The following is a 56640-nucleotide window of genomic DNA, read 5'->3' as shown; positions in this document are numbered from 1 at the left end:
TCCGGGGTATCGCGATCCCCGTCGTCATGATCAGCTCCGCGCCGAGGAGCCATGGAGTCGGGTCCTCCAGCTCGCTCACATGTGCCCAGGCCACCGGCCGGCCGAGCCCCGCCTCACCGGCGAGGACCCGCAGCTGGAGGGCGGGCGAACCCACCAGGTCGCGGACCCGAAGAGCTGCTGCCATCGCCGTCATCGAGCACATGCTGCATGGCGGTGGCGGATAAAGGAAGGGGCCCGGGGAGGGTCGTTCTCGAACGTCACACAATCACTGCCCACCCGCAGGGAAACGGGCGACCGGGGCGGCGAAACCAGCAGATCGCAGACCTGGCGGGGCGCCATCGTCACGGGCGTCGCGCCCCTGCCGCGTGGTGGCCGCGCATAAAGAGGGGGTTCTTCTTTGAGCGACGCACAATTGCCGCTCGTCACGCGGTGACCGCACACTTTGGCTTCCAGTTCGGGGCGGTGGGTGCCTCGGAGCGACCGACAACGGGAGGATCCATGGCGGTCAAACCGCTCCAGCGCTCCCTCGCCGAGCACAGCGGCGCGGATGTCATCGAAAGCCTGTCCATCCAGCACGTTCCCTTTGCCGAACGGCACGGAAAGCTGTGGAAGCAGGGCCCCTTCTGGTTCCAGGGGAACTTCCAGCCCTTCACGCTGTCGCTCGGTTTCATCGGACCGGGACTCGGTCTGTCCGTCGGATGGACCGTGCTGGCCAGTGCGCTGGGGCTGCTTGTGGGCACGTTCTTCATGGCCTTCCACGCCAGCCAGGGCCCTCGGCTGGGGCTGCCGCAGATGATCCAGTCCCGGGGCCAGTTCGGGTACCGGGGGGTGATCGTGCCCCTGGCGGCCACCTTGTTCACCTTCGTCGGCTTCAACGTCGTCGACACGATCATCATCGGCAACGGCCTCCAGGCGGTCTTCGGCTGGGACGCGACCGCGGTCGGGATCGGCATCACCGTCATCGCGGTGGTGCTCGCGGTGTACGGGCACGACTGGCTGCACCGGGCGTTCCAGGTGCTGTTCTGGTGCTCGGCGCCGTGTTGGCTGGTGCTCTCGGTGGGGATCCTCGCCGGCCAGGTGGCCGGCTCGGCGGAGGCCGGAGCGGACGGCGGCGGGGGCGGAGGCGCGGGCGGTTTCACGATGGTCGCCTTCATGGTGCAGTTCACCGCCGCGGCCGGCTACAACATCTCGTACGCCCCCTACGTCTCGGACTACTCGCGCTATCTGCCCCGGGACACCCCGACGCCCCGCATCATCGCCTCCGTGTTCGGCGGCGCCGCGGGTTCGCCGATGTGGCTCATCCCCATCGGCGCGTGGATGGCCGCCACCCTCGGCGTGAACGATCCACTGGCCGGCATCCTTAACGCGGGGGACCAGGTGGTGTCCGGTCTCGGCGCCGTCCTGACGCTGCTGTCGGTGCTGGCTCTGGTCGCCACCATGGGACTCAACGCCTACAGCGGAATGCTGACGGTCCTCACGGGGGTCGACTCGGTCCGCCCGCTGCGGCCGGGACGGCGGGCCAGAGTCCTGACGATCAGCGGTCTCGCCGTCGTCTGGTGCGCCGTGGGACTGAGTGTCTCGGCCGACTTCTCCACGGCGCTGGGCAATGCCCTGCTCCTCATGCTGTATCTGCTGATCCCGTGGGCCGCGGTCAATCTCGTCGACTACTTCTTCGTCCGGCGCGGCCACTACGCCATCACGCACCTGTTCCGGCCGGACGGCATCTACGGCACCTGGGCGTGGCGCGGCCTGGTCGCCTACGGCGTGGGCCTGGCCCTGATGGTGCCGTTCATGGTGGTGGGTCCCTTCACCGGGCCTGTGGCGGAAGCGCTCGGCGGGGTGGATGTGGCCTTCGTGGTCGGACTCGCCGTTTCCGGTGTCCTGTACTACGTCCTGACCCGTCGGCTGGACGTCACCATGGAGGAACCCGCGGTGGCCGCCAGCGAACGGGAACTGGCCCTGAGGGAACCGGTGCTCGTCAACGATTCGCCGACGGCGGCCGGGACGCCGGTCGTGAACGGGACGTCGGCGGTGGACGAGTGAGTGGCGGCGGACTGATCAGCGGCGATGCGGAAGCCGAGGTGCGGGCCGCCGCCGCCAACCTGGTGGCCGCGTTCGGCGCCCATGACACGGACCGGTATTTCGCCGCCTTCGCCGAGGACGCCACGTTCCTCTTTCCCGCCGAGCACGCAGCCGGGGAGGAAGAGGAGCTACGGGAGCGCGAGACCGTCGTGCTCCGGTGTGCTCCGGACGGGCGCTGGCTCGTCATCCACGAACACCTCTCGCCCGAGCCCTGACGGGCCGCCACAGCTGAGGCGAGAGGCCGGGTGACGGGCAGGCAGAACGCCCGCCGCCACCGGACAAGGAGCACCTGGCCTCGTCCGTACGGACGTCATCGGCGCGGACATCGCCGAGGTCGCTCCGGCACACCCAACCATCCACCTGGAGGGACGCCCATGAGACGCACCATACGACCGGGACGCCCGGCTCGAGCCTGGATCGTCGTGGCGGTGATGGCCCTCGGCGCGCTGCTCACCACCGCCCCCGGCGCGGCGTCGGCCACCGACAGCCCCACGTGGCCACCCCCGGCAACAACGTGATCCCGCCTACCAGCGGATCTCCCGCTCGGACGGCTCCTCCTACGAGGTGCCGGTCGGTCTGATGCGCTTTCACGACGAGCACAAGCACTTCCACATGGACGCCATCTCCCGCTACCGGCTGATCAATTCCGGCGGGCAGGTCGTGCGGGAGTCCCCGAAGGTCGCCTTCTGCCTGGTCGACCTGGAGATCGCGGACTCGACGCTCCCCGGCTTCAAAGTCAACCCCACGTACAACTCCTGTTCGCACAACGCCAACGCCACCACCCTGACGATGGGCATCTCCGTCGGCTGGGCCGACGTCTACGCCAAGGAGCTGGAGGGGCAGTCCTTCGACGTCAGCGAGCTGATGAATCTCCCGCCGCAGCAGTACACGCTGGAGATGACGACGAATCCGACGGGCATCCTGCACGAGACCAACCGGACCAATCCGAAGACGACATCCGTGCAGGTGACGATCGGGCAGGGCGTCCCGGTGGGGGTGGGCGGTCCGCGTCCGGGCGTCTGACCGACCGGCAGACGGCAGGCGGACCGGCAGTCATAGGCGGGGCAGCGGGAGTCACCTCCTGCTGTCCCGCGCCGGGTGGTCGGAATGAACCTCCGCTCGTGATCACCGAGTGCCGTGTCGGGGCGGCCTCCTGGCTCGTTGCCCCGGACATGAACGGATCTTCCCCCACAGGTCGACGGCTGCCCTCTCCTGCTCGTCGGAGCCCTCTGACCAGGCATCCTCGGTCCCCCGGCCTCCGCGGCGACCGGCGGCTATGTCGCCCTCGGCGACTCCTACGCCGCCGGCGTGGGAGCCGGCGGCTACGACAGCACAAGTGGTGCCTGCACGCGCAGCTCCCGCTCCTACCCGGCCCTGTGGAGCGCCTCGCACGCGCCGTCGTCCTTCACGTCCGCCGCCTGCTCGGGCGCCCGCACGGACGATGTCGTCACCGGTCAGCTGGGAGCGCTGAGCAAGGCGACCGGGCTGGTGAGCATCATCGTCGGAGGCAACGACGCCGGGTTCGCCGACACTATGACGACCTGCACCCTCCAATCCGAGAGTGCCTGCGTGGAGCGCGTCAACCAGTCCCGCGCGTACATCAGGAACACGCTGCCCGCGAAGCTCGACCAGGTCTACGGCGCCATCGAGAAGAACGCCCCCGCCGCTCGTGTCGTCGTCATGGGCTACCCCCGCTTGTTCAAGCTCGGCGGCACCTGCTCGGGGGGACTGACCGAGAAGTCCCGCGCCGCCGTCAACGCCGCCGTCGACGACCTCAACGCAGTCACCGCCAAGCGCGCGGCGGACCACGGGTTCGCCTTCGGAGACGTCAACGCCACCTTCGCCGGACACGAGCTGTGCTCGGGCGACGCCTGGCTTCACGGTGTCACCTTTCCGGTGCACAACTCCTACCACCCCACTGCCAAGGGGCGGTCGAGCGGCTACCTCCCGGTGTTCTCCTCCGCTGCCTAGACCCTGGCGCCACACCTCCTTCGGCGCGTGGTCGTGCGGGGGGCGGCTGATGGCCGGCCCCGCGCTTGGGCCGTGCCGGTCAGCCCCTGCCGAGCAGCTTGTTCATACGGGTGATCTCGGCGCTCTGGGAAGTGACGATGTCGCCGGCCATGTCCTCGGCGGGCTGTAGGCACCGTCGGACTGCTCACATGAGTTGGTACAGCTCGGGCAGGGAGACCTTGATCGGATCTTGCGTGGTCCGTGCGATCACGACGACCACGGGCTCGTTCGGGTCGGGATTCTCCTCTCGGTGTGGGACGAACGGGGGGACGAGGACGAAGTCGCCAGGGCCGGCGGGGATCCGTACCTCCTGTACGCCGTCGTGGTAGACGAACACGGGGTGACCGCTGACCACGTAGATCCCCGCCTCCGAATCGCCGTGATGGTGGTTGTCCGTCGCGCTCAACGGCGGGTTCTCCACCAGGCCCATCCAGAGCTTCTTCGAGCCGACCGTGCCGCCGCTGATGGCGGCGTAGCCATCCAACTCGCCGGATCGAACGTGGTGGACGCGGTTGCCCAGCGGCGCGTTGTCGTCGGTCCTCAGTGGGGTCCCGACGCCTTCGTGGGTGGTCATCGTGTGGCCTCCTGATTGCTTTCGAGGGCCTTTGGCCGGGCACCAGACTGCGACGACCACACCTGGGGCGACAACTGTTGTTGCCGTAACGGCAACACGCGTACATGCGGTTGCCGGCCGGCGTGTGGTGGAACGTGAATGCGCCAGGGGCGGCGGTCGGTACGGTGTCCGGCTGCCGGTCGTTCCCACGCGTTCGGCGGAGCACATCACGCCAGTGGGCAAGTGGCACGACTCTGCCGGGCATCTACGGCGTGCGTCCGCGACCGCCGCGAGCCGGCTCGGGCGGCTGAACTCCGCGCCGGCCGGCCCGTAGCAGGAAACAGGACCGGTCGCGCCGGTGGAGAGCCGCAAACGGTGGCGGCCACCGGATTGGCGTACCGCGCTTTTCGATCAGCGACCGCCGGCGAATTGATCGCGAATAACGATGCCGGGGTGATGCCATATCCGGCCCCTTCTCCGATTGCGTCCCAGGCGCTCAATGCGGATCGAAGCCTGCCCGTTCCAGCCGTCGCGCCATGGCCGAAAGGACCTCTTATCGGTGTCGCCGTCATCTGCTTCAGTGAGGTCTGTTGCGCGCCCGACAATTGGAGGAGGCTCCATGGCTGAAGTAAGAAAAGTGGTCAGGCCCGCGGTGACCGCGTCGTCCCGGCCCTGCGCGTTCGTATCGCCCGACAAGGGCAACGCTCCGACGATCACCCCGGTGCGGAAGGACGTACAGGCCGCCCCTGCCGCTGCTGAGCAGGGGAAACAGGACACGCCCGCCTGAGCCCCGACGCACCTCCCGGCCCCGCCGGAGACGGCTGGGTCTTCTTACGCCGCAGGCGGGGCACACCACGCGCCCCGCCTGCGGTGGCCGATTGTTCCGATTGCCTTGTCGGACGCTCCGATACGCAGGGAGAGGCCCGTCCATGCCGAATTCGATCTACCAGTCCTCGCGTTACGTCCGTACGCTGCGTTCTGCCGAAGATCGTGATTTCACCGCTTTCGGCGGCCGTCTCGGTACGTATGACGGAAGCGAACGCACCATGGCCTTCCATTCCCTGTACGGAAATGCACGGCTTGTCGACCGGGACATTGTGGAGCTGCTCAAGGACGCGGCGAACGGTAAGACGCTGGAGCAGTTGCTGGAAAAGATCGACGAGGCTTCGCTTCGCGATCTCATCGAGGCGCGCTATCTGGTGGAGGCCGGGCGCGACGAGGCCGAGGAGATCAACGCGCTGCTGGAGAGCCGGCAGGCCGTGCTCAGCAGCGGGGTCTTCCACTCCTCCATCCAGCTCGTACTGACGAACGCCTGCAACTTCTCCTGTCAGGGCTGCTTCGCCTACAACTTCGACGGCGGTGTGGAGGAGCGGAACACCTCGGGCGAGACCGTGAAGCCCGGTCCCGTTCTGGTCGAGCTGCGCCGGTCGCGGCCGGACTCCGGGCCGACGCTGGCCAAGGGCGACTGGAACCACGGCTCCGACTCCGACCGCAACCCGTCGATGCACATGTCCCTGGAGGTGGCGGAGAAGACCGTCAAGGAGGCCATCGCCCTGCGCAAGGCCAATGGGGGCGGGCACCTGACCGTCTCCTTCTTCGGCGGCGAGCCGACGCTGGCGCGGGGCACCATCCTGCACGTACTGCGCACCTTCGGGGACAGTTACGACGGCGTCTCCCTCTCGTACGACCTGACGAGCAACGGCTCGCGCATCGACGACGAGCTGCTGGCCGCGCTGGCCCGCCACAAGGTGGACACCACCGTCTCCATCGACTACCTGGTGCCGGAGACGGGCGAGTTCCGGGGCGGACAGCAGCAGCGGACCCCATGGCCCGTGGTCCGTAAGGCGATCCTGGACATGAAGGCCGCCGGGGTGCCGGTCAGCATCACCACCGTGCTGTCCCAGTTCACCTGGGACAAGTGGGGTACTCCGCTCATCGACTTCGTCGCCGAGGCCGGCCTCGACTCGCTCGATGTGATCGTGTCCTTCCAGGCCAAGGAGTTCTTCGACCGGCACAGTCCGCACGACGTGGCCCAGCGGCTGCTGCACGCGGTCGACTACGGCCGCGAGCGCGGCGTACAGCTCAGCGGGTACTGGTACCAGACGTTCCAGATGATCATCGACGAGCGCAAGTGGGCCGCACAGGCCGACTACAAGACCTGCCCGGCGGTGGGCCGCCAGCTGTCCATCGAGCCGAACGGCAGCGTCTTCGCCTGCAAGGCCACCGCCCGCAAGCTCGGCACCATCGACGACTGGCAGGGCATCTTCGCCTCCGACGCCTACCAGGACTACGGCATGCGCGCGTACACCAACGGCCCCGGCTGCCAGGGCTGCGAGCTGCAGGGCACGTGCTCGGGCGGTTCTGCGGGGGCGCTGGAGGAGGAGAACGGGTCGATCCAGCTGATGTCTCCCGGCTACTGCGCCTACATGCGCGAAGTGGTCCAGGGGCTGCTGGAACGGCACCACGCCCAGACCGCCGCCTTCGCCTGACGCCCCCCGAGAGAGAGCGGTACGGTTTCGTGGCAACGATCGGAATGCACTTCGGCCATGACGCGGGCGCCGCCCTGACCCAGGCGTCGGGCTACCACGTCATCGAAGCGGAACGGCGCCTGGGCCTGCGCCACGTGTGCGGCGGCAACGAGCAGTTCGCGCGGACCGCCGCCGACTGGCTGGCCGAGCTACGGGACAGGGCCGAGTCACCGGTGACCCGTGTGGCCGTGGCCGACTGGTACACGCCGGTGTGCCGCGTGCTGCCACCGGCGCTGGTCGAGCTGGTCGGCAAGGACGCCTGGTGGGCGCGGCCCGGCGGAAACCTCCTCAACGCCGTCGTCCGCCCGGTGGGCCTCGCCGGCTGGCCACTGGCGGAGCGTCTGGGGGACGTCGAGCTGACCGTGGTGCGCCACCACTACGCGCACGCCGCCCTCGCGTACTACACGTCGGGGGCCCGCAAAGCCCTGGTGATCGCCCTGGACGGCACCGGCAACTACGCCGAGAACGGCATGGTCTGCCTCGGTGAGGGCGACCGGCTGACCCCCGTGCTGTCCTTCACCAACCGGTCGGGCCCGCGCTTCGGCCTCGTCTACGAGGCCCTGGCCCGGCGCGTCCACGGCAGCCAGTTCGACACCGGCAAGCTGCTGGGGCTGTCGGCGACGGGTGATCCGGACCCCGCGCTGCTCCCGGTGCTGAGCGCCATGCTCGTACCCCAGGGGGCGCGAACCCGCTCACCGGACCTGTACGAGCCCCTGGACGAGGACATGCTGGCCGGGACGGCCCTGCGCTATGCCGACAGCTGGTGGGAGTACGACCCGGACAGCGGCGGCTACCTCGACGCGGGACTGGCGGATTCCTCGGACGACGATGTGGTGCACTCCTACGGCTCGGTGTTCCCCGACGAGATCCGTACCGCGGACGGCCGCCGGACCGAGGTCGGACACAGCCCCGACGACCGCGTCTGCCGGGACCTGGCCGCCACGCTCCAGGCGGCCGTCGAACGCGACCTGGTGAACCTGGTCACCGGTATCAGCACGCGCTTCCCCGGCTACTCCACGCTCTGCTACGCGGGCGGCTGCGCGCTCAACATCACCGCGAACAGCACCCTGGTGGAGTCGGGACAGTTCACCCGGGTCCACATCCCCACGTGCTGCGACGATTCCGGTATCGCGCTCGGCGCCGCCCTGGCCGCCGCCGATCCCGCGGAGCGCCCGGCCCTGGCGGCCGGGTCGTCGGGGGCACAACTGGCCTACGCGGGCGCCCCGTTGGCGGTCGCCGAGGACGGGGCGCGGAACTCGGCGCTGCGGTCGGGACGCGCCGTACGGAGCTGGGCCACAGAGGCGGCGTTCACCGAGGCTGTGGCGGAACTGCTGGCCGACCGCGGGTGCGTGGCCTGGCTGGAGGGGGGCATGGAGACCGGGCCGCGCGCCCTCGGGCACCGTTCCCTGCTCGTCTCCGCGCACTGGTCCGGGGCGCGGCAGTACGTCTCTCAGACGATCAAGGGGCGGGAGTGGTTCCGCCCGGTCGCCCCGCTGTGCCCCGCGGAGGACGCCGAACGGTACTTCACCGGGCCCCTCGACCACACCGACACCATGCTGTTCGCCGTACGCGTCAAACCCGAACGGGCCGAGCTCCTCGGCGAAGTGCAGCACATCGACGGGACCGCGCGGCTCCAGACGGTACGGCCCGCCACTCACCCCGCACTGCACGGGCTCTGCCGGGCCGTCGGCGCCCGCACCGGTCTGCCCGTCCTGATCAACACGAGCGCCAACGGCGGTGGCCGCCCCATCCTCAACCACCTGGACGACGCCCTGGAGCTGCTGGCCGGCACCGCGCTGGACGCGGTCGTCCTGCCCGAACAGCGGCTGGTCATCGAGTGAGTCGAACGAGAACCCTGCGGGGAGTTGTTGTCCGAAAGCGAGCTGGTGAACCCCTCCGCCGTATTCGAGCATGTGAGGGCGCTTCACCCGTCGGAGGTGCGTCCGTGAACACAGTCCAGCTGAGGGACATACACAAATCGCTGAACCTGCGGGTGCTGTCCCCGCAGGACTGGGACCAATGGACCACCGAGGGCTATGTGGTGGTGCGGGAAGCGGTGCCCGAGCGCAACGTCACCCGGCTCACCGAGGCGCTGTGGGACTTCCAGGACATGCGGCCGGACGACCCGTCCACATGGTCCTCGGCCCATACCGGAAACGAGCGGCTTCCCGGACACAGCGGCCTCGTCGAGCTGTACAACCACCAGGCGCAGTGGGACAACCGGCAGACGCGGCGGGTCTACGACGCCTTCGTCGACATCTGGGACCGTACGGACCTGTGGGTGACCATCGACTTCGCCAACGTCAACCCGCCCAACCACGGCTCCCGCGCATTCGCGGGTTTCGTCCACTGGGACGTGGACACCTCGACCGATCCCCTCCCGGTGAGCTGCCAGGCGGTGCTGTCCCTGACCGAGGGCAACGAGGACATCGGCGGCTTCCAGTGCGTACCGGAGATCTTCACCGAGTGGGACACCTGGGTGAAGGGGCAGCCCGAGGACCGCGACCCGTACACCCCGGACATCACCGGCTACGGCATCACCACCCCCCGCGTGCACCCGGGCGACCTGATCATCTTCAACAGCCTGCTGCCGCACGGAGTGCACCCGAACGTCTCCCGCGACAAGGTGCGGATGGCCCAGTACATGTCCATGGCCCCGGCCTGGGAAGAGAACGAGGCGCTGCGGGAGGCGCGCGTCCGGTTCTGGCGGGACCGCGTGCCACCGCACCCCCCGGAGGGCGGACTGCGCAAGGAGGAGCACACCCTGTACGGACCCGCCGAGCTGACCCCGCTCGGTGAACGGCTGCTGGGGCTGCGGAGCTGGCATGAGTGAGCGGCGCCGCCAAGCGGTGCCGCCCGGGGCCCGCCGGCCCGTACCGTCCGGGGCCCGCCGGCCCGTGCCGCCCGTAGCCCGTCGGCACCCGGGGAGAGGACTTGGCTAGCGCCACCCCTGAGACGTCCGCCGCCCGGCCGGGTCTCGGCCGGCCGTTCCGGTGGCTGTGGGCGTCCACCGCCGCGTCGAACGCGGGCGACGGCGTCACCCGCACACTGCTGCCCCTGCTGGTCGTCGGCAGCCACCCGGAGCCCGCGGCGGTCGCCGGGCTGACGGCGGTCAACATGCTGCCCTGGCTGCTGTTCGCCCTCCCCGCCGGGGTGCTGGTGGACCGTCTGGACCGCCGGCGCATCGTGCTGTGGAGCAACCTGCTGCGCGGCGCCGTGCTGCTGGGCGCGATGGCGGTACTCGCCGGGGACCGTCCACTCGCCGTCCTGTACGCGCTCGCGTTCGTCCTGGGCATCGCCGAGACCCTGGTCGACACCGCGGCGCCCGCGATGCTCCCGCGCATCGTCGGACAGCGGGATCTGGAGCGGGCCAACGGCCGGCTGTCCGCCGCGCAGATCGTGTTCAACGAGATGGCGGGCCCGCCGGTCGCCGGCCTGCTGGTCGGCGTGGCCGCCACGGCGGCGCTGGCCACCGGCGGGGTGCTGTACGCCGTGGCCGCCGTCCTGCTGCTGGGGCTGGTGACCGTGAAGCGGGACCGGGCCGGGCGGGCGACCGGCGAGCCCGCGGAACCCGTACTCACCGGAATCCGGGCCGGATTGCGCTTGGTCCTCGGCCACCGCACGCTCCGGCTGACGCTGGCGGCCAGCGCGCTGTACGGGCTCGTCTTCTCCGCCACCTTCTCCATGCTCGTACTGCTCAGCCACCGGACGCTCAAACTGGACGCCACCGGCTACGGGCTGCTGCTGACGGCCGGCTCCCTGGGCGCGGTGGGCGGCAGCTGGCTCGCGCCGAAACTGGCGGAGCGGCTGCCCGCGATCCGGCTGGCCCGCTGGTCTCTGGTCGCCTCGGGACTCGCGTACGCCGGTCTGGGCCTGGCCCGCACCCCGGTGCAGGCCGCCGTCGCGCTGCTGTGCAACGGCGTGTTCATGATGGGCTGGAACATCCCCGTCATTTCCCTGCGGCAGCGGCTGACGCCCGAGGAGTTCCAGGGCCGCGTGATGAGCGTGTCCCGGCTCTGTGCCTGGGGCGCCATGCCCGTCGGCGCGACCGTCGGCGGGCTGCTGGCCGGGGCCCTGTCCGTACCGACTGTCTTCGTCATCTGCGGCTGCGTCCTGGCCGCCGGTGCGCTGCTGCTGCTCGCGCCACTGCGTGCGGACGGTTACGACGGCCCGGCTGTGAAGGCCGGGCCGCACGCACCGCAGAACTCCGGTCCCTCGATGAAGGAGTGAACCTTGACCGCAGAGCCCTACGACACCGTGATCGTCGGAGGCGGACCCGCCGGCCTGAACGCCGCCCTGTACCTGGGCCGTTCGTGCCGCCGCGTGCTGCTCGTCGACTCCGGTGACGCGCGCAACATGGCGGCCGGCGTCATGCACAACGTCATCACCAATGACGGGGTGGACATCACCGACTTCCGCGCCAGGGCCCGGGCCGAACTGGGCGCGTACGACGTGACGTTCCGGGACGACGAGGTGGTGTCGGTGGAGCCCGACGGTGATCACGTGGTGACGACCACCAAGGAGTCCGGCACCTTCCGCAGCCGCACCCTGCTCTACGCGGCCGGCGTGCGCTCCGAGCTGCCTCCGGTTCCGGGCCTGGCCGGCCTGTGGGGCACGTCGGTGTTCGAGTGTCCCTACTGCCATGCCTGGGAAGTACGCGGCAAATCCTTCGGCGTGTACGGCGGTGTCGTCCCCGGTGAGTGCCTGGCGGCCACCCTGACCGTCTGGTCCGACTCCCTCACCTACCTGTCCGACCGTCGGGAGCTCCCCGCCGACGAGCGCGAACGGCTGACGGCGGCGGGCATCCCCACCGTCACCGACAAGGTCGCGCGGATCTCGCCGCACCCCGAGGGAGTGGCCGTGGAGCTGGAGGACGGCCGGTCGCTGACCTTCGGCGCGCTGTTCCTCCACATGGACACCGAGCCGCGCGTGGAACCCCTTCGCCCCTGGCTGCGGAGCGACGACCTGGAGTCCGTACAGACCGACGAGCGCGGGCGCACCCGGCTCCCCCGCCTGTACGTGGCGGGGGACCTCGGCAAGAACATGCAGCAGGCCGCCATGGCCGCGGCCAGCGGAGGTCTGGCGGCCATGGCCATCAACGCGGATCTCGTACGGGAGGACCGCCCCGGTTCCCTCCCCGCGCCGCCGCCCGCTCCGGCGCCGTAACGCCCCCGCGTCCACCGACCGGCACCCAGGGACGGGAGACCCGCCACCGTGCAATCACCCCGAGCACAACTCGCCCCGCAGATGGAGCACTACACCTTCGTCCTGGAGGACCAGCCGTACCTGGGCTTCTTCCAGTACGGCAACGAGCACACGCCGGTCTACAGCACCGACGAGCACGGTTTCCGCGTCACCCGTGGCCCCGGTTACGCTACGGCCACCGTCTCGGGCGAACGGCCGCCCGGCCCGGTACGGCTGCTCGCCGGCAGCTCGGCGACGTTCGGCGTCGGGGCCACCGGTGACGCCGCCACCGTGCCCTCGCGGCTGTGGACGCGGCACGCGCCCCGGCTCCCCTGGCTCAACTTCTCGGGCCAGAGCCACAACTCCGCGCAGGAGCTGATGCTCCTCACCCTGTTCCAGCACCACCTGCCCGAGGTGGCGGACATCGTGCTGTTCTCCGGCGTCAACAACCTGGTGCTGAGCAGGCTGCCGGCGGAGCGGCAGGGCCGTCACGGCGCGTTCTTCGAGTGCGGCGCCGCCCCCGACACCGTACCCACGCCCGACGAGCGGATCGACCGGGCCGCCGGTCTCACCGTGCGGCACCTCAGTACGTGGAAACTGCTCGCCACCGCCATGGGCGCACGACTGACGTTCGTCCTCCAGCCGCTCGCCCCCTGGGTGCGGGAGGAACCCACCCCGGAGGAGAAACTGCTCTTCGACGAGCTGGACGATGTCTCCAACTTCCGCCGGCTGCACAACGACATCTCCACCATGGAGGTGGGCCGCAAGTACGCCGAGGTGATCGGCGCCGGATGCGCCGGGCGTGACGTGCCCTTCCTGGACATGAACGCCGCGCTGGCGGAGGCGACCACGCCCGACGAGTGGCTGTTCATCGACCGGGTGCACTGCACCGACCTGGGCTACGACACCGTCGCCCGGCTGCTCGCCGGGCATCTCGACCTCACCTGAGGAGCCACCCATGTCCGTGATCCGGCGACTCCTGGGCAGGCTGCGGCGCCGTCCGCCCACCGCGGCCCGGCCGCCCGAACCCTCCCGTACGCCTCGCCAGGACCGCCAGGACCGCCGGTCCGGGCTGCGGCCCCAGTCCGAGGACGACGCGTCCATCTACCCGCTCTTCTGATCGCAGCCGCAGCCCGCAGCCGCGGCCGTCGGCACTGGGCCGAGGTGTACGAGGAACGGAAACGGGAGGGCACCGATGCCGGAACTGATCCTGGGCATCTCCGCGTACTACCACGACAGCGCGGCGGCCGTCGTGGCGGACGGCGTCCCGCTGGCCGCGGCCCAGGAGGAACGCTTCAGCCGCAGCCGTCACGACCCCCGCTTCCCCGCCCGGGCCGTCGACTACTGCCTCAGGGCCGCCGGGGCGAAGCTCGGCGACGTCGCCGCCGTCGCCTTCTACGAGGACTCCGCCCTGAAGTTCCGGCGGGCCGTCGCCACCTGGCTGGCCACCGCGCCCCGCGGCTTCCCGGCGTTCCACGACGCCTTCCCGCAGTGGCTGGCCTGGAAGCGGAACGCCACCGAGGAAGTACGGCGCAACCTGCGGGCGGCGCCGGGCGACGGCGGCGTCCTGCCGCCCGTCGTCACCGGGCGGCACCACGCCTCGCACGCGGCTTCCGCGTTCTGTCCCAGCCCGTACGAGTCGGCGGCCGTACTGTGCGTCGACGGGGTCGGCGAGTGGGCGACGACCAGCATGTGGCACGGCCGGGGAACGCGGCTCAGCGCGCTGGGCGAGCTGCGCTTCCCGCACTCTCTCGGCCTGTTGTACTCGGCGTTCACCTACTTCTGCGGCTTCAAGGTCGACTCCGGCGAGTACAAACTCATGGGGCTCGCGCCCTACGGGAGGCCCCGTTACGCCCGCCTCATCCGCGAGCGGCTCATCGACGTCAAACCGGACGGCTCGTTCCGTCTGGATCTGCGCCACTTCAGCTATGTGTACGGCCGGGTCATGGTCGGACGCGGCTTCGAGGAGCTGTTCGACGGGCCGCGCCGGGAACCGGAGGGCCCGCTCACCGAGCGCGAGTTCGACCTCGCGGCCTCCGTCCAGCAGGTCACCGAAGAGGTAATGCTGCGGCTCGCCAGGACGGTGTGCGAGCGCACCGGGGAACGGCGCCTGTGCCTGGCCGGCGGGGTGGCCCTCAACTGCGTGGCCAACGGCAGGATCGTGGCGGAAGGCCTCTGCGACGAGGTGTGGGTCCAGCCGGCGGCCGGTGACGCGGGCGGCGCACTGGGCGCCGCTCTGGCCGAGTCCCACCGGCGCGGTGCTCCTCGCACGCACGTCGGCCGGCGCACCGACGCCATGTCGGGAGCGCTGCTCGGGCCCGCCTACGCCGCCGAGGAGATCGCGGGGTTCCTGGAACGCCGCGGCGTCCCGTACACCCGCCTGTCCGGGGACCGGCTGGCCCGGCGGGTGGCGGCGGAGATCGCCGCCGGGCGGATCGTCGGCTGGTTCCAGGGCCGCATGGAGTTCGGCCCGCGGGCGCTGGGGGCCCGCTCGATCCTCGCCGACCCGCGCGATCCCCGCATGCAGTCCACGCTGAACCTCAGGATCAAGTACCGGGAGTCCTTCCGCCCCTTCGCCCCCGCGGTGCTCAGCGAGGACGCCGCGCGGTGGTTCGACCTCCGCCAGGAGAGCCCGTACATGCTGCTGACCGCTCCGGTCGCGGCCGAACAGTGCCGCGACGGCGACGGCGACGGCGACGGCGACGTCGGCGATGACCTGACGGGGCTCGGCCTGCTCCGGGTCCGGCGGTCCACGATCCCGGCGGTCACCCACGTCGACCGGTCCTCCCGCGTGCAGACCGTGGGCCCCCACGACAACCCGCCCTTCCGCCGGCTCCTCACCGCTTTCCGGGACCTGACCGGCTGCCCCGTGCTGGTCAACACCTCGTTCAACGTCCGGGGCGAGCCCATCGTCAACACGCCGGAGGAGGCGTACACATGCTTCATGCGCACCGGGATCGACCTGCTGGTGCTCGGCGACTTCCTCCTGGAGAAGGAGGACCAGCCGCCGTGGCGGGAGAAGGAGGACGACTGGCGTGAGGCGATCCCGATGGACTGACCTCGTGCGCCGGCCGGCGCTCGCCGCCCTCTACTTCCTGGTACTCACGCCCATCGGCCTGTGCGTACGACGGATCCGCGACCCCCTGCGACGCTCCTGGCACGCCTCCGCCACCACGTACTGGGACCCCCCTTGAACGGAGGACCTCCACGCCCGCGCTTCAGGCGAGCGTAAGGGGTGAGCTGCTGTCGCTGCCCCGGCCCCCAGACCCGTACGGTCGCCCCGAACCCCGGCTGCGGCGGCGTGCAGGACGGTGCGGCGGCTCACTGCTGCTGCATCGCCCGGAGCCGGCGTCGGTGCCGGCCGGCCTGCGCGGGGACCGGGTCAGGCCGATCCGCGGCGGACCAGCTCGGTGGGGAGGATGACGGCAGAAGGTTCCTCCCCCGCGATCCGGGCGAGCAGCATCCGTACCATTTCGGTGCTGATCCGGTCCCACGGCTGACGGACCGTGGTGAGAGCGGGACGCGTCGACAGGGCGGCCGGCGAGTCGTCGAAGCCGCCCACTGCCACATCCTCCGGCACCCGGCGCCCGCCCCGGCTCAGAGTGTCGAGTACCCCCTGGGCCATCAGGTCCGATGCCACGAACACCGCGTCCATGTCCGGCGCCCGTTCGAGGAGCAGTTCGGCTGCCGCCTCGCCGCTCGCCCGGCTGTAGTCGCCCGGCACGATGAGCGACTCGTCGACGGGCAGACCGCATTCGGCCAGTACGTCGCGGTAGCCGGCGAGCCGCTCGACGCCGCCCGGGGTGTCCGCGGGGCCGGTCACCGTGGCGATTCGACGGCGCCCCGAATCGTGGAGGTAGCGCACCATCGCCCGGGCGCCCTCCCGGTCGTCCGCCGCGACGTGACAGGCGGCCTGGCTGCGCGACGTGATGAACGTTGTCGAAGCCGTGCCGGGCGGCCGCGGGCTGGGCGTCATCTACTGGGACCCGACCTGGACCGCCGTCACCGGAAACGGCTGGGATCCGGCCGGCCCGTCCTCCGGCAACGGCTGGGAGAACCAGGCGCTGTTCGACTACGACAACAGGCTGCTGCCCGCGGCGAACTGGTTCAGCCACCGCTGACGCAAGGACACCTGCCACTGAGCGCTGCCCGCCGCGCCGGGTTCGACCCGGCGCGGTCCGGGCAGCGCTCGGCAGCGTCGTCCGCTCTTCGCGGCGTGCGCCGCCGGCATCAGCGCGGCGCGGGAACCGTCATGTCCTTCGCCCACGCGTGCGTGGGCCGTCATCCGGAGTCCATGTGACCGAACACCCGACAGGGCTGGAGCCCCCGAAGGCGCCGGGCGTCTCCCGTGACGCTCCCCTCTTCAGTACGGCCGCCGTGGTCGCCTCGTGCGTGGGCATCGTCCTCATCGGTGCGCTCCAGGCTCTGTACGGGCCGGCGATCCCGGCGTTCCGTGAGGAGTTCGGCCTCTCCCCCTCGGCGGCCGGGCTCGGACTGAGCGCCCATTTCATCGGCGGTGTGGCCGGTGTGCTGCTCTTCGACCGGTTCTTCGGCCGGACCGGCAACCGGCAGCTCCTCGGCGCCTCCTACCTGCTGATGGCCCTGGGGGCCGCGGGCTTTCGCCCTGGCGCCGAACTGGCCGCTGGGCCTGGCCATGGCGCTGGTGGCCGGGCTGGGCTTCGGTGGCATCGACTACGGGCTCAATCAGCTCTTCGCGATCGGATTCGGCCGCCGCTCGACCGCGATGCTGAACATCCTCAACGCCCACTTCGGCATCGGCGCCATCCTCGGCCCGGTGCTGATCGGTGCGGTGGGTGCGGAGCACTACCCAGCCGTCTTCATCGCCTTCGCTGTCGCCAACCTGCCGCTGCTGCTGTGTCTGAGAGGTGTACGCGGCCAAGCACCGAAGGCCCACGCCGAAGGCACCGGGCAGGCGGGAGCCGGCGGGCAGCCCGGAGCCAGGGGGCAGGTACGGGGCCGCAGCCTGGGCACCCTCATCGCGGTCTTCGTCGCGCTCTACGTCCTGCATGTGGGCATCGAGGCGGGCGTCGGCGGCTGGGAGCCCACACACCTGGAGACGGTCGGTTACGGCGCGGGGTTCGCCGCCACCGCCACCTCGGTCTACTGGCTGATGTTGACCGCCGGCCGGTTCCTGGCCGCGCCCCTCGCCCTGCGGTTCCGGGCGCAGACGGTCATCACGGTCTCGTGCGCGGGCATGACGGTTTGCCTCCTGCTCGCCTCGGTTCCGGGGCTCGCCCCGTACGCGTACGCCGGCGTCGGCCTGTTCATCGCACCGATCTTCCCCACCGGGCTGCCGTGGCTGAACCAGGCGGCGCCGCGGGCCCGCAGGGCCGGGGCGATCGTCATCGCCGCGTCCATGGTCGGCGGTGTCGCCGCCGGGCCCGCTCTGGGCAAGGCCATCGAGTGGTCCGGCGTGCGCTCCGTCCCGCTCGTGCTGTCCGTCGTCTCGGCACTGTGCCTGGCGTCGGCACTCTGGCTGGTCCGCGCCACACGCCGCACCACCAGCACATCGCGCTCGGCAGGATCCCCGTAAAAGCCACAACACAGCCGCGTCCGCCGAGCTGCGGTTGCGTTCGTACGCGGACGGGAAGTGATGTGGCCATGATCAGTACTGCGCTACCTATTCCCACGGCTGCGGGCGCACTTCCGGTCCTCGGCCACGCGATACCTCTCATGCGCGACAACCTGCGCTTCATCGCCTCGCTGCGCGACTACGGCCCCCTGGTCAAGATCTACCTTCAGCCCGGGCAACCGACGATCGTCGTCAACCGCCCGGACCTTATCCGCAAGATGCTGGTGGACCTTGCCCCAAACCTGGACAAGGGCCGCTTCTTCGAGAAAATGGGCCAGGTTCTCGGCGGCGACAGCGTCGTCACCGCCGCGGGCGCCGCACACGTCCGTGCGCGGCGCCAGTTGCAGCCCGCCTTCCGGCATACCGAGATCGCCCGGTACGTCGATCTCATGCGCGAGGAGGTGACCAGGACAGTCGAGTCCTGGAGACCCGGGCAAGTGGTGGACGTGCGCGAGGTGATGGTGAAGTTGTCGCTCGACATGCTCGTGGCGACAGTGTTCTCGTCCAGCCTCGATGAACGGGCCTTTCATCAGCTGCGACGCGATCTGTCCATCGTGATGAACGGCGTCGGGACACGCATCATGCTCCCCGACTGGGTGGAAAAGCTGCCACTGCCCGCGAACCGGCGCTTCAACGCGTCACGAGCCGCCGTCCGCGCGATCATCGGTGACGCGGTGGACGAGTTGCGGGCGTCGGGGCATGACACGGGAGACATGCTCTCGATGCTGTTGCGGGCGCGGGACGAGGAAACCGGCGCCCCGATGACGCGGCATCAGGTCTGCTCGGAGATCCTGACGCTCGCGGTGGCCGGTACGGAGACCACGGCGTCCGTCCTCAGCTGGATTCTCTACGAGCTCGCGCGGAACCCGGAGGTGGAGGAGCGCCTTCACGGCGAGCTGGACACCGTACTCGAAGGACGGCCCTTGACCTTCGACGACGTCGGCAACCTTCCCTTCCTGCGCAACGTCATCACCGAGACACTTCGTCTGCACCACACGGGATGGCTTGTCACCCGGCGTACCCTCGCGGCAACTCGTCTCGGGGACTGGGAAATACCTGCCGGTACCGAGCTTGCGTACTGTCAGCACGCATTGCACCGCGACCCCGCTCTCTTTCCGGATCCCTTGCGTTTTCATCCCGACCGGTGGCTGGACGAAAAGCAGGTCGCGGCTCTTCCGGAGGGGGCCTGGATCCCGTTCGGTGCCGGGAAGCACAAATGCATCGGCGACCATTTCGCCCTCACGGAACTGACCACAGCGATTGCGACGATCACCAGGTCGTGGCGGCTCGAACCGTCGACCGGCCGGGAAGTCAGGCCCGTTGCCCGGGCCACCGTGCGACCCAGCACTCTGCTGATGACGGCAAGTGTCCGGAGCGAAGCGGGCCGGACACCGGCATGAGCCCCCAACGGGGCGGCCAGGACCGCACACCCCGCTGTTACGCCGCCGCCCGTCAGAAGCCGGACCCTCCCTGCCCCCCGAGGGCGGCCGTCCGGAGCCCCCGTGTGCGGTAGCTGTCGGCGTCGAGGGTGATCACTTCCGCGTGGTGGGCGAGGCGGTCGACCGTCGCCGAGGCGACGCCGGCGTCGCCGAACACCTCCTCCCAGCGGCCGAACGGCCGGTCACTGGTGACGATCAGCGAGCCCCGCTCGTAACGGTGCGAGACGAGCTGGAAGAGGAGGTGGGCCGCCTCGCCCTCCAGGGGTACGTAACCGAGTTCGTCCACGATCAGCACCGGATATTCGCTTAGCCGGGCGAGCTCCTTCGCCAGTCGGCCCTCGGCCTTCGCGTCGCCGAGGCGGGCGGCCCACTCGGCCGCGGTGGCGAACAGGACCCGGTGACCGGCCTGGCACGCCCGTACGCCCAACGCGACGGCCAGGTGGGTCTTGCCGGTGCCCGGAGGGCCGACCAGCACCACATTGCCCTTGCGGCCGATGAAGTCGACCTTGCCCAGCCTGGCGAGGGTCTGCGGGGCGGGAGACCGCAGGTGACTGTCGTCGAACATCTCCAGGAACTTGCGCGCGGGGAACCCGGCCGCCTCGATCCGCTCCTCCGCCGCGGAGCCCGGCTCCTCGTCCCCGCCCTCCCGCTGCCGCGGCAGAACCACCGGCTCCTGCAGCCCGTGGGCAGAGTTGCCTCTGGTCTCGTGCGCGGCCATGGGGCCGGACATGTACGCGAGGATCGCCGCGGAGGCGATGAACGCCATGTGGATCACCGTTCCCCAGAGCAGGTCGTGCCGGGGCGTGTGGTGCACGTCCACGAACATCTGCAGCAGGTGCACCGAAGAGATCCCGACGATGGCCGTGGCCAGCTTCACCTTCAGCACATTGGAGTTGACGTGCGAGAGCCACTCCGGCTGGTCGCGGTGGCCCTGGAGCCCGATCCGGGAGACGAAGGTCTCGTAACCCCCGACGATCACCATGATCAGCAGATTGGCGATCATCACGACATCGACCAGCTTGAGGACGGCGAGCATGACGTGGGTCTCGTCCGCCAGCCCGCTGAGGACGTGCTCGATGAGAAGCCACAGCTCGTTGAAGAACTTGTAGACGTAGACCCCCTGCGCGGCCACCAGGCCGAAATACAGGGGCGCTTGGAGCCACCGCGTGGCGAACAACGCACACCCGAGCGTCGTCATGGTCGAGGGGGGCGAGGCGGATCGGGACAAACGGCACCTCCAGCAATGGGAAGAGATTCGTATTCTTGTGGGCCGACGCCGAAAATCTGAATTCGAGCCACCCTTTGGGATGAATAGAAATTCAGTAGGACAGGCCCTCTCACCCCCACCGCAACAGCGTGTTGCCGGGGTTCCCACCGGAGGAATCGTTTATCCCGCACACGACGGACGAGCGCCGGGGAATGGGTTAGACAAACCCGCTACACAGGCTCTGGTACGAAGGGCAGCAGCTCGTCCGCGCCTGGCTGTACGACGGCGCAGCTGCTCTCGGGGACCTCGTTCCAGACCCCCGGAAGATCACCCAACGGCTCGGACACGATGAGGCGCGTCTCGGCGGAGACTCCGCGCAGGAACGCGAGGTCGGGGTGGAGCGCCCGCACGCTGTCCGCCCGGCTGCTGTAGAAGAGCGACCGCGACGCACCATGGCTCGAGTACCGGAAAGCCCACAGCCGCTCACTGTCGGTTACGGCAATGGTCATCTGGAGCGGGAGTTCCACGCCGTGTTCACGCCCCAGGCCCTCGATCAGCCCGGCCATCCGGGCAACGGCACCGGGCGCGTCCTGGTCCAGGCCCAGGGTGATCGCAAGGTAGAACATCACCTCGGAATCCGTCGAGCCCTCGAGCGAGGAGAACAGCGCGGGGTCGACGGCCAGGCAGAGGTCGCGCCGGATGCGGTGGAAGTCGGTGACCGCCCCGTTGTGCATCCACATCCATCGGCCGTGGCGGAAGGGATGGCAGTTCGTCTGTTGCACGGCCGTGCCGGTCGAGGCGCGGACATGAGCGAAGAACAGCGATGAGCGTACGTGGTCCGCGATCTCCTGCAGGTTGCGGTTGTTCCAGGCGGGACCTGTGTCCCGGACGATGGCCGGCGTGTCCGCGTCGGGTCCGTACCAGCCGATACCGAATCCGTCGCCGTTGGTCGTCTCGACTCCCATCCGCGAATGGAGGCTCTGGTCGATCAAGGAGTGGGCGGGCTTGTACAGGATGTCGCCGAGGAGGACGGGGGTTCCGGAGTAGGCGAGCCATCGGCACATGGAGAGCAGTCCTTCCCGGTCGGCACCGCCCGCGCCACAAGCTGCCCGCAGCGCCCGGCGAAACCCGCCCGGCCAGGCTCTGCCGGGCCCTGCCCCAAGGCTCTACGCGGCCTGCTGCGGGCCGAGGCAGCTTCTTCAGTCGGTCGGGTGCCCCGCATCACCGACGGGAAACAGTCGCGATGGGTGGCTGCCATCAAGAGGCTGCCTGCTCAGGCCTGCTGCTCGCTGATGTTGACCATCCAGGTGATGCCGAAGCGGTCCGTGCACATGCCGAAGACATCGCCCCACATCTGCTTCTCGATCGGCACCGACACCGCGCCGTCGGCGGAGAGCTTGTTCCAGTAGCCGCGCAGTTCGCCGGAATCATCCCCGCTCAGACTCACCGAGATGTTGTTCCCGGGCTTGTGCTCCATCCCGGGCGGGGTGTCGGCTGCCATGAGCGTGAAGCCGCTGTCGGTCTCGAGCATGCTGTGCATGATCTTGTCGGCGGCGTCTCCGGCTTCCTTCTCGCCGAAGTCACGGTATGTGTTCACCGTCAGGGTGCCGCCGAAAACGCCACGGTAAAATTCCATCGCCTGCCGGGCATCGCCGTCGAAGCTGATGTAAGGGTTGAGTCGCGAAGGCATGAAATCTCCCTTTCATGATGGGTTATCAGTTCTGGCAGATTAGGCGATGTGCTGCTGATGGCCCGGGCGACTCCCCGGCCGGCGCCTGGCCAGGTACTCCGCGATGCGGTCCCCCCAGGTGCGGATGTCGGCGCGCGTACGGGCAACACACAGGTCGGCGTGCGGCAGCGAATGGGCCAGTGTTTCCGCGGTCGACAGCGGGTGGCCCGGGTCGTCCGCCCAGGCCAGGATCAAGACCGGCCGGCGCAGCGTGGCGATTGCGGAAAGGGGTGGCAGGTCGGACAATGCCAGGCCGCGCAGGAGGGACGGCAGTACGCGCTCAGCCGGTGTGGGTGGGAAGGCGGGGACATCGGCTACGACTGTGGGGCGCGGCTGTTTCCGCCGGGCGGCAAGCCAGGCGTCCATTCCCTCGCGTTCGATGGTGTCGGCGGACGCCCGGTTGGCCCGCGCATACGCCTGTCGCGTCGACCAAGCGGTGGGTGGGATGAGCAGGACCAGCCGGGAGAACCGGTCGGGCGCCCGTACGGCGGCGTGCAGCACGGTGCCGCATCCCATCGATGCGCCCATGGCGTCGACAGGCTCCGTGGCGCCGAGATGATCGAGCAGGCCCAGCAGGTCATCCGCCAGCGAGGCATAGGTGTAGTCGGTGTCCACGGGCTCCCCGGTGGAACGGCCCGTGCGCCCGGGCGTCATAGCGAACCAGGCGCCGCCCGCCGTCCAGCACCGGCACCCAGTCGAACAGGCCCATTCGGTCCTCGACCGCCTGACTGACAAGGCCGCCGTGCGCGTAGACGGCGAGAGGGCCCTCGCCGGCGTCGTCGTAGACCAGCTCGGCCCGGCGATGGCAGAAGCGGCCTTCCATGACCGGGTGCCTACCCACTGTCGTCATAGCTGTCGCGCCTCCCGTGGCACCCCCCTCTGCGAATCCTATGACTGCGACATCGGGGCGGACCGTTCGCTCCGATCGGCCACAGCGCGCGATACGGTCCTCCCGTGGAGCTCGACACGTTCACCGATCTGCTCGACTATCCGATGTACGTCGTGACGGCCGCGGCGGCGGGCGAGCGGGCGGGGTGCCTGGTGGGATTCGCCTCCCAGTGCTCCATTCGCCCACCCCGGTTCGTGGTGTGGCTGTCCACGGCCAACCACACCTACCGCGTGGCACGACACGCGTCGCATCTGGGTGTGCACCTGCTACGCCGTGACGACAAGGCACTGGCGGAGTTGTTCGGCAGCGAGACCGGTGACGGTGTCGACAAGTTCGAGCGCATCGCATGGCAGCCACAGCACGAGGGGACGCCGGTGCTGACCGAAGCCTGCGCCTGGTTCGTGGGCCGGGTGGTGGACCGCTTCGAAGGGGGAGACCACGTGGGTTTCCGCCTGGCTCCGGTGGCCGAGTCCCCGCACACGCCCGGCCATCCCCAGCTGCTCACCTTCACCGACGTCTGCGACCTGACACCGGGCCATCCCGCCTGACCGGCGCGGCAGTACGGGAATGGAGCCACCACCTGGCCTGGAGCCCGCGGGCCGATCCGTCAGGCGGGCTGGTCGCTGTATCCGCAGATCCAGGCCAGAACGTCGTGTGCTCCGCGGATGTAGTCCCGGGCGGCGGTCTGGATGGTGGGGTCCTCCAGCTGGACCACTGCGGCGTCCACTTCCGCGGTCAGCAGCGGCAGCCCAGGGATGTCCCGGGCGTTGTCCGTACCGGTGACCGGTGAGCGGTCGGTGCGGCACATGGCCCATTCGTAGGCGGCGGCCACTCCTGCGGAAAACTCCGGTGATCCGCCCCGGTCCGCGTGGTCTTTGAGCGCCCGGTCGATGTCGGCGTAGGTCCGGACCCCGACCAGCGGGGCTTCCTCCTGTGGAGTGTTCCGGGGGGTGGTCATGTCGGCCGCCTTTCCTCTGTCGGTCGTTGCTGACGCCCGCCGTCCGGGCGCCCTTCCTGCTCCCACCCCGACTCACTGAGCGGCCCGATGTCCATCGCACCCTCCGCCTCTCTCCGCCATGCTGCCCTTTTCGTAGTAGTTCGCACCTTCCCGCTCACGCGGAGGCTACTCACATCGCCACGTCGGACCGCAAGTACCTGGAGCGGGCCCGGTCGGCTGTCCGCTCAAGCTGTTCCGCCGTGGAGGGAGTTCAGGAGGGTCAGTTCGTCCTCGGAGAGGCGCAGGGCGCCGGCGGCCACGTTCTCGGCCAGGTGATCCGGGTTGCCGGTACCGGGGATGGCCAGCACATGCGGCCCACGGTGCAGGGTCCACGCCAGCCGGACCTGCGCCGCGCTCGCCCCATGGGCGCGCGCGACGGCAAGCACCTCGTCGCTCTCGACGCCACTCGCACCCGCCTCGCGCCCGGCACCGGCGACCGCGTAGAACGGCACGAACGCCACACCGTGCTCTTGGCACGCACGCAGGAGCTCGTCCTGCTCGGGCCGCGCGCCGATGCCGTACGGGTTCTGTACGCATACCACTGGCGCGATCGCCTGGGCCTCGGCCAGGTGTTCGGGGCGGACGTTGGAGATGCCCAGGTGGCGGATGAGACCGGCGTCGCGCAGCTGGGCCAGTGCGCCGAAACGCTCGGCGATCGAGTCGGTACCCACGATGCGCAGATTCACCACGTCGAGGTGGTCACGGCCGAGCTGGCGCAGGTTCTCCTCGACCTGGCCGCGCAGCTGTTCCGGGGTGGCGTGGGGCAGCCACTCGCCCGACGGGGCGCGGCCGGGCCCGACCTTGGTGGTGATGACGAGATCGTCCGGGTAGGGGGCCAGCGCTCGGTTGATCAATTCGTTGGCGGAACGCAGCGGCGAGAAGTAGAACGCGGCGGTGTCGATGTGGTTCACGCCGAGCTCAACGGCGCGGCGCAGCACGCTTGTCGCCCGGTCGCGATCGCTGGGAGTGGCGTCGGCCGCGAAGGCCTCACCGTTCTGCGTCAGGCGCATGGCGCCGAAACCGATCCGGTTGATCTCCAGGTCGCCGAGCTTCCAGGTACCTGATGCCGCCGCGGTGATCGTCTCTGAGGTCATGTCCGGGATGTTCTCCCCGTTGTAGGCTGACCGCCATTGATTAAGGCATGGCTGAATCCTCGGAGTGGTCGTCCTGGCGGAGCTGGTGTTTTCGGCGAGCGATCTGGCGCAGATGCGGTTCGCCGTCTCGCCGATGTGGGAGGTCGTGACCAGCTTCCGGCTGCAGAACTCCGCCTCCGTACATCCCGTGCACCGGCGCTGGGTCGAGCAGGTACGGCCACGGGTGAAGGCCGCCGGCCTGGACCGGGGCTGGCTGGCCGAGCTGATTCCGCCCTCAGGCTATGTTCCCGACTTCCTCAACCCGGCACCCTCCAAGCCGGCCCCCACGCCGTCGGTCGAGCTGGCCGCGATCCTCGCGGCGCCCGTGGGCCAGGTACGCCAGGACCTTGACCACCTGGAGCACCATCAGGGGCGCCGCGGCCCTCGGTTCCGGAGCCTGTACGCCGAGCCGCGGGCCCGCCTGGTCAGAGTCGCGGAAGAGATCGAGACCTACTGGGAGCTGGCGCTCGCCCCCTACTGGGCGCGGATCCGGGCAGTGCTCGATGCCGACGTTTTCTACCGGGCCCGGCAGGTCGCCGAGCATGGCGTCGGCCACCTCTGCAACGATCTGCACGCGTCCGTGAGCTGGAGCGACAACGCGCTGCGCGTGGTACGCCGACAGCGGACCCTGTCCCGCGAGACAGCGGGCACAGGGCTGCTGCTGATTCCCTCGGCTTTCGCCGGACCGGGCCCGCACACCCGCGTGTCGCTGCCGGAGCCACCGCAACTGGCCTATCCGGCGCGCGGCGTCGGCTCGCTGTGGGAACCGCGCGCCCTCACCGGGACCAACGCCATCGCCGCGGTACTCGGCCGCTCACGGACCCTGCTGCTGACGGAACTGGAATCTCCCGCCTCCACCACGGAGCTGGCGCACCGTACCGGGATCTCCGCGGCCGGGGTGTCCCAGCACCTGACCGCGCTGCGCGACGCGGCCTGGTCAGCGCTCACCGAGCCGGTCGCTCAGTGCTCTACGCCCGCACGTCCGTCGCCGAATCCGTCCTCGCCGCCTCTGCATAGACGTCTGCGACGCCCTCGGCCGTCGTCGCGGGCGCTCGTCCCCCCGCTGGTGGTCACAGGCCGCCCAGGATCTGCCGCGCCTCGAATCCTCCGTGCCCGTCGAACCGCACCTCCAGCACGGTGTCGAACCCGTCAGCGAGTGAGGGCTCGCGCAGCCGCTTGAGCGTGGCGAAGACTCCGACGTCCGGGACGCGGTCCCGCCCCTGACGTGCGGCGTTGCGTCGCAGGGAGCCCGTGACGTCCGGGGGGAACCAGTACGCCGTCGCGGTCGCTCCGTGCGCGTGGCACAGAGCGATCAACGGCCCCCACTCATGCGGCGACGGGTTGGTGTTGTCGATCGCCACCGGCCTTCCGGCGGTCAGCGCCTCTTGCACCAGGCGCATCTGCCGCTGCTGCTTGTTGCGGGCGCCGCGAGGAAACAGATCCTTGCTGACCAGCGTGTAGCGGCCGGAGAGGTGCTGCTCGTAGAAGGTGGACTTGCCGGACGCCTGCAGACCGACGAGCACAGCCACGTCGAGCCTTCCGGGCGCCTGCACCTGCGAACACCTCCTTCCGTCAGCGTGGCGAAGCGGTGCTGCTGGGCACATGGGCCCAGATGTGCTTGCCGTCCGTGTGCGTTTCGACGCCCCACCGTGTGGCCAGGTGGTCCAGGATGTGCAGGCCGAAGCCGCCGACGTCGGCCTCGAGGTCAGGAGTGCGCTGGGCCGGCTGTTCCGGACTGGCATCGCGGACAGTCAGGCGCACGCCGTCCGCGGTCGGGTTCAGATGGAGCCAGGCGTCCGTACCGGCGTGCCGATGAGCGTTGGTGACCAGTTCGGAGACGAGGAGCACCACGACCTCGATGCGTTCGCGCGGCCAGCACCACGACTCCAGCGTCTGCCGCGCGAGATCACGGGCGTGGGCGAAGGCGCCGGGTCCTCTGGCGATACGCCAGCTGCGGCCGGTCACAGCGTCAGCCATCGCTCTCGCACGTCTGTCTGGAACTGATCACGTCCACATTCTCCCCCGGCCGAACTTGAAATCATTGGGTCAAAGGTTATCGGATCCCGTGGGCATATCGCTCTGGTTCTCCCGTCAAGCACCTCGCCGCCTCCCTCGCCGCCTCCCTCGCCGCCTCCCTCACCAAGCCCCTCCCCAAGTCCCTTGCGCGCGGCGCCCGCTCGGATCGTACGGCTGTTTAAAACGGCGGGCCGGGGCAGACGGCAGTCATGAGTGATCTTGACGCTGCCGCATCCAGGGGTGACCGACACATATGACCGAACCCATCCGCAGGCCGGTACGCGGGAAGCGGAAAGCGGCCTTCAGCCTCCGGCAGACGATCCTGTGCTTCGGACTCGTCGCCATCGTTGTGTGCGGTGTGGGCCTCACTCTGAAGCTGGCCGTACGAGCGGCCGACAACCGCCCGGCGGTTGCCGTGGCCACAGCCGTCGTGGCGGTCGCCGCAGGGGTGGCCGTGCGGAGCGTACGCAGGCGTCGCGGCGCGGCCCGCGTCGCGGACGCCGTCGCCGACGCCACGTACCGGGTCGTCGAGACCAGCACCGCCCAGGAGGAACGCGGGGTTCCCGCAGCCGTCGCGGCCGGGCGGGCGGAGGCTGAGGCCGGGGCGGTCGCCCCCGTCGAGACCTTCGCGTCCACGGATTACGCCGCCATGGAACCGGCGGATTTCGAGCAAGCCATAGCGGCACTGTGCGAGCGCGACGGCTGCCGGGAGGTGCGCGTCGTCGGCGGAGCCGGAGATCTCGGCGCCGATGTCGTGGCCACTACGGCGGATGGACGGCGCATTGTCATCCAGTGCAAGCGCTACGGTCCCACGAACAAGGTCGGCTCCCAGGACGTCCAGCGGTTCGGCGGGACGTGCTTTGCGGTGCACGAGGCGCACGTCGCGGCCGTCGTGACCACCGGCGAGTTCACCCAGCCCGCCGCCGAGTACGCCGAGCAGTGCGGGATTCTCTGCGTAGACCACACGGGGCTCGTCGCCTGGACCGACGGCACCGGACCCGCGCCCTGGGAAGAGGTGGTGGCCAGGACCGGCGCCGATTGTCCGTGAGTCGTGCCGGTCACGCGAGCGGGACGCCCGCTCACTGCACGTCGGGAGCCTCGGGCACGTCCGGAACGGCCCGCGGGGCGGGAACGATGCGCAGGTTTCGCCCGGACGGCGGACCGTCCGCCGGCCCCGCCGGACCATGGGTCGCAGTGTGGGCGCTCATGGCCGCTGCGGCGTCCGCGTGGGCCGGCATCAGCTGGCTGACGCCGGTGAGGTCCAGGAGCCGGGTCAGGCGGTCGGGCACCGCGGCGAGGGCAAGAGACCCGCCTGTTTCCTGCGTACAGCGCAAGATGCCGATCAGCGCGTTGAGTCCCGAGGAGTCGCAGAAGGCGACCGGCGCCAGGTCCAGGATCAGATGCCGGTTGCCCTGCCGGCTCAGTTCCAGGGCGCGGTCGCGCAGGTCCGGGGCGGTGCCGAAGTCGATTTCACCCGCGACGGTGAGCACGGCGACGGAACCGTCGAACCGCTGGACGGTGAAGGTGAGGCTGCGGGGCACCACGTCAGTCCTTCTGGCCGGCAGGTCCGGCCGCGTCGACAGGAGCGGGCGCGCCGGCGGTGTGGGCGCTCGCGCTCACACCGGGACTGCCCGGGACCTGGGTTGTGGGTACGGACAGGGCCAGCAGAGCGACGTCGTCTGCGGCGTCCTGCGGAAGATCGTGAATCAGTGCTACGGCGTCATCGACCAGCGCGGTCGCGTCGGCGGGACCGGTGCGCCGGGAGAGAAAGTCCGCCACGCCGCGCTCGCCGAGCATCGTTCCGTCGGCGAGACGCGCTTCGGTGAGCCCGTCGGTGTACAGCAGCAGCCCTTCGCCGGGCCCGAGGTGGAAGGTACGCGAGGCGAAGGCCGCCTGCTCGAAGGCGCCGACCAGCATCCCGCCCTTGATGTCTACGGGCTCCACACGCACTCCGCCGCCCTGCCGCGCGTGGAGGCGGTAGGCGGGCGGGTGCCCCCCGGACGCCACCGTGACGTTGAATCCCGCGTCCGCCGCCGGTTCGAGGAACCCGAACAGGCAGGTGCAGAAACGGCTGCCGACCGAGGCGTCCAGGAGCAGCGCCGTGTTCAGCGCGGCCAGTACGGCTTCGGGCTCCTCGTGGTGCTGGGCGGCCTCGCGCAGCGTGTAGCGCGTCAGCGAGGTGACGGCTGCCGCGGCGGCGCCCTTGCCGCACACGTCGCCGAGGAAGAACGCCCATCGCCCTCCCCCGAGCGGGAACACGTCGTAGAAGTCGCCGCCGACGTCCTGCGGGGAGGCCGTCTGGTAGTGGCAGGCCAGTTCGAGTCCGGGGATCGTCGGCAACGCCGGGGGCAGCAGCGTCCGTTGCAGGGTCGAAGCGAAGGCCGCGAGGGAGGCCTTGTCCCGCTCGGCCCGCTCCCGGGCCGCCTGTTCCGCCCTGCGCCACTCCTGCTCCGCGCGTACCGTGCGCAGCGCCGAAAGTCTCAGCTCCAATTCGTCGAGGACGATCGCGGCCAGATCCGCCAGGGTCGCCATTTCGGCTTCGCTGACCGTGCGGGGCCGGGTGTCCAAAATGTTCACCGTGCCGAGCCGGTACCCGTCGGGGGTGGTGATCGGGGCCGCGGCGTAGAAACGCACGCCCATGGATCCGTCGACCAGCGGGTTGGAGCACGCCACGGGGTCCGCGAGTGCGTCGGGAATGACCGTCGTACCGTCGACGAGGATCGCCGAGGCGCACAGCCCCGGGTCACGGCCGATCTGACTGACGCCCTCCAGTCCACTGGCCGCCTTGAACCAGATCCGGTCGCTGTCGACGATCGTCACTGTCGCGACCGGGACGTCGAAGAGCCGGGCCGCCAGCGCCGCCACCCGGTCGAACGCTCCGTCGGGGGGCGTGTCGAGGATGTCGTAGCGCCGCACCGCCTCCATGCGGGCCGCTTCCTGCTCCGGGCTCGGTGGAAGTGCCCGGCGTACTGCCCCTCCCGGCGAAGGCGCCGGTACCGACGCTGGCATCGTCTGACTCTTCCCCTCCCGTCGGCCTCCGTACGTCCGACGACACCGGTGACCCTACGCCACGCCGGTTTGTCACGGCCCGGCGCGTGGGGTGCTGCCGAGCGTACGGAAGCACCGCCCGTCACGGGGTTTTGGCCATCGCCCCGGAGTACAAAAGCCCACTACGGAGCGGCAACGCGCAAGAATGCTTGCCGCATGGCAACTGTGGCAGTATGGGCCGGTCCGCGCGAGCTTGCAGAACGAGGGGCGGGAACAGGATGGCTGTGGGCCAGAGGCCGGAAAAGCGTGCCACGGTGCGTGTGCGTGACGCCGAGAAGGGCACCGCGGCGGGCGCGGTCGGGGAGCCGGAGCTGCGGCAGCTGCTCGCCGGGCTCACCGCCGTGCGCGACGGTGACTTCGGTACGCGCCTGCCCGCCGACAGTGACGGACTCCTCGGTGAGATCGCCTCGGTCTTCAACGGCATGGTCGACCAGTTGTCGCTGTTCACCTTCGAGGTGACGCGGGTGGCCCGCGAGGTCGGCACCGACGGCAGGCTGGGCGGCCAGGCGCAGGTCCCCGGAGTGGACGGTACGTGGAAGGACCTCACGGACTCCGTCAACGCCATGGCGGGGAATCTCACCACACAGGTGAGAGACATCGCACAGGTGGCGACCGCCGTGGCCAGAGGCGACCTCTCCCAGAAGATCACCGTGGACGCCCGCGGGGAGATCCACGCGCTGAAGAAGACCATCAACACCATGGTCGACGAGCTGTCGTCGTTCGCTGACGAGGTGACGCGGGTGGCCCGCGAGGTCGGCACCGACGGCAGGCTGGGCGGCCAGGCGCAGGTCCCGGGGGTGGGCGGAACCTGGCGGGACCTCACCGATTCGGTGAACTTCATGGCCGGCAACCTCACCGCCCAGGTCCGGTCGATCGCCCAGGTCGCGACCGCCGTCGCCCAGGGCGACCTCACCCGCAAGATCGACGTGGACGCGCGCGGGGAGATCCTCGAACTCAAGACGACCATCAACACCATGGTCGACCAGCTCTCCTCCTTCGCCGCCGAGGTCACCAGGGTCGCCCGCGAGGTCGGCACCGAGGGACGCCTCGGCGGCCAGGCGGACGTCAAGGGCGTCTCGGGCACGTGGAAGGACCTCACCGAGTCCGTGAACGTGATGGGCGACAACCTGACCGCACAGGTGCGGTCCATCGCCCAGGTCACGACCGCCGTCGCCCAGGGCGACCTCTCCCAGAAGATCCGGGTGGACGCGCGCGGGGAGATCCTGGAGCTGAAGGAGACCATCAACACGATGGTCGACCAGCTCTCCGCGTTCGCCGACGAGGTGACCCGAGTGGCCCGCGAGGTCGGCACCGAGGGCAACCTGGGCGGCCAGGCAACCGTGCGCGGCGTCTCGGGCACGTGGAAGGACCTCACCGACAACGTCAACGTCATGGCGTCCAACCTCACCAGCCAGGTGCGGTCCATCGCCCAGGTCGCCACCGCCGTGGCCCGCGGCGACCTCTCGCAGAAGATCACCGTCGAGGCGAAGGGCGAGGTCGCCGCGCTCGCCGGTGTGATCAACACCATGGTGACCACGCTCTCCGCGTTCGCGGACGAGGTGACCCGGGTGGCCCGCGAGGTCGGCACCGAGGGCATCCTCGGCGGCCAGGCGCAGGTGCCGAACGTGGCGGGCACCTGGAAGGACCTGACGGAGAACGTCAACTCCATGGCGAACAACCTCACCGACCAGGTCCGCAACATCGCGCAGGTGACCACCGCCGTGGCGCAGGGCGACCTCACCCGCAAGATCGACGTGGACGCGCGCGGGGAGATCCTCGAACTCAAGACGACCATCAACACCATGGTCGACCAGCTCTCCTCCTTCGCCGCCGAGGTCACCAGGGTGGCCCGCGAGGTCGGCAGCGAGGGACGCCTGGGCGGTCAGGCCGAGGTCGAAGGCGTTTCCGGAACGTGGAAGCGTCTGACGGAGAACGTCAACGAACTGGCGGGCAACCTCACCAGACAGGTGCGCGCCATCGCGGAGGTCACCGGCGCCGTGGCCGAGGGCGACCTCACCCGTTCCATCACGGTGGACGCGTCCGGTGAGGTCTCGGAACTCAAGGACAACATCAACTCCATGGTGGAGTCGCTGCGCGAAACCACCCGGGCCAACCAGGAACAGGACTGGCTCAAGACCAACCTCGCGCGCATGTCCGGGCTGATGCAGGGCAGACGCGACCTCAAGGTCGTGGCCGAGCTCATCATGGACGAACTGACCCCGCTCGTCGGCGCGCAGTACGGCGGCTTCTACCTGGCGCAGGACCACGACGGAGTCAGCGAGCTGGAGCTCATCGGCTCGTACGGTCACCCGGGCGACACCTCGGACCCCGAGCGTCCGGTGCGCTTCCGGTTCGGGCAGTCCCTGGTGGGGCAGGCCGCGCGCAGTCGCCGTACGATCGCGATCGACGACCTGCCGGCCGGTTACATCACGATCTCCTCGGGGCTGGGGTCCACCGACCCCTCCAGCCTGATCGTGCTGCCCATCGTGGTCGAGGGCCAGGTGCTCGGCGTGATCGAACTGGCCTCGGTCACCGCTTTCACCGAGGTGCACCGCGCCTTCCTGGACCAGTTGATGGAGACGGTCGGGGTCAACGTCAACACCATCGTGGCGAACGCCCGTACCGACGAGCTGCTCGGCGAGTCGCAGCGCCTGGCCGCCGAGCTCCAGGCGCGGTCCGGGGAACTCCAGGTGCGCCAGGAGGAGTTGCAGAACTCCAACGCGGAGCTGGAGGAGAAGGCCGCTCTTCTCGCCTCGCAGAACCAGGACATCGAGACGAAGAACCTGGAGATCGAGCAGGCACGCCAGGAACTGGAGGAGCGCGCCCGGCAGTTGTCGCTGGCCTCCAAGTACAAGTCGGAGTTCCTGGCCAACATGAGCCACGAACTGCGCACCCCGCTCAACAGCCTGCTGATCCTGGCCCAGCTCCTGTCGCAGAATCCCACCCGGAACCTCACGCCCAAGCAGGTGGAGTACGCCGGCATCATCCACTCGGCCGGTTCGGACCTTCTGCAGCTCATCAACGACATCCTCGACCTGTCGAAGGTCGAGGCCGGGAAGATGGACGTCAGTCCCGAACGCGTGCCGCTGCGCCGCCTGCTGGACTACGTGGAGGCGACCTTCCGGCCGATGACCGCGCAGAAGGGACTCGACTTCCGTATCAGCGTCGCTCCCGGGGTCCCCACCGACCTGATCACCGACGACTCCCGGCTGCGGCAGATCCTGCGCAACCTGCTGTCCAACGCGGTCAAGTTCACCGAAGAGGGAGCCGTCGAGCTGCGGATCGCTCCGGCGGCCGAGTCGGACCTGCCCGCACGGGTACGCGAGTACGGTCCTGCCCTGTCCATCCGCGTCCTGGACACCGGCATCGGCATCGCCGAGCCGCAGCTCGAAGCGATCTTCGGGGCCTTCCAGCAGGCGGACGGCACCACCAGCCGCAAGTACGGCGGTACTGGTCTGGGGCTGTCCATCAGCCGGGAGATCGCGCACCTTCTCGGCGGAGCCATTCAGGCGAGCAGCACCCTGGGCGAGGGCAGCACGTTCACCCTCCTCCTTCCGGTGGCACGGTTCGAGGAGCGCGAGCCGGCGTCCGGGGACGCGGACGCGCAGCAACAGCCGGCGCTGTCCGCGTCGCCCCACCTCATTCCCGCACAGCGCCGCCTGCTCGTCATAGAGGACAGACCGCGCGGCCTCCTCTCCCTGGTCGCCGAGAGCGCCGTCGCCGAACTGGCCGAGAACCACAGCCTCGTCGATGCCCGCGGCCCGGTGCGGCTGCGCACCGCCGTGGGTCCGGAGGAGGCTGCCGCCGCCCTCGCCGCGGAGCCGTGCCACTGTGTCGTGCTGGGTCTGGACATGCCCGACGGCGCCGCCATGCACCTGCTGGAGGCGCTGAACGGTGACCCGGCCCTGCGTCAGGTCCCGGTCCTCGCCCACCACACGCGCCGCCTGGACCAGCAGCAGGAGCGCCGGCTGCACGAACTCGCCCGGACGAAGCCGCTCGAACTGCTGCCCAGTCTCGACGAGCTGCGTGAGCGCATCGCGCTGCATCTGACGGCCGAGCGGCCGTCCGACGTGCTGCCCCTGGCGCGGTCGGCGGATTCCGATGCGCATGCGGCCGCCCGACCGGGGCAGGACGAGGGGCCGGGCAGCCGGCTGTCGGGGCGGGTGGTCCTGGTCGTCGATGACGACGCCCGCAATGTCTACGCCCTGACCGGGATCCTGGAGACGCACGGCATGGAGGTTCTGCACGCCGACAACGGCCGGAAGGGGCTGGAGGTTCTCGCCCGGCATGATCACATCGAGCTGGTCCTCATGGATGTGATGATGCCCGAGATGGACGGTTACGCCGCGACAGCCGCGATCCGGGCCATGCCCGAGTACGCGGATCTGCCGATCATCGCCGTGACGGCCAAGGCCATGGAGGGCGACCGCGAGAAGAGCCTGGCCGCCGGGGCCAACGACTACATCACCAAGCCGGTCGACGCGGACCTGCTCGTGGCCTGCATGATCCGCTGGCTGAATCGGTGACCGGGGGCAACCAGCGGCTCGACGCGCTCGCCGCCACCGTCGAGCAGTTGCGCAGCGATCTCGCCCTCGCGCAGGAGTCCACCGATGCCCGCGCCCTGATCGGGATCGCCACCGGCATCCTGGTCGAGCGCGGTCACGGCGGCCCGACGGAGGCCGCCCAGCACCTGGAGTCCCTGGCGGAGGCCTCCCGCGTTCCGCTCCTGGAACTGGCGGCCGACGTCGTCAACGCGGCGTCCGGCGACGCCGTCACGGACGTGCTGCCACCGGCCGCGGTGAACGCGGACCCGCACGGCGCTCCGGGGGCGGTGCTGCGGCTGCGGGCCGCGGAAGCCGGCTCCCTGTCCAGCGATCCGCAGTCCGCGGCGGAGGCACTGCTCGACCAGGCGCTCGCCCCGCTCGGCGCCGATTCGCTGGCCCTGTGGGCGGCCGGGCAGGACGGGGCGCTGGTCCTCGCGGGCCACGCCGGGTTCCCGCGCGGGGAGGCCGAACGGTGGAGGTACGTCCCACCCGGCGTCGGCACCCTCGCGCAGCGGGTGCTGACCGAGCGCAAGCCGCGGTGGTACGGCAGCCTGCCCGCCGGCGCGCTCGGCATCGGACAGCGCCGCCGCGGCGGGGCCCGGGCGGTGCTGCCCGCCGAGAGCGCCGGCCGCATCCTCGGCGTGCTGGAAGTGTGCTGGCCGCATCCGCAGCCGCCGCTCACCCCCGCCACCACCCGGCAGCTCGACGCGCTGGCCGACCTGTGCGCGCACACCCTGCCGGGCGCGGACCTCGGCGGACACAACACGGACAGCCACCCCGACGACGCCATGAACGCGCTGGGTGATCTCGCCGACGGGCTTCTCGATCCCGCGCTGGTACTGCGGCCGCTGATCGACGCCCAGGACGCCGTGTCGGACTTCCGCATCGCCCATACGAACGCCCACTTCACCGACCTCGCCGGCCGCCCTCGCAGCACGGTCACCGGCATGAGTCTCCTGGAGGCGTACCCGCTGACCGCCCGCGAGGGCGGCCTGTACGAGCATGTCCAGCGGGTCCACGCCACGGGTGAACCGTTCCGCTCCGAGCGGATGGCCCTCGGTGCGCTGGTGGACGACGTACCGCTCAGCACGGTCGCCTCGGTGGGCATGGCCCGGTTCGGCGACAGCGTTCTGCTGACCTGGCGCGTCGAGAACGAAACGGTGAGGCTGGCCGAACTCCTCCAGCACGCGCAGCGGCTGGGACGTATCGGCGGCTTCGAGGAGAGCGTCGTCAGCCGCCTGGTCATCTGGAACAGCCAGCTGTTCTCCCTCTTCGGGCTGCCGCCCTCCTCCTCCCCCGTCCCGCTCGAACGGCTGCACCGGCACGCCCACCCGGACGACTCGGTGGCCATCGGCCGTTTCCTGCGCACGCTGCTGCATCACCGTCACTCCGCCTCCACCGCGTTCCGGCTGCAGCGGGCGGACGGCGTGGTGCGTCACATCCGTATCGTCGCCGAACCCGTCACCGGACCCGCCGGGCAACTGGTCGCCGTCCGCGGCGCCTACCAGGACGTCTCCTCGCAGCACTGGACCGAGGTCGCCCTGGCCGCCACCCGCGACCGGCTCGCCGACTCGGAGCAGCAGTCCGCCGAACGCAACCGGCTCGCCCTGCAGCTCCAGCAGGCGATCATGCCGCCCTCTCCCCCGGCGGTCGACACGGCCGGGCTGCGCGTCGCCGTGCGGTACCGGCCGGCCGAGGAGGGGCACCTGGTGGGGGGCGACTGGTACGACGCGGTCGTGCTGCCCTCGAACAAGGTGATGCTGGCGGTGGGCGATGTCGCCGGGCACGGCATCAAGGCGGCGACCGGCATGGTCGTACTGCGCAACGCCCTTCGGGGCCTCGCCGCGACCGGGGCCGGACCGGCGCAACTGCTCGGCTGGCTGAACTCCGTGGCGCATCACCTGACCGACCAGGTGACGGCCACGGCGGTCTGCGGCATCTACGACCCCGGGACGCGGCAGTTGCGCTGGGCACGCGCGGGGCACCCTCCGCCCGTTCTGGTCCGCGGTGGCGAGGCCACCGCACTGCCGCTGCCGGGCGGCATCCTGCTCGGGGCCATGCCGGAGGCGCCGTACGAGGAACACCTCGTCACGCTGGAAGCCGACGACCGGTTGCTCATGTACACCGACGGGCTGATCGAGCGTCGCGACCTTTCGGTGCAGCAGTCACTGGAACACCTTTTGTCCATCGCCCAGGAGCCGGCCCCGGAACTCGACAAGTACCTGGACCGGCTGCTGACGCACAGCCGTTCGGACACTGATGACGACACGTGTCTGATCGGAGTGCACTTGAGATAACTCCAAACCCATTATTGTCACTTCACATACGCAAGGCAGGAAATATGTCCCCAGAGCCTGAAAACCTGAACGTCGAAGTCACGATCCACGATGCGGACACGGCGATCCTTGCGGTCGGCGGCGAGCTGGACCTCGACACCGCGACGCTGCTTCACACGCATCTGGCCAATCAGATCCATCACGGGCGCCTTCATCTCGTACTCGACCTGTCGCGGCTGGAGTTCATGGACTCGTCGGGGCTCAACACCGTCATCAAGGCAGCACGTGAGACGCGTCAGGCCAACGGAAATCTGTACCTCGCCGCCGCCACCCCCACGGTCCACCGGCTCCTGGAGATCACGGGCATGAGCGCGGCCACGCCGATCCATTCGAGTGTCGACGACGCCCTGAAGGCCGCGAGCTCCGCTTCGGACTCCACGGGGGAAGCGTCGTAGCTCCGTACGCGTCGCGCGCCGGCCGCGCGCGTGGTGCGGCCGCGGACCGGAGGACGGTGTCTCCCCGGTCCGCGGCCCGTTCAGGGGCCATCCGGTCTCAGCAGTAGAGGTTCGAACCGGTGGGGACGCCCAGGATCCGGGTGAACTGCTGGTACTTGCTGACGCGGCTCTGGACCTGCGCCGGGTTCTTTCCGTCGCACTCCAGCGAGCCGTTGACCGAGCGGATGGTGTGGCCGAAGCCGGCCTGGCTGACCATGGCGTTGTGCCCGGTCATCGTGCCGGGGCCGTTCTGGGTGTTCCAGTACCAAAGGCCCGTCTTCCAGGCCACGGCGGCCTCGTTCTGGACACGCCACGGGTTGTTGAGCAGGTCGATGCCGAGAGCGTCGCCCGCGGCCTTGTAGTTGAAGTTCCAGCTGAGCTGGATGGGACCGCGCCCGTAGTACGCCGCCTGACCGGCCGGGCAGCCGTAGGGCCGGCTCCAGTCGCAGTAGTGCGGGTAGTTGGCCTGGTTCTGCTCCACGATGTGGACCAGTCCGCCGGTCTCGTGGCTGACGTTCGCGAGGAAGGCCGCGGCCTCCTGCTTCTTCACCGTGTCGCTGCCGGTGTTCGCGAAGGCCGGATAGGCGCTCAGGGCCGCGGTGAGGCCGCTGTAGGAGTAGAAGGAATTCCTGTTCGGGAACATCTGGTTGAACTGCGACTCGCTGACCACGAAGCCGGACGGGGCCGGGGTGCCGCCGCCGCAGGTGTACGGATTCCAGTACCAGGTGCTGACGGTCGGGTCGTAACCCGGGTTGTCGTGCTCGGCCATGTAATACGCGCCGTTGTATCTGACAACGTTGCCAGTCCTGTAGGAGGCACCTTGCTGCCAGTTCGGCGCGGTGTCGCAGACGGTCGCCGCGGACGCGGCAGACGCGGAGGGCGTCAGCGTCACGATGAGACCTGTGGCGACGAGGAACGCCGCCAGCAGGGCCATGAGGCGTGTTCTCAGCACTCGATCACTCCTTTGAGCGCAACGGCCCTGCCGGAGGACGCAGTTGAGCTCCGGGTGCGGCCGCGTGGGGGGGCTTGGGCCACACTCAAGCGCCATGTCATGATCACGTCAAGGTATAGACCAATGCGTGAAGGATTCCGGCGCCCGGCAGGGCTTTTACGACGCAGACGCAGGAGGCCCGGATGCGAAGGACGTGTGCACGGCTCCCGCGTGCGCGGCGTTGCCTTGCCGGTCCGTCAGAACGCATTCGGCCGGCGAGCCGGTGAAGTAGTCGGCGTCCTTGGGGCGTTTGAGAGCGGTGCCCTGGGGGCGGCGGGCCGGTTCGAGGTGGGGTATGTGCTTGGAACAGTGGATGTAGGCCTCGACGACGGTGATGTGAACCCAGAATTCGGGCTGTCGTCCCGGGGCCGTGTCGACCGGTATCCCGGGGTGGGCTGCCCGGAGTTCCCGCTCGCCCAGCAGCTCGGCCGATCCGTTGATGTGCAGTCCGATGTGATGCTGGGTGAAGTCCACGAACAGCAGCCCCGCATGAGGGTTCTCTGTGATGTTGCCGGCGCTGGCCATGACGCCGTTCCCGCGGTACTCGGGGTAGGCGAGGGTGTGATCGTCCAGGACCGTGACGAATCCCGGCGGGCCGGCCCGGAAGCTGGCGTCGCAGTGTCCACGGGCGTCCGCTGTGGAGAGGAAGACCATCGACTGACGGCTGATGAACTCCCGCATGGCCGCCGTGAGATGCGGTCGGACCTGTCGGTCGTAGAAGGCGTCGGCGCGGTCCGCGGTGCCGAGACGGTCTTGCAGGATGCGCTCCCCGAGGGAGGGCGTGGCGTCGTGGCTGTTCACAGTTGTTCGCTCTCGGGCTGGTGTCGGGAAGGTGCGAGGGGTGCGGTCAGGACGGGATCGCTCAGCGGGTCGTGGTGAATGCGGGCCGCCGGCACCCCGTCGTTCCGCAGGATCCGGGCGGCCGCGGTGACCATGCCGGGCGGCCCGCACAAGAAGGCCTCATGCTGCCCCCAGGGCCCGAATTCGCGCAACACCTGCGGCAGGGTCCCCTCGCGCCCCGGGATGTGCTGATGCGAGACGGCGGCTCGTACGGAGAGCCAGTAGTGGCGCTGGGCCATCCGGAGCATGCCGTCCAGCCCGTAGAGCTCTTCCGCGGTGCGGGCGCCCACGAAGAGGTCGACGTAACGTCGCATGTCGCTGCGGGCCGCCTCCTCCAGGAGGGCGCGGATCGGCGCGAGGCCGGTTCCGCCCGCGACGCAGACCAGGTCGCGGTCGCCGGCGGCGGCCAGCGTCATGCCGCCCTGTGGCGGTCCCAGCGTGACGATGTCGCCGACGGCCGCGCGATGGACCAGGGCGTTGCTGACCCGGCCGCCGGGCACGGCACGGATGTGGAAGGTGAGCGTGGAGTCCGCGCGGGGGGCGTTGGCGGGTGAGTACTGGCGCCAGGCCTTGCGATGCCAGGGCGTCTGCATGCTCACGTACTGGCCTGCCTCGTACGAATAGGGAGCATCCGGCTGGACCGTGATCTCGGCGATGCCGTGGCCGCGGTGCTGGTGCCGGACGATCTGCGCCGCCCAGGTGGCGGGGCGCAGGCGGGTGTCGTCCGCGGCGGCCAGGATCATCACCCGCGCCGCGGTGGTGTAGGCGCGGGTCCAGGCGGCTTCGACGTCCGGGGTCCACGCGGCACCGGCGTAGCGGGCCAGGGAGGCCAGAAGGCACTCGCCGACGGCGGGGTAATGAGCTTCGAGTGCCCCGAACTTCCGGTGGTCGCGGCCCAGAAGGGTGCAGAAACGTACGAGATTTTCCGGATCGTCCACCAGGTCGACGATGCGCAGCAGGCCGCGCAGCAGCCTGTCGCGCTGTCCGTCCATGTTGTCCGGGAAAAGCTCTCTGACCTGCGGGTAACGGGCGAAGAGAATGGTGTAGAAGTAGACGGTCAGGTCCGCTGCGTGTGGTTCGACTACCGCCAGACCGGCGCGTACGAGCGAGATTTCGCGGGCGGTCAGCGGTGCGGGCGCCATTCCGGGGGCTGAGGCATCCGTGGGAGTGGGCAAGTCCGCTGAGGACCTCTCCGGTGGCATCGAACGTGCACGCAAGGAACTTGTCGCAATCGCAGAAGGGCCCGGCCTCTGTCTTGGCCGGGGCAGGGATGTGGTGGTCCGGGGCCGAGCACGTGATACAGGCAGGCCCCTTCCTGAGCGGCAGCGGTTACCGCACTCCGTGACAACTCCTTCCCGCAGGTCCGGTGAGGATACTCAGGTGCCGCACCGCGCAGCGGATCCGGTCACTGAGAGCGCCCGTGCACGCGTATGCGTACGGCCGAGGTGATCGTCTGGCACCGGGTGCGTGCCGCATCATGTGCCGCATGGGCGACATATCCGACCCGGAAACCCGGTTCTCATGGCCTTGGCTTCGGGGCTGATCACCTCACTTCGGGTGCCTCGCTGAACCTGCTGGGTGAACCCGTAAAGGATCTGCGGCGGAGCCTCCGGTAACGTCACAAGTTATGAGCCATCCGCATCCCGAACTGAAAGCCGCTCCTCCCCTGCCCGACGGAGGGCTGAGGGTCGTCGCCCTCGGCGGCCTCGGGGAGATCGGCCGCAACATGACCGTCTTTGAGTACGCGGGCAAACTGCTCATCGTCGACTGCGGCGTACTGTTTCCCGAGGAGACCCAGCCCGGGGTCGACGTGATCCTTCCCGACTTCACGTCGATCCGGGACCGCCTGGACGATGTCGTGGGGATCGTGCTGACCCACGGCCACGAAGACCACATCGGCGGCGTTCCGTACCTGCTCCGCGAGCGGTCGGACATTCCTGTCGTCGGCTCGAAGCTGACGCTGGCCTTCCTCGAAGCCAAGCTCAAGGAGCACGGCATCAGGCCGCGCACCGTACGGGTACGCGAGGGCGACCGGCGGAAGCTCGGCCCCTTCGACTGCGAGTTCGTGGCGGTCAACCACTCCATCCCGGACAGCCTCGCGATCGCGATCCGCACGGGTGCCGGAATGGTGCTGCACACCGGTGACTTCAAGATGGACCAGTTCCCGCTGGACGACCGGATCACCGACCTGCGCGCTTTCGCCCGGCTCGGCGAGGAGGGTGTCGACCTGTTCCTCACCGACTCGACCAACGCCGAGGTCCCCGGCTTCACCACGTCCGAGCGCGATCTGAACCCCGCGATCGAGCAGGTCATGCGCACCGCGCCGCGGCGGGTCATCGTCTCCAGCTTCGCCAGCCACGTGCACCGCATCCAGCAGGTGCTGGACGCGGCTCACCAGCACGGCCGCAAGGTCGCCTTCGTGGGCCGGTCGATGGTCCGCAACATGGGCATCGCCCGAGAGCTGGGTTACCTGAAGGTCCCGTCCGGCCTGATCGTGAGCCTGCGGGAACTGGAGAAGCTTCCGGACAGCAAGATCACCTTGGTGTGCACCGGTTCCCAGGGCGAGCCGATGGCCGCGCTGTCGAGGATGGCCAACCGTGACCACATGATCCGCATCGGGAAGGGCGACACCGTACTGCTCGCCAGCTCCCTGATCCCGGGCAATGAGAACGCCATCTACCGGGTGATCAACGGTCTGACCCGGTGGGGCGCCCACGTGGTCCACAAGGGCAACGCCAAGGTGCACGTCTCCGGACACGCCAGCGCCGGTGAACTCGTCTACTGCTACAACATCGTCAAGCCCCGGCACGTCATGCCCGTACACGGCGAGTGGCGCCACCTGCGGGCCAACGGTGACCTGGCCATCCGTACCGGGGTCGACCCCGACCACGTGATCATCGCCGAGGACGGCGTCGTCGTCGACCTCGTCAAGGGGCGCGCCTCCATCACGGGCAAGGTGCCGGCCGGTTACGTCTACGTGGACGGCATGACGGTCGGTGGCGCGACGGAGGCGTCGCTCAAGGACCGCCTCACCCTGGCGGAGGAAGGCGTCGTCACCGTCGTCGCGATCGTCGACGCCGACACGGGAGCACTCGCCGAGACGCCCGACTTCCTGGCCCGCGGCTTCGTCCATGACGACGCCACCTTCGAGCCGGTCATCCCGGTGATCGAAAAGGTCCTGGCCACCGCGGCCGAGGAAGGCGTCGGAGACGCCCACCAGCTCGAACAGCTCATCGCCCGCGCCGTGGCGTCCTGGGCGTTCCGGACCCACCGCCGCAAGCCGCTCATCATCCCGGTCATCATCGACGCCTGACGCAGGAGCCCGGCGGCGCCGCGCCCTGGCCCGGCGCCGCCGGGCGGCGGCCGGCGCCCCCGGGCGCGCCGGCCCGGCACGAGAACCCGGAAAGGTGAATTGATGGGTGCGCGTTTCGAGGAGCTCGACTGGCGCCCGACACCGCTGGGTGAGATCAGCCTGCGGCGCCGGCGCGATCCGGCTTCGGGCACCGATGTGTACGAGGTGAAGCTCGGTGACGAGTTCTTGATGTCCAGCCTCTTCACGGCGGGCGAGAAGGCGCTCACCCGGCTCGGGCTGGCGGGGCTGCCGGACACCGCACTGGACGTCGCCGTGGGCGGCCTCGGTCTCGGATACACCGCCCAGGCAGCGCTCGACGACCCGCGCGTGCGCTCGCTGATCGTGATCGACGCGCTCGGGGAAGTCATCGACTGGCACGAGCGGGGTCTGGTACCGCTGGGTGCTCGCCTGGCGTCGGACTCCCGTTGCCGTCTGATCCACGGCGATTTCTTCGCGATGACCGGCGATCCCCATGGCCTGGATCCCGGGCAGCCGGATCGCCGCTTCCACGCCATCCTGCTGGACGTCGACCATTCGCCGCGCCATGTCCTGCACCCACGCCACGCAGCGCTCTACCGGCCCGCCGGACTGCGCGCGCTCGCGAGCCGTCTCCACCCCTGGGGAGTCTTCGCCCTGTGGTCGAACGACCCGCCGGACGAACAGTTCAACTCCGTACTCGGGGAAGTCTTCGCGGAATCAGAAGCCCACGTCGTCGACTTTCCCAATCCCCTGCAAGGGGGGACCTCGTCCAACACCGTCTATGTGGCAAGGAGTCACACCGGCAGCCCGTGATCCCCGTTCGGATTCGTCCGGTCGGCCCACCGGCCCTGCGCGCGGCACCGTCCGTTTTTACGCTGGTCCAATGATCACCAGGTCCACTGTTCGCGGGGTTCTTTCCGGTGCGGTGTTCACTCTCGCAGCCCCGGCCCTCCTGCAGCCACCGGCCGCAGCCGCCGTACTCAACGATCCGCTGCCGCCGCCGCGGCCCGCGTCCGTCAGCAAGGCCCTCCTGCACCGGCCGGGCACCCACGTGCGCCTCCAGCCCGGGGCGCCCGCCCTCCCGCGAGGAGTGTCCGCCCTGTCGTGGCTGGTGGCGGACGTCGGTACGGGCGACGTGCTCGCCGCCCACGACGCGCACCGGCGCCTGCCGCCGGCCAGCACCATCAAGACCCTCTTCGCCATCACCGCCCTCCCCCGCCTTTCCGGCAGGGCGCTGCATACGGTCACCGACAGCGAGCTCGCCGCGGTGGGCGAGGGCAGCAGCGTGGTGGGGGTGTCCCCGGGACGCACGTACCGGACCGCGGATCTGTGGCGTGGGGTCTTCCTGAGCTCCGGCAACGACGCCGTGCACGTACTGGCGAAGATGAACGGGGGCTGGAAGGCCACGGCGGCGCAGATGCAGGCCAAGGCCCGTTCCTTGGGCGCACTGGACACCCATGTGGTCTCCCCGGACGGCTACGACGCTCCGGGCCAGGTTTCCTCCGCGTTCGACCTGGCTGTCTTCGGGCGGTCCGGTCTCGCGGATCCGCAGTTCGCCCGGTACGCGGCGACGGCCGACACGCGCTTCCCCGGTGGCACGCGCAGCGATGGAAGTCCTACGTGGACGTTCCGGATCCGCAACACCAACCGGCTGCTGACCGGCACCGACGGGGTGAGGCGGTACCCCGGCATCATCGGCCTGAAGAACGGCTACACCTCCCGCGCGGGGCACACCCTGATCGCCGCCGCCGAGCGCGACGGCCGCCGCCTGCTGGTGACGGTGATGAACCCTCAGCGGGGCGGTGGCCGCGCCGTGTACGAAGAGGCCCGCTCCCTGCTCGACTGGGGCTTCGCCGCCGTGGGACGGGTCCACCCGGTCGGATCGCTGAAGCCGCCCGCCGTACGCCAGGACCCGCAGACCGCGCCGGTCCCGGCCGCGCAGGCCGCCGCGCTGCGGCGGGGCGAGCCCGGAACGGGCAGCGCGTATTCCTGGCTGGGCGCGCTCATCGGCGCGGCGTGCCTCACGGCGGGCGTCATCATGTGGACGCGGGGCGGCCACCGTCAGCAGGCGCACGCGGGCCGGTTCGCGTGGGCTCTGGGGCCGGTCCGGGCTCTTACGCGGCGGGGACCGCCGCGTACGCCCCGGCGTCCTCCGTCGCAACCCGGTCCACCGTGAGACGACCACCCCCGTGGGGGGCCGACCACGACCATTACGGCGATTTCTGAGGGGTGCTGATGCCCGTAGGCAAGGGCGTCCTGGCGGATTAATCGGATGCGGGCGCGGGGCGTGACCCGTACGGTCGACGCCTGTGGAAACGCTCAGTGAGAAACACATCCGCTCGTCCTTCGTGAACTGCACCAAGGGCGAGGCGGCCCGCCTGAAACTCCCCCTCGACTTCGCCGAACTGCCCTGGGAGGACCTGGACTTCCTCGGCTGGGTCGACCCGGGCGCGCCGCTGCGGGCGCACCTCGTCCTGTCGCGGCCGGACGGGCCGCTCGGGATCACCCTGCGGGTGCCCGGCGCGACCCGCACCAGCGCCGTGAAGTCCAGCCTGTGCCAGCTCTGCCTCACCGGGCACGCTTCCTCCGGCGTCTCCCTTCTCGCGGCGCCCCTGGCGGGCGCCCGGGGCCGCGCGGGCAACACCGTCGGAATCTACGTCTGCGCCGACCTCGCCTGCTCCCTGTACGTACGGGGCAAGCGGCAGCCCAAGCTGCGCAGTGGCCGGTACGAGGAGAGCCTGAACCTGGAGGAGCGGATCGCCCGCACGCTCGGCAACCTGGACGCCTTCGTGGCGAAGGTGACGCAGGGCTAGCGAGGGTCTCTACCGTGCGTCGGCCTGCTCCTGCTCGATCGTGAACGCGCTTCCGGTGTGGGACAGCCGCAGCAGCCTGACCAGCGCGCGCGGGACGGCGCACAGCCGCAGATCGGTTCCGTGGGCCCTGGCCACGCGGGCGGCGGCCAGCAGCGCGTTCAGCCCCGAGCAGTCGCAGAAGGTCAGGCCGCCGCAATCGATCAGGACCTGCCGGTGACCGGCCACGGCGGCCTGGACGGCTTCCCTGAGATCGGGCGCGCTCGCGACGTCGAGTTCCCCCGCCACGGTGATCCGGCAGCTGTCGGGCCCCGTGGCGTGGACGCCGACCTGGATCGTGTCGTTCACGGCGGCCCCCTTTGCATGCGATGCGCACACGGGATGGACGGGCTTCACCCAGGGAACCCCTTGACCGGACATTCTGTCCACCCGCTGGTACGTCTTGACAAGCGTGGCGGGGCGTTCTATCCAGGTTTTGTAGAGGATTCCTCCATATCCGCAGGTCAGAGCGGGGGAGGTGAGCGCAGTGGCAGGGCCCCAGTCGTCCGGTCGGCGACGCGACCATTACGCGGTCCTCGGCGTGGAGCCGACCGCTTCGGCCGGGCAGATCACCTCGGCGTACCGCAGGCTCGTGCGCGCGCTGCACCCCGACGCCCATCCGGACAGGCCGGCGGCGGACAGCCGGTTCGCCGACGTCGTGGTTGCCTACGGCATCCTGCACGATCCTGTCCGCCGCGCGGCGTACGACTCCCAGCTGGGTCTGGGCGGGCCGAGGCGGCCGCAGGGGCGCCAGGTCCCGGCCGGCGTCTCGGTCCCGCTCACGGTGCGCGTGACGCCGCGCCCGGTTCCGTCCCGTCGCGACGTGCCGCTGTGGGCGGGCCCCACGCGGGTGCGTCCGGTGTACGACCGGCCCGGTCCGCCGCGGCTGAACCTGGCCGCCGACCGGTACCTGCTGTGGCAGTGGAGCGCAGGGTGAGGAGAAGGCAATGGCACGTGCAGTGGGTATTGACCTTGGTACGACGAACTCCGTGGTCTGCGTGCTGGAGGGTGGCGAGCCCACGGTCATCACCAACACCGAGGGCGCCCGGACCACGCCTTCGGTCGTCGGTTTCGCGAAGAGCGGCGATGTGCTGGTGGGTGAGATCGCCAAACGGCAGGCCGTGACCAACATCGAGCGCACCGCCCGGTCGGTCAAGCGCCACATGGGCGAGGCGCAATGGCGTTTCCCGGACAGCGGGGACATCGACGGCAAGCGCTACACCGCGCAGGAGATCTCCGCGCGCGTACTGCAGAAGCTCAAGCGCGACGCGGAGGCGTACCTGGGCGAGGACGTGACGGACGCCGTCATCACCGTTCCGGCGTACTTCAACGACTCCCAGCGCACCGCGACCAAGGAGGCCGGGGAGATCGCGGGCCTGAAGGTGCTGCGGATCATCAACGAGCCGACGGCCGCGGCGCTCGCCTACGGCCTGGACAAGGAGAACGACCAGACCATCCTCGTGTTCGACCTCGGTGGCGGCACCTTCGACGTGTCGCTGCTGGAGATCGGCGAGGGTGTGGTCGAGGTGAAGGCCACCAACGGCGACACGCACCTGGGCGGGGACGACTGGGACCAGCGGATCGTGGATCACCTGGCCAAGCAGTTCAAGAACGCGTACGGCATCGACCTCTCCAAGGACAAGATGGCCACGCAGCGGCTGCGGGAGGCCTCCGAGCGGGCCAAGATCGAGCTGTCGGCCGCGACCGAGACCAACATCAACCTGCCCTACCTGAGCGCGTCGGCCGAGGGGCCGCTGCACCTGGACGAGAAGCTCACACGCTCGCAGTTCCAGCAGCTGACCGCCGATCTCCTGGAGCGGTGCAAGGCGCCGTTCCACAACGCGGTCAAGGACGCGAAGATCAAGCTTGCCGACATCAACCATGTGATCCTCGTCGGCGGCTCGACCCGTATGCCTGCGGTGACCGAGCTGGTCAAGGAGCTCACCGGCAAGGACCCGCACAAGGGCGTCAACCCGGACGAGGTCGTGGCCATCGGCGCCACCCTGCAGGCCGGTGTCCTCAAGGGTGAGGTCAAGGACGTCCTGCTCCTCGATGTCACGCCGCTTTCGCTCGGTATCGAGACCAAGGGCGGCATCATGACGAAGCTCATCGAGCGCAACACGACGATCCCGACCAAGCGTTCCGAAGTCTTCACGACGGCCGAGGACAACCAGCCGTCGGTGCAGATCCAGGTCTTCCAGGGCGAGCGCGAGATCGCGGCGTACAACAAGAAGCTCGGCATGTTCGAGCTGACGGGTCTGCCGCCGGCCCCGCGGGGTGTCCCGCAGATCGAGGTCGCGTTCGACATCGACGCCAACGGCATCATGCATGTGACCGCCAAGGACCTCGGCACCGGCAAGGAGCAGCGGATGACCGTCACCGGTGGTTCCGCGCTGCCGAAGGACGACATCGAGCGGATGGTCCGCGACGCCGAGCAGTACGCGGAGGAGGACCACAGGCGCCGCGAGGCCGCCGAGGCGCGCAACCAGGCCGAGCAGCTCGTCTACCAGACGGAGAAGTTCCTCAAGGACAACGAGGACAAGGTTCCGGGTGACGTGAAGTCCGAGGTCGAGACCGCCATCACTGAGCTGAAGGAAAAGCTCAAGGGTGAGGACACCGCCGAGATCCGTACGGCTACGGAGAAGGTCGCGGCCGTCTCCCAGAAGCTCGGCCAGGCCATGTACGCCGATGCGCAGGCGCAGGCGCAGGCCCAGGGTTCCGGTGGGGCCACGGGCGGCGCGGGTGAGAGCGGGTCGCGCGCGGAGAGCGAAGAGGAAGTCGTGGACGCGGAGATCGTCGATGACGACAAGCAGCAGGGAGGCGCGGGATGAACCGCCCGACCGACGGTGGCGGCCCCCGTCGCGGGCCGTCGCTGGAGATCGTCCGGGACGGGCGACGGAGCGGTGGCTCCCCGGCCACGTTTCCGGCCCGTGCCGACCGGCGGGAGGAGCGGACCGAGCGGGCCGCCGGGGCGCCGACCGGCCGCGGCGGGACCGACGCGCCTGAGCCGTCCCGCCAGGAGTCGCCCGGCGCGGAACTGCGTGAACGCACGGCCGACCTGCAACGGCTGAAGGCGGAGTACGACAACTACCGCAAGCGGGTACGCCGTGACCGGCTGGCGGTCCGCGAGATCGCCGTGGCCAACGTGCTCGGCAAACTCCTGCCGGTGCTCGACGCCGTCACCGAGGCGACCGGGCAGGGCGAGGTGACCGGCGGCTTCGAGCGCGTCGCCGAGGAGCTGCGGTCGGAACTGGCGGCCCTGGGTCTGGAGTCGTTCGGGACAGTGGGCGACTCCTTCGATCCGTTCGTGCACGAGGCCGTCTCGTACCGCTGTACCGATGCGGTCGAGCGCCCGACCTGCACCGAGATCCTGCGGCCCGGATACCGGGTCGGCGACCACCTCCTGCGGCCCGCCCAGGTGGCGGTCGCCGAACCGCCGGCCGGCCTGCGGGAAGCCGGAGGGACGGAGGGATGAGGGTGTGAGCCATGGCCCGGCTGCCGTCGGTGACGTCCGCCTGGGTGGTCGAGCGCCCGGGCCCGATCGCGTCGGCACCGCTGCGGCTGGTCGAGCGCGAGGTTCGCGAACCGGGCCCGTACGAACTGCTGGCGCGCGTGCGCGCCTGCGGGGTGTGCCGGACGGACCTGCACTTGGCGGAAGGCGACCTGGTCCCGCGCAGGACGCACTGCGCGCCGGGCCATGAGGTGGTCGGCGAGGTGGTCGCTCACGGGGCCGCCGTCCAGGACTTCCGCGTCGGCGACCGGTTGGGGGCCGCCTGGCTGGCGGGTACCTGCGGGCAGTGCCGCTTCTGCCGTACCGGACGGGAGAACCTGTGCCACGACTCGCGCTACACCGGCTGGGACATCGACGGCGGATTCGCCGGCCACGTCGTCGTGGACGCCCGGTTCGCCTACCGGCTCCCCGAAGGGTGGAGCGACGAGGAAGCCGCACCCCTGCTGTGTGCGGGGATCATCGGCTACCGGGCACTTCAACGGGCGGACCTGCCGCCCGGCGGAAGGCTCGGCATCTACGGATTCGGTGCCTCGGCGCACCTGACCGCCCAACTCGCCGTCGCGCGGGGGGCCGAGGTCCACGTCGTCACCCGCTCACCGGCGGCGCGGCGGCTCGCGCTCGAACTGGGCGCGGCGTCCGCCGGAACCGACGCGCCGGACGAGCCGCTGGACTCGGCGATCCTGTTCGCACCGGCCGGTGAGCTGGTACCGGTGGCGTTGGCGGCGCTGGACCGGGGCGGCACACTCGCGATCGCCGGTATTCACCTGAGCACCGTCCCGCCGCTCGTGTACGACCGGCACCTGTTCCAGGAGCGGACCGTACGCAGCGTCACCGCCAACACCCGCGAGGACGGCCGGGCGTACCTCACCGAAGTGACGCGGCTACGCCCGGCGGTGCGGGTGACCAGCTATCCGATGCGGCTGGCGGACCGGGCGCTGGGTGACCTGGCGGCGGGGCGGATCACCGGGGTGGCCGTGCTCGTCGCGCGGTGACCGACTGCGCCACCCGGTGCATCTTGCCGGGCGGCTCAGGAGACCTGCGTGACGGCGGGGTACCCCTTTGCGCATGGCTGGTATCGAACTCAGGAGTTCCGCGTTCAACGACGGTGCGTTCATCCCGCGCCGCTACGCCAAGGAGGGCGAGGACGTCTCCCCCGATCTGTCCTGGTCCGGGGTGCCGGAGGGCACTTCAGAGCTGCTGTTGCTGTGTGAGGACCCCGACGCGCCGACGGGAACCTTCGTCCACTGGCTCGTCACGGGCATCGACCCTTCGAGCAGCGGCGTGGAGGCGGGGCAGACGCCGCAGGGCGGACAGGCCCGGATGAACGGATTCGGCGAGTCGGGCTGGGGAGGGCCGCTCCCTCCTCCCGGTGACGAGGCGCATCGGTACTTCTTCCGGGTCTACGCGCTCCCGGAACCCGCCGATCTGGCGGACGACGCGAGCGCCGCGCAGGTGCACTCGGCAGTGGACAAGCAGCAACTGGCCGGCGGCACCCTGGTCGGCCTCTACCACCGCTGAGGTCACGCGTCCTGGCGGCATCTCCGGCCACCTGGCGGACAGCGCTGATCACGTACCCTGAGCCGGGGCGCCGGCCGACACGCTCGCTTGACCGGCGCCTCCTCTCGTCAGCAACGTCAGGATGGAAAGAGCCCCATGGGAATGCTGGTTGTCATCGCGGGCATCGCCTGCATAGTGATCTTCGGCGTCGTCCTCGCAGTGATCCTGAGCGGTCGCAGCCGTAAGAGCGGTGGCCCGGCGCCGGTCAACTGGGGTTACGCCAACCACCCGAACCAACCCGCGCCGTACCCGGTGCCGCCGGGCCAGGCCTATCCCCCGGCGCAGCCGAACCAGCCCCCGTACAACCCGAATCCGTACCCGCAGCAGCCTCCCTACCAGGGACGCTGATGACGGCAACGGCTCGTGCGAGCGTGTAGAGGGACGGGCGGCCCCGGTGGGAGAATTGGGCCGTGAGCCAGGCCCTCGTGACGCTCGCGCTGAGCGGCGACGTCATGCCGGGACGGGGTGTCGACCAGATCCTTCCGCACCCCGGTGACCCGGCGCTGCGCGAGGGGTACATCCGGGACGCCCGCGATTACGTCGCGCTGGCGGAGGCCGCCAACGGCCGCGTTCCCGGGCCCGTGGACCACACCTGGCCCTGGGGCGCGGCGCTGGGTGTGATGGCGGCCGTAGCGCCCGATGCCCGGATCATCAATCTGGAAACGAGCATCACGACGAGCGACGACTTCGCCCCCGGCAAGGCCGTGAACTACCGGATGCACCCGCGCAACGTGCCGTGTCTGACCGCGGCGCGGCCCGATGTGTGCGCGCTCGCGAACAACCACGTACTGGACTTCGGGCGCCGCGGCCTGGAGGAGACGCTGGACGTCCTGCGCGCCGCCGGGCTCAGGCCCGCCGGCGCGGGGCGGGACGCGGCCGAGGCGCGGCGGCCGGTGGCGGTCGCCACGAAAAGCGGCGGGCGAGTGGTGGTGCTGTCGTGCGGGACGGCGTCCAGCGGGATTCCGTCGTGGTGGGCCGCGACGGAGGACCGGCCGGGCGTCGATTTCGTACCCGATCTGTCGGTCCGCAGCGCGGACGCCCTCGTACGGCGGCTGCGGGCGGTGCGGCGGGACGGTGATCTGCTGGTCGTCTCGATCCACTGGGGGTCGAACTGGGGGTACGCGGTGCCGCCGGCCCAGACCGCCTTCGCACGGCGGCTCGTCGACGGCGGCGTGGACGTCGTGCACGGCCACTCCTCGCACCATCCGCGCCCGGTCGAGGTCTACCGGGGCCGGCTCGTCCTGTACGGCTGCGGAGACCTGATCGACGACTACGAGGGCATCACGGGGTACGAGCGCTACCGCGACGACCTGCGGCTGCTGTACTTCCCGTCGCTCGACGCGCGTACGGGCGAACTGACCGGTCTGCGGATCGCCCCCCTGCGGGCCCGGCGGATGACGCTGCACCGCGCGTCGGCGGCGGACGCCGACTGGCTGTGCGAGACCCTGACCAGGGCGGGGCATGTTTTCGGTACGGCGGTGGAGCCCGCGCCCGGTCCCGACGGCTTTCTCGCACTCCGCTGGTCCGGGCACGTCGTACGACGGCGTACGGCCTCGTAGGCCACGCGGACGGCGGTTGCTGGGCCACGACCGCGCTGAATCGCTTGCGCACGTCCCGTGTGATCCGGTCAGGACGTCGGCGCGTCCAGCTTCGGCTTCCGCTTCACCTCGGTCACCTTCACGTCCTCCGTCTGCGAAGCCCCGAACGCCTCGGCGATCACCCCGCTGCTGGTGCCGGTGACCTCCAGAGCCAAGTGGCTGCCCATCACGCGCAGGTCGAGCCTTGCCCGGGGCGCGCCCGCATGGTCCGGCACCCGGTGAATCCGCGACGCCGGGTAGTCGAGGTCCGTCAGCTTCCTTTGCATCGCCCGGTAGCCGGTCGTCTTCGTGTTCTGGAACGCCTCACTGACGCGCTGTGCGTGCTCGTCGCCGGTGCACTTCTCGATACCGGTCAACGGCACCTCCTTGACCGGCTTGGGCCCGGTGAAGTCAGGGGTCGGCTCCGACGCCGCGGGGTCATCCAGGGGAACCGGGATGCCTCCCTCGGCGTTCGGAACACCCGGCGGGGTCTCGCCCGGCCCGTACGCCGGTGTGGGCGCGTCCTCCCAGCCCGGCAGAGCATCCGGCGGGGTTGTCGCCGGCACGGTGCTGCCCGCGGGGGTCTGACCGGTGGTGGCGTTCTGATCTCAACTCAGGCACGAGATCCGGCCCCAATGGAACGGGCACCCCTCCGCGGACCGTCTTGGCGGACAGTAATGAACTCCCTCCATTGCCGGCGCGTACTGACATGCGTACAGCGGTGGCTGATCAGCAACGAGGAGCGCCATGCGACCGTTCATATTGGACTACGCCCAGCGGAACGAAGGGCCGGACGCCCCGGTCCCCTACGCTTACAACAGCGCCGCCCAGCTCAACTTACTGCCGGACGGGCGTCCCGCCATCAGTGACCGGGAGCTGCTGCTGGCCATCAGCACCACCACGTCCACGGCCGGCTCCCAGACGCATTTCGACGACTGACCGGCCTGGCGACGCCGATGACTGTACTGATCCTGACATGCCATCAGGACGTCACGACCGACATGGTGGTGGCCAAGCTGCACGAACAGGGCGTACCACTGGTGCGCCTGGATCCGGCTGATCTGCCCGGGGAAGCCGGTCTGTCGGCCGAGTACGTCAGTGGCGACTTCCACTGTTACCTGTCGGCGGACGGGCGCATGGTCAGCTCCAAGTCCCTGCGCTCCATCTGGGTGCGACGGCCCGGCGAGCCCGCGGCACACGCCCCGGAGCCGTCGCGGTGGCTCTCGGCCGAGACCGGGCAGGCCCTGTACGGGGCGCTCTGCTCCACCACGGCACGCTGGATGAACCATCCCCGCCAGGCGGACCAGGCCCGGCTCAAGCCCTGGCAGTTGCGGTTCGCCCACCGGAGCGGCTTCGCCGTGCCGCCCACCGTCATCACGACCTTCCCGCGGGTGGCGGAGCAGTTCGCGGGCCAGTACGGGAAGGTCGTGGTGAAGTCCCTCTCCGGGCCGCCGCGCGGTGAGCCCTCGATCGCCCTGCCGACCGCACTCGTCGAGCCCGGTACGGACTTCGCCGGTGTCGCGGGCGGCCCCACGCTGCTTCAGCGGTACGTGCCCAAACGGGCCGACATCAGGCTGACGTGCGTCGGCGGCCGGATGTTCGCCGCCCGGAAGGTCTCCGCGTCCGGGCAGGTCGACGGGCGCTACGGCGACACCGGTCATGCGTGGGAGCCCGCCGTCGTACCCGACCGCATCGCGCGGGCAGTTCACGACTACACCGGGCTGGCAGGTCTCGCGTACGCGGCTTTCGACTTCGCCGAGGACGCCGAGGACGTGTGGTGGTTCCTGGAGTGCAACCAGGGCGGCCAGTTCGGCTTCGTGGAGCTGGAGACCGGCCAGCCCATCGCGGAGACGGTGGCGTCCTGGCTGGCGCAGGAACCGCGCGGGCCGGCGTGAACAGGGGGCTGCCGCATCGCGTAGTAGGGGGCGGCAGGCCGACCGTAACGTAGAGAGAAGGGGCGAGCGTCTGTGATGCGTCGAACAGGACCCGAACCGTGGGTGCCGCCGCGCCGGGCTTCCGGCGGCAGCCGCCGGTTCCGCATCGATTACCCGCGTCAGGGGCGTCGCGGACTGTTACGGCTGGTCCCGTCGTGGCGGCAGTTGCTGGGGGTCGCGCTGATCTGCTGCGGTACGGTCGCCGCCCTGGTCGGCTATGTCTACTCCACCGTGCACATCGCGGACGTGAACGCCGCCGCGCGAGCGGAAGCCAATGTCTATTACTGGGCCGACGGCACACAAATGGTCAGCGTCGGGGCGGTCAACCGCCAGAACATTCCCCTGTCCGACATTCCGCCCTCCCTTCAGAACGCCGTGATCGCGGCGGAGAACGCCGACTTCTACAGTGACCCCGGGTTCTCCGTCGGCGGCGTGGGCCGGGCCGTGGTGAACATGGCCCGCGGAGGGGAGGTCCAGGGCGGGTCGACCATCACACAGCAGTATGTGAAGAACACGTACCTGACGCCGGAGCAGACCGTGGACCGCAAGCTGCGTGAGCTGTGCCTGGCGGTCAAGCTGTCCCGGTCCCTGTCCAAGCAGGAAATTCTCCAGGGATATCTCAACACCAGCTGGTTCGGCCGCAACGCCTACGGAGTGCAGGCCGCCGCGGTGGCCTATTACGGCATGGACGCCAGGGAGCTCGATCCCGGCCGCAGCGCGCTGCTTGCCGCGCTGCTCAAGGGAGCGCAGCAGTACGATCCTTCGCTGAGTGAGGCCAACCACCGCCGGGCGGAGGCCCGTTGGCGTTACGTCCTGGACCGGCAGGTGGAGCTCGGGCACATGTCGCGCCAGGAGCGGGCGAAGTACACCGTCTTCCCGGAACCGCGCCGGCAGTCCGTGTCCACCAGCCTGTCGGGGCAGACCGGTTACCTGGTGGATGTGGCGAACAAGTACATCGAGAAACGTACCGGGCTGACCGCCGGGGAACTCGGCCGCGGCGGATACCGGATTCGCACCACCTTCGACCGGACCAAGGTGGAGCAACTGCGGCAGACCGTGGAGAGGGTCACGGCGCAGAGCCTGGACCCGGAACGCCGGATCACCGACCGGGACGTCCAGGTCGGCGCCGCGTCGGTACGCCCGGGCGACGGGGCGGTGCTGGCGCTGTACGGCGGCCCTGACGCGACCGAACACTTCACCAACAACGCGGACACGACGGGAGTGCCGGTGGGTTCGGCCTTCAAACCGTTCGTCCTGGCGGCGGCTCTTCAGCACGGTGTCCGTTCGGCCGGCGCGGCCGCGCCACGGCTGCCGGTGACGTCCGACAGCTTCTACGACCGCGGCGGCGTCCTGACACCCGGGACACCGTTGCTGCCGCCGGAGCGGGCGGGTACCGGCACCAGCGGGTTCGCGGACGGCGTCCTGCCCTTCGCCACCGGTCTTCCCACCCTGCGCGAGTCGCTGGTCCTGGGCGGCGAGAGTGTGTACAGCCGCCTCGGTGAGGACGTCGGACTGGCGAGGGTTCGCGATCTCGCCGTCGGTACGGGCCTGTTGCCACAGAGCATGGCGCCCCTGGAGCGGCGCTTCTCCGTCGGCACGTCCACCCCGAGCGCCATCCGGATGGCCGACGCGTACGCCACCTTCGCCGAAGACGGCCGGCGTACGGACCCGTACTCGGTCACCACGGTCACCTACCGGGGCACACGGCTGGAGGGACTGGAACCGCCGCCCGGCAGGCAGGTGCTGGACGCGGAGGTGGCCCGCGAGGTCTCCCGCGCGATGCGGGACGTGGCCGTGGACGCCCTGGCACCGGACACCCTGCGCGCGGTGGCGCCGGTGGCCGCGGGCCGCACCGGCGACGACGACCGCCTGCCGGCCGCCTGGTTCGTCGGCTACACCGAAGAGCTGTCGACCGCCGTGACCGTCTTCAGGAACAAACCGGGTAAGGGCGGCCTGCTCCCGTTGGCCGGGGTGGGCGGCGTCGGCGCGTCCGGGCAGGAGCGGGGCGACTTCCTGCCGCTGCGGGTGTGGTCGTCGTACATGACAGCGACCCTGCCGGGACCGGGCGGCGGAGGCTTCGGAAGGCCCGCCGACCTCCGGTAAGGGGCTCTGCCCGGCCGGCGGCGGACCACCGTCGGCCGCGTACGGCGCAGGGGCCGGCGTCCGAGATGGGATGCTGTTGGTTAATTCGGGCCTGTGCGTGACGTCGGCCTTCAAGACCCGGTTGTGGTCTTGAAGGCCGACGTTGTCGTGTGGGGTGGGTGCGGATGTCGATGCAGCCGAAGGGGTCCGGGGAGATCCCGGCGGAGACGGTGCGGGTGACGCGGG

At 70.0% G+C, this 56640-nt stretch carries 53 protein-coding genes and 4 pseudogenes (1 of these 57 only partly in view); 38 read left to right on the top strand and 19 right to left on the bottom strand.

Annotated elements, in window-relative coordinates; translation table 11 throughout:
- Positions 1 to 184, bottom strand: partial view of a PucR family transcriptional regulator ligand-binding domain-containing protein gene (locus tag J7E91_RS36275; RefSeq protein WP_251016404.1) — the start only. 779 nt of this gene lie to the left of the window's left edge; 184 of the gene's 963 nt are visible here — the first part of the coding sequence; the start codon lies at positions 182 to 184; its stop codon lies beyond the left edge, outside the window.
- Between the two features lie 314 nt (positions 185 to 498).
- Between J7E91_RS36275 and J7E91_RS28860 the strand changes: the two genes are divergently transcribed.
- The 5 genes and pseudogenes from J7E91_RS28860 to J7E91_RS28840 all read left to right on the top strand — a co-directional run.
- Positions 499 to 2043 (top strand): cytosine permease, encoded by a 1545-nt coding sequence (locus J7E91_RS28860; RefSeq protein ID WP_214909576.1) that lies wholly within the window; start codon positions 499 to 501, stop codon positions 2041 to 2043.
- Positions 2040 to 2297: a hypothetical protein gene (locus J7E91_RS28855; RefSeq protein WP_308377433.1), complete on the top strand. Its 258-nt coding sequence runs from the start codon at positions 2040 to 2042 to the stop codon at positions 2295 to 2297. The genes J7E91_RS28860 and J7E91_RS28855 overlap by 4 nt, the downstream gene beginning before the upstream one ends.
- A 159-nt stretch (positions 2298 to 2456) precedes the next feature.
- Positions 2457 to 2600 carry a hypothetical protein gene (locus J7E91_RS28850; RefSeq protein ID WP_214909574.1) on the top strand — a complete coding sequence of 48 codons (144 nt, stop codon included), beginning with the start codon at positions 2457 to 2459 and terminating at the stop codon, positions 2598 to 2600.
- A 61-nt stretch (positions 2601 to 2661) separates the two neighbouring features.
- Complete coding sequence (locus tag J7E91_RS28845) at positions 2662 to 3105, top strand: lysyl oxidase family protein (protein WP_214909572.1); 444 nt, start codon at positions 2662 to 2664, stop codon at positions 3103 to 3105.
- A gap of 246 nt (positions 3106 to 3351) precedes the next feature.
- Positions 3352 to 4053 (top strand): annotated as a pseudogene (locus J7E91_RS28840) (SGNH/GDSL hydrolase family protein); the annotation flags it as partial.
- Between the two features lie 184 nt (positions 4054 to 4237).
- Here J7E91_RS28840 and J7E91_RS28835 read toward each other — a convergent pair.
- On the bottom strand, positions 4238 to 4666 hold the full coding sequence (locus J7E91_RS28835) for a cupin domain-containing protein (RefSeq protein WP_214909570.1): 429 nt from the start codon (positions 4664 to 4666) through the stop codon (positions 4238 to 4240).
- 598 nt (positions 4667 to 5264) lie between these two features.
- Here J7E91_RS28835 and J7E91_RS28830 point away from each other — a divergent pair.
- From J7E91_RS28830 to J7E91_RS28785, 10 genes are all read left to right on the top strand, one after another.
- Positions 5265 to 5432 carry a hypothetical protein gene (locus tag J7E91_RS28830; RefSeq protein ID WP_214909568.1) on the top strand — a complete coding sequence of 56 codons (168 nt, stop codon included), beginning with the start codon at positions 5265 to 5267 and terminating at the stop codon, positions 5430 to 5432.
- A 142-nt stretch (positions 5433 to 5574) separates the two neighbouring features.
- Positions 5575 to 7134: a radical SAM/SPASM domain-containing protein gene (locus tag J7E91_RS28825; protein WP_214909566.1), complete on the top strand. Its 1560-nt coding sequence runs from the start codon at positions 5575 to 5577 to the stop codon at positions 7132 to 7134.
- Positions 7135 to 7163: 29 nt separating this feature from the next.
- Positions 7164 to 9014 (top strand): carbamoyltransferase C-terminal domain-containing protein, encoded by a 1851-nt coding sequence (locus tag J7E91_RS28820; RefSeq protein WP_308377430.1) that lies wholly within the window; start codon positions 7164 to 7166, stop codon positions 9012 to 9014.
- Positions 9015 to 9118: 104 nt separating this feature from the next.
- Positions 9119 to 10006 carry a phytanoyl-CoA dioxygenase family protein gene (locus J7E91_RS28815; RefSeq protein WP_214909564.1) on the top strand — a complete coding sequence of 296 codons (888 nt, stop codon included), beginning with the start codon at positions 9119 to 9121 and terminating at the stop codon, positions 10004 to 10006.
- A 101-nt stretch (positions 10007 to 10107) separates the two neighbouring features.
- Positions 10108 to 11403 carry an MFS transporter gene (locus J7E91_RS28810; RefSeq protein WP_251016403.1) on the top strand — a complete coding sequence of 432 codons (1296 nt, stop codon included), beginning with the start codon at positions 10108 to 10110 and terminating at the stop codon, positions 11401 to 11403.
- 3 nt (positions 11404 to 11406) lie between these two features.
- Positions 11407 to 12339, top strand: a complete 933-nt coding sequence (locus J7E91_RS28805) for an NAD(P)/FAD-dependent oxidoreductase (protein WP_214909562.1) — start codon at positions 11407 to 11409, stop codon at positions 12337 to 12339.
- A 48-nt stretch (positions 12340 to 12387) separates the two neighbouring features.
- A complete protein-coding gene (locus J7E91_RS28800) occupies positions 12388 to 13305 on the top strand; it encodes an SGNH/GDSL hydrolase family protein (RefSeq protein ID WP_308377426.1) in 918 nt (305 codons plus the stop codon).
- 10 nt (positions 13306 to 13315) lie between these two features.
- On the top strand, positions 13316 to 13477 hold the full coding sequence (locus J7E91_RS28795; protein WP_214909560.1) for a hypothetical protein: 162 nt from the start codon (positions 13316 to 13318) through the stop codon (positions 13475 to 13477).
- A gap of 75 nt (positions 13478 to 13552) precedes the next feature.
- On the top strand, positions 13553 to 15415 hold the full coding sequence (locus tag J7E91_RS28790) for a carbamoyltransferase (RefSeq protein ID WP_214909559.1): 1863 nt from the start codon (positions 13553 to 13555) through the stop codon (positions 15413 to 15415).
- The gene (locus tag J7E91_RS28785) at positions 15393 to 15551 is read left to right on the top strand and encodes a hypothetical protein (protein WP_214909594.1); all 159 of its coding nucleotides are present in this window, start codon (positions 15393 to 15395) and stop codon (positions 15549 to 15551) included. Before J7E91_RS28790 ends, J7E91_RS28785 begins: the two co-directional genes overlap by 23 nt.
- A 188-nt stretch (positions 15552 to 15739) precedes the next feature.
- Here the strand turns inward: J7E91_RS28785 and J7E91_RS28780 are convergent.
- A pseudogene (locus tag J7E91_RS28780) lies at positions 15740 to 16261 on the bottom strand (LacI family DNA-binding transcriptional regulator); the annotation flags it as partial.
- Position 16262: 1 nt separating this feature from the next.
- On the opposite strand from J7E91_RS28780, the pseudogene J7E91_RS28775 reads away from it, so the two are divergent.
- From J7E91_RS28775 to J7E91_RS28765, 3 genes and pseudogenes are all read left to right on the top strand, one after another.
- Positions 16263 to 16478 (top strand): annotated as a pseudogene (locus tag J7E91_RS28775) (glycosyl hydrolase 53 family protein); the annotation flags it as partial.
- Between the two features lie 196 nt (positions 16479 to 16674).
- A pseudogene (locus J7E91_RS28770) lies at positions 16675 to 17911 on the top strand (sugar MFS transporter).
- A 68-nt stretch (positions 17912 to 17979) separates the two neighbouring features.
- Positions 17980 to 19350, top strand: coding sequence for a cytochrome P450 (locus J7E91_RS28765; protein ID WP_214909586.1), 1371 nt, complete (start codon positions 17980 to 17982; stop codon positions 19348 to 19350).
- A gap of 52 nt (positions 19351 to 19402) precedes the next feature.
- Here J7E91_RS28765 and istB read toward each other — a convergent pair whose 3' ends face one another.
- From istB to J7E91_RS28740, 5 genes are all read right to left on the bottom strand, one after another.
- Entirely contained in the window at positions 19403 to 20617 is a 1215-nt protein-coding gene (gene istB / locus J7E91_RS28760; protein ID WP_374224792.1) for an IS21-like element helper ATPase IstB, read from the bottom strand.
- Positions 20618 to 20826: 209 nt separating this feature from the next.
- The gene (locus tag J7E91_RS28755; RefSeq protein ID WP_214909558.1) at positions 20827 to 21660 is read right to left on the bottom strand and encodes a class II glutamine amidotransferase; all 834 of its coding nucleotides are present in this window, start codon (positions 21658 to 21660) and stop codon (positions 20827 to 20829) included.
- Positions 21661 to 21869: 209 nt separating this feature from the next.
- Entirely contained in the window at positions 21870 to 22286 is a 417-nt protein-coding gene (locus J7E91_RS28750; RefSeq protein WP_214909557.1) for a VOC family protein, read from the bottom strand.
- 39 nt (positions 22287 to 22325) lie between these two features.
- Positions 22326 to 22940, bottom strand: coding sequence for an alpha/beta fold hydrolase (locus tag J7E91_RS28745; protein ID WP_214909556.1), 615 nt, complete (start codon positions 22938 to 22940; stop codon positions 22326 to 22328).
- The gene (locus tag J7E91_RS28740) at positions 22903 to 23175 is read right to left on the bottom strand and encodes a hypothetical protein (RefSeq protein ID WP_214909555.1); all 273 of its coding nucleotides are present in this window, start codon (positions 23173 to 23175) and stop codon (positions 22903 to 22905) included. The genes J7E91_RS28745 and J7E91_RS28740 overlap by 38 nt, the downstream gene beginning before the upstream one ends.
- A gap of 143 nt (positions 23176 to 23318) precedes the next feature.
- Here J7E91_RS28740 and J7E91_RS28735 point away from each other — a divergent pair, with 143 nt between their 5' ends.
- Positions 23319 to 23762 carry a flavin reductase family protein gene (locus J7E91_RS28735; protein WP_214909582.1) on the top strand — a complete coding sequence of 148 codons (444 nt, stop codon included), beginning with the start codon at positions 23319 to 23321 and terminating at the stop codon, positions 23760 to 23762.
- Between the two features lie 59 nt (positions 23763 to 23821).
- Here J7E91_RS28735 and J7E91_RS28730 read toward each other — a convergent pair whose 3' ends face one another.
- Both J7E91_RS28730 and J7E91_RS28725 read right to left on the bottom strand, forming a co-directional pair.
- Complete coding sequence (locus tag J7E91_RS28730; RefSeq protein ID WP_214909554.1) at positions 23822 to 24172, bottom strand: hypothetical protein; 351 nt, start codon at positions 24170 to 24172, stop codon at positions 23822 to 23824.
- Between the two features lie 224 nt (positions 24173 to 24396).
- Complete coding sequence (locus J7E91_RS28725; RefSeq protein WP_214909553.1) at positions 24397 to 25305, bottom strand: oxidoreductase; 909 nt, start codon at positions 25303 to 25305, stop codon at positions 24397 to 24399.
- A gap of 64 nt (positions 25306 to 25369) precedes the next feature.
- Between J7E91_RS28725 and J7E91_RS28720 the strand changes: the two genes are divergently transcribed.
- Positions 25370 to 26524 (top strand): transcriptional regulator, encoded by a 1155-nt coding sequence (locus J7E91_RS28720; protein WP_308377421.1) that lies wholly within the window; start codon positions 25370 to 25372, stop codon positions 26522 to 26524.
- Here J7E91_RS28720 and J7E91_RS28715 read toward each other — a convergent pair.
- Together J7E91_RS28715 and J7E91_RS28710 are read right to left on the bottom strand one after the other, a co-directional pair.
- The gene (locus tag J7E91_RS28715; protein WP_308377419.1) at positions 26415 to 26897 is read right to left on the bottom strand and encodes an ATP-binding protein; all 483 of its coding nucleotides are present in this window, start codon (positions 26895 to 26897) and stop codon (positions 26415 to 26417) included. The genes J7E91_RS28720 and J7E91_RS28715 overlap by 110 nt on opposite strands.
- Positions 26898 to 26916: 19 nt before the next feature.
- Positions 26917 to 27321, bottom strand: a complete 405-nt coding sequence (locus tag J7E91_RS28710; RefSeq protein ID WP_214909549.1) for an ATP-binding protein — start codon at positions 27319 to 27321, stop codon at positions 26917 to 26919.
- A 292-nt stretch (positions 27322 to 27613) separates the two neighbouring features.
- Between J7E91_RS28710 and J7E91_RS28705 the strand changes: the two genes are divergently transcribed.
- The gene (locus J7E91_RS28705; RefSeq protein WP_214909548.1) at positions 27614 to 28408 is read left to right on the top strand and encodes a restriction endonuclease; all 795 of its coding nucleotides are present in this window, start codon (positions 27614 to 27616) and stop codon (positions 28406 to 28408) included.
- Between the two features lie 31 nt (positions 28409 to 28439).
- On the opposite strand, the gene J7E91_RS28700 is transcribed toward J7E91_RS28705, so the two are convergent.
- Together J7E91_RS28700 and J7E91_RS28695 are read right to left on the bottom strand one after the other, a co-directional pair.
- Positions 28440 to 28904, bottom strand: a complete 465-nt coding sequence (locus J7E91_RS28700) for an STAS domain-containing protein (protein ID WP_308377416.1) — start codon at positions 28902 to 28904, stop codon at positions 28440 to 28442.
- A gap of 1 nt (position 28905) precedes the next feature.
- The gene (locus J7E91_RS28695; protein WP_214909547.1) at positions 28906 to 30285 is read right to left on the bottom strand and encodes a PP2C family protein-serine/threonine phosphatase; all 1380 of its coding nucleotides are present in this window, start codon (positions 30283 to 30285) and stop codon (positions 28906 to 28908) included.
- Between the two features lie 377 nt (positions 30286 to 30662).
- On the opposite strand from J7E91_RS28695, the gene J7E91_RS28690 reads away from it, so the two are divergent.
- From J7E91_RS28690 to J7E91_RS28680, 3 genes are read left to right on the top strand one after another with little or no spacing between them, the layout of a single operon-like run.
- Positions 30663 to 34934 (top strand): HAMP domain-containing protein, encoded by a 4272-nt coding sequence (locus J7E91_RS28690; RefSeq protein ID WP_374224791.1) that lies wholly within the window; start codon positions 30663 to 30665, stop codon positions 34932 to 34934.
- On the top strand, positions 34931 to 37249 hold the full coding sequence (locus tag J7E91_RS28685; protein WP_214909545.1) for a SpoIIE family protein phosphatase: 2319 nt from the start codon (positions 34931 to 34933) through the stop codon (positions 37247 to 37249). The genes J7E91_RS28690 and J7E91_RS28685 overlap by 4 nt, the downstream gene beginning before the upstream one ends.
- Positions 37250 to 37293: 44 nt before the next feature.
- Entirely contained in the window at positions 37294 to 37683 is a 390-nt protein-coding gene (locus tag J7E91_RS28680) for an STAS domain-containing protein (RefSeq protein ID WP_214909544.1), read from the top strand.
- A 97-nt stretch (positions 37684 to 37780) separates the two neighbouring features.
- Here the strand turns inward: J7E91_RS28680 and J7E91_RS28675 are convergent, their stop codons facing one another.
- The 3 genes from J7E91_RS28675 to J7E91_RS28665 all read right to left on the bottom strand — a co-directional run bounded on the left by J7E91_RS28675 (position 37781) and on the right by J7E91_RS28665 (position 40695).
- A complete protein-coding gene (locus J7E91_RS28675) occupies positions 37781 to 38674 on the bottom strand; it encodes a glycoside hydrolase family 19 protein (RefSeq protein WP_308377413.1) in 894 nt (297 codons plus the stop codon).
- 156 nt (positions 38675 to 38830) lie between these two features.
- Entirely contained in the window at positions 38831 to 39514 is a 684-nt protein-coding gene (locus J7E91_RS28670) for a pyridoxamine 5'-phosphate oxidase family protein (protein ID WP_214909543.1), read from the bottom strand.
- Positions 39511 to 40695 (bottom strand): globin domain-containing protein, encoded by a 1185-nt coding sequence (locus J7E91_RS28665; protein ID WP_214909542.1) that lies wholly within the window; start codon positions 40693 to 40695, stop codon positions 39511 to 39513. The genes J7E91_RS28670 and J7E91_RS28665 overlap by 4 nt, the downstream gene beginning before the upstream one ends.
- A gap of 485 nt (positions 40696 to 41180) precedes the next feature.
- Between J7E91_RS28665 and J7E91_RS28660 the strand changes: the two genes are divergently transcribed.
- The 4 genes from J7E91_RS28660 to J7E91_RS28645 all read left to right on the top strand — a co-directional run bounded on the left by J7E91_RS28660 (position 41181) and on the right by J7E91_RS28645 (position 45697).
- On the top strand, positions 41181 to 42866 hold the full coding sequence (locus tag J7E91_RS28660) for a ribonuclease J (protein ID WP_214909541.1): 1686 nt from the start codon (positions 41181 to 41183) through the stop codon (positions 42864 to 42866).
- Between the two features lie 102 nt (positions 42867 to 42968).
- Positions 42969 to 43697, top strand: coding sequence for a spermidine synthase (locus J7E91_RS28655; protein ID WP_214909539.1), 729 nt, complete (start codon positions 42969 to 42971; stop codon positions 43695 to 43697).
- 70 nt (positions 43698 to 43767) lie between these two features.
- A complete protein-coding gene (locus tag J7E91_RS28650) occupies positions 43768 to 45060 on the top strand; it encodes a D-alanyl-D-alanine carboxypeptidase family protein (RefSeq protein WP_214909537.1) in 1293 nt (430 codons plus the stop codon).
- Positions 45061 to 45193: 133 nt separating this feature from the next.
- Positions 45194 to 45697 carry an FBP domain-containing protein gene (locus J7E91_RS28645; RefSeq protein WP_214909535.1) on the top strand — a complete coding sequence of 168 codons (504 nt, stop codon included), beginning with the start codon at positions 45194 to 45196 and terminating at the stop codon, positions 45695 to 45697.
- Between the two features lie 9 nt (positions 45698 to 45706).
- Here the strand turns inward: J7E91_RS28645 and J7E91_RS28640 are convergent, their stop codons facing one another.
- Positions 45707 to 46042 carry an STAS domain-containing protein gene (locus J7E91_RS28640; RefSeq protein WP_308377411.1) on the bottom strand — a complete coding sequence of 112 codons (336 nt, stop codon included), beginning with the start codon at positions 46040 to 46042 and terminating at the stop codon, positions 45707 to 45709.
- Between the two features lie 178 nt (positions 46043 to 46220).
- On the opposite strand from J7E91_RS28640, the gene J7E91_RS28635 reads away from it, so the two are divergent.
- The 7 genes from J7E91_RS28635 to J7E91_RS28605 all read left to right on the top strand — a co-directional run bounded on the left by J7E91_RS28635 (position 46221) and on the right by J7E91_RS28605 (position 52360).
- Positions 46221 to 46670: a J domain-containing protein gene (locus tag J7E91_RS28635; protein WP_214909532.1), complete on the top strand. Its 450-nt coding sequence runs from the start codon at positions 46221 to 46223 to the stop codon at positions 46668 to 46670.
- 10 nt (positions 46671 to 46680) lie between these two features.
- The gene (gene dnaK, locus J7E91_RS28630; RefSeq protein ID WP_214909531.1) at positions 46681 to 48564 is read left to right on the top strand and encodes a molecular chaperone DnaK; all 1884 of its coding nucleotides are present in this window, start codon (positions 46681 to 46683) and stop codon (positions 48562 to 48564) included.
- Positions 48561 to 49208: a nucleotide exchange factor GrpE gene (gene grpE, locus J7E91_RS28625; RefSeq protein WP_214909530.1), complete on the top strand. Its 648-nt coding sequence runs from the start codon at positions 48561 to 48563 to the stop codon at positions 49206 to 49208. The genes dnaK and grpE overlap by 4 nt, the downstream gene beginning before the upstream one ends.
- 11 nt (positions 49209 to 49219) lie before the next feature.
- Positions 49220 to 50236 (top strand): zinc-dependent alcohol dehydrogenase family protein, encoded by a 1017-nt coding sequence (locus tag J7E91_RS28620; RefSeq protein ID WP_214909529.1) that lies wholly within the window; start codon positions 49220 to 49222, stop codon positions 50234 to 50236.
- Between the two features lie 73 nt (positions 50237 to 50309).
- Positions 50310 to 50762, top strand: coding sequence for a YbhB/YbcL family Raf kinase inhibitor-like protein (locus J7E91_RS28615; RefSeq protein WP_214909528.1), 453 nt, complete (start codon positions 50310 to 50312; stop codon positions 50760 to 50762).
- Between the two features lie 135 nt (positions 50763 to 50897).
- Complete coding sequence (locus J7E91_RS28610; protein ID WP_214909527.1) at positions 50898 to 51149, top strand: hypothetical protein; 252 nt, start codon at positions 50898 to 50900, stop codon at positions 51147 to 51149.
- A 62-nt stretch (positions 51150 to 51211) separates the two neighbouring features.
- Complete coding sequence (locus tag J7E91_RS28605; RefSeq protein WP_214909525.1) at positions 51212 to 52360, top strand: CapA family protein; 1149 nt, start codon at positions 51212 to 51214, stop codon at positions 52358 to 52360.
- A gap of 68 nt (positions 52361 to 52428) precedes the next feature.
- On the opposite strand, the gene J7E91_RS28600 is transcribed toward J7E91_RS28605, so the two are convergent.
- Complete coding sequence (locus J7E91_RS28600; protein WP_214909522.1) at positions 52429 to 52944, bottom strand: hypothetical protein; 516 nt, start codon at positions 52942 to 52944, stop codon at positions 52429 to 52431.
- Between the two features lie 181 nt (positions 52945 to 53125).
- Here J7E91_RS28600 and tgmA point away from each other — a divergent pair, with 181 nt between their 5' ends.
- The 3 genes from tgmA to J7E91_RS28585 all read left to right on the top strand — a co-directional run bounded on the left by tgmA (position 53126) and on the right by J7E91_RS28585 (position 56415).
- Positions 53126 to 53317, top strand: a complete 192-nt coding sequence (tgmA, locus tag J7E91_RS28595; RefSeq protein WP_214909520.1) for a putative ATP-grasp-modified RiPP — start codon at positions 53126 to 53128, stop codon at positions 53315 to 53317.
- A gap of 17 nt (positions 53318 to 53334) precedes the next feature.
- A complete protein-coding gene (tgmB, locus tag J7E91_RS28590) occupies positions 53335 to 54273 on the top strand; it encodes an ATP-grasp ribosomal peptide maturase (RefSeq protein ID WP_214909519.1) in 939 nt (312 codons plus the stop codon).
- Positions 54274 to 54348: 75 nt separating this feature from the next.
- Positions 54349 to 56415, top strand: coding sequence for a transglycosylase domain-containing protein (locus J7E91_RS28585; protein ID WP_214909518.1), 2067 nt, complete (start codon positions 54349 to 54351; stop codon positions 56413 to 56415).
- Positions 56416 to 56640 lie beyond the last annotated feature (225 nt).

The sequence above is a fragment of the Streptomyces sp. ISL-99 genome (assembly GCF_018614005.1).
Lineage (GTDB): Bacteria > Actinomycetota > Actinomycetes > Streptomycetales > Streptomycetaceae > Streptomyces > Streptomyces flavidovirens.
This window is presented reverse-complemented; position numbering and strand designations above follow the sequence as displayed.

Bases quoted from the DNA above. Each gene is read 5' to 3' on its own strand.
- J7E91_RS28705 (WP_214909548.1), top strand. From the start codon at position 27,614: ATGACCGAACCCATCCGCAGGCCGGTACGCGGGAAGCGGAAAGCGGCC.
- J7E91_RS28660 (WP_214909541.1), top strand. From the start codon at position 41,181: ATGAGCCATCCGCATCCCGAACTGAAAGCCGCTCCTCCCCTGCCCGAC.
- J7E91_RS28695 (WP_214909547.1), bottom strand. From the start codon at position 30,285: ATGGAGGCGGTGCGGCGCTACGACATCCTCGACACGCCCCCCGACGGA.
- J7E91_RS28850 (WP_214909574.1), top strand. From the start codon at position 2,457: ATGAGACGCACCATACGACCGGGACGCCCGGCTCGAGCCTGGATCGTC.
- J7E91_RS28740 (WP_214909555.1), bottom strand. From the start codon at position 23,175: ATGACGACAGTGGGTAGGCACCCGGTCATGGAAGGCCGCTTCTGCCAT.
- J7E91_RS28665 (WP_214909542.1), bottom strand. From the start codon at position 40,695: ATGGCGCCCGCACCGCTGACCGCCCGCGAAATCTCGCTCGTACGCGCC.
- J7E91_RS28710 (WP_214909549.1), bottom strand. From the start codon at position 27,321: ATGGCTGACGCTGTGACCGGCCGCAGCTGGCGTATCGCCAGAGGACCC.
- J7E91_RS28620 (WP_214909529.1), top strand. From the start codon at position 49,220: ATGGCCCGGCTGCCGTCGGTGACGTCCGCCTGGGTGGTCGAGCGCCCG.
- J7E91_RS28750 (WP_214909557.1), bottom strand. From the start codon at position 22,286: ATGCCTTCGCGACTCAACCCTTACATCAGCTTCGACGGCGATGCCCGG.
- J7E91_RS28790 (WP_214909559.1), top strand. From the start codon at position 13,553: ATGCCGGAACTGATCCTGGGCATCTCCGCGTACTACCACGACAGCGCG.
- grpE (WP_214909530.1), top strand. From the start codon at position 48,561: ATGAACCGCCCGACCGACGGTGGCGGCCCCCGTCGCGGGCCGTCGCTG.
- J7E91_RS28835 (WP_214909570.1), bottom strand. From the start codon at position 4,666: ATGACCACCCACGAAGGCGTCGGGACCCCACTGAGGACCGACGACAAC.
- J7E91_RS28795 (WP_214909560.1), top strand. From the start codon at position 13,316: ATGTCCGTGATCCGGCGACTCCTGGGCAGGCTGCGGCGCCGTCCGCCC.
- J7E91_RS28680 (WP_214909544.1), top strand. From the start codon at position 37,294: ATGTCCCCAGAGCCTGAAAACCTGAACGTCGAAGTCACGATCCACGAT.
- tgmA (WP_214909520.1), top strand. From the start codon at position 53,126: ATGCGACCGTTCATATTGGACTACGCCCAGCGGAACGAAGGGCCGGAC.
- J7E91_RS28610 (WP_214909527.1), top strand. From the start codon at position 50,898: ATGGGAATGCTGGTTGTCATCGCGGGCATCGCCTGCATAGTGATCTTC.
- J7E91_RS28755 (WP_214909558.1), bottom strand. From the start codon at position 21,660: ATGTGCCGATGGCTCGCCTACTCCGGAACCCCCGTCCTCCTCGGCGAC.
- dnaK (WP_214909531.1), top strand. From the start codon at position 46,681: ATGGCACGTGCAGTGGGTATTGACCTTGGTACGACGAACTCCGTGGTC.
- J7E91_RS28585 (WP_214909518.1), top strand. From the start codon at position 54,349: ATGCGTCGAACAGGACCCGAACCGTGGGTGCCGCCGCGCCGGGCTTCC.
- tgmB (WP_214909519.1), top strand. From the start codon at position 53,335: ATGACTGTACTGATCCTGACATGCCATCAGGACGTCACGACCGACATG.
- J7E91_RS28725 (WP_214909553.1), bottom strand. From the start codon at position 25,305: ATGACCTCAGAGACGATCACCGCGGCGGCATCAGGTACCTGGAAGCTC.
- J7E91_RS28765 (WP_214909586.1), top strand. From the start codon at position 17,980: ATGATCAGTACTGCGCTACCTATTCCCACGGCTGCGGGCGCACTTCCG.
- J7E91_RS28825 (WP_214909566.1), top strand. From the start codon at position 5,575: ATGCCGAATTCGATCTACCAGTCCTCGCGTTACGTCCGTACGCTGCGT.
- J7E91_RS28735 (WP_214909582.1), top strand. From the start codon at position 23,319: ATGTACGTCGTGACGGCCGCGGCGGCGGGCGAGCGGGCGGGGTGCCTG.
- J7E91_RS28830 (WP_214909568.1), top strand. From the start codon at position 5,265: ATGGCTGAAGTAAGAAAAGTGGTCAGGCCCGCGGTGACCGCGTCGTCC.
- J7E91_RS28860 (WP_214909576.1), top strand. From the start codon at position 499: ATGGCGGTCAAACCGCTCCAGCGCTCCCTCGCCGAGCACAGCGGCGCG.
- J7E91_RS28650 (WP_214909537.1), top strand. From the start codon at position 43,768: ATGATCACCAGGTCCACTGTTCGCGGGGTTCTTTCCGGTGCGGTGTTC.
- J7E91_RS28730 (WP_214909554.1), bottom strand. From the start codon at position 24,172: ATGACCACCCCCCGGAACACTCCACAGGAGGAAGCCCCGCTGGTCGGG.
- J7E91_RS28655 (WP_214909539.1), top strand. From the start codon at position 42,969: ATGGGTGCGCGTTTCGAGGAGCTCGACTGGCGCCCGACACCGCTGGGT.
- J7E91_RS28845 (WP_214909572.1), top strand. From the start codon at position 2,662: ATGCGCTTTCACGACGAGCACAAGCACTTCCACATGGACGCCATCTCC.
- J7E91_RS28615 (WP_214909528.1), top strand. From the start codon at position 50,310: ATGGCTGGTATCGAACTCAGGAGTTCCGCGTTCAACGACGGTGCGTTC.